Origin of the sequence: Pseudomonas sp. RA_35y_Pfl2_P32 (genome assembly GCF_963970735.1) — a bacterium.
GTDB lineage: Bacteria > Pseudomonadota > Gammaproteobacteria > Pseudomonadales > Pseudomonadaceae > Aquipseudomonas.
In genome coordinates, this window is the sequence record NZ_CAXAQF010000016.1 from 1 (window position 1) to 56,070 (window position 56,070).

Consider the following 56,070-nt stretch of genomic DNA (forward strand, 5'->3'; position numbering starts at 1 on the left):
GATGAACTGAAGCAACCTGCTGCCGAAAACTGCTTAACTCATTGTTTTCCAAGGAGTTTTCCGTTTCGACTGCGCCGGAAGTGGGGCGAATTATAGACATTCAGAATCTGCCGTCAACTGCTAATTTCATAATTCTGTCACAACGCTCAAAAAGTCCCGAAAACGCGAAAGCCGCCCCTTTGGGGCGGCCTTCGCGCGTTACCTGGCAGGTTACAAGCTAGGGAAAGCGAACTGCGAAGCTTCATGGCTTGCGCGCTGTGGCCAGCGCTGGGTGATCGCTTTGCGGCGCGTGTAGAAACGCACACCGTCCGGGCCATAGGCATGCAGGTCACCGAACAGCGAACGTTTCCAGCCACCAAAGCTGTGATACGCCACTGGCACCGGCAGTGGCACGTTAACGCCGACCATACCCACTTCGATCTCGTCACAGAACAGACGGGCCGCTTCACCATCACGGGTGAAGATGCAGGTGCCGTTACCGTATTCGTGGTCGTTGATCAGTTGCATCGCCTCTTCCAGGCTGTTAACCCGGACCACGCACAACACCGGGCCGAAGATCTCTTCTTTATAGATGCGCATTTGCGGCGTGACATTATCGAACAGGCAACCACCCAGGAAGAAACCTTCCTCATGCCCCGCCACGCTCAGGCCACGACCATCGACCACCAGCTTGGCGCCGGCCGCTACGCCGTCATCGACATAGCCGCTGACCTTGTCCCGCGCCTGACCAGTCACCAGTGGCCCCATGTCCAGGCCACAAGAAGTGCCCGCACCGATTTTCAGTGCCTTGATCTGTGGAACCAGTTTGGCCACCAGAGCATCCGCCACCTGATCGCCCACGCACACAGCCACCGAGATCGCCATGCAACGCTCGCCGCACGAACCGTAAGCCGCCCCCATCAGGGCGCTCACCGCATTATCCAGGTCCGCATCCGGCATCAGTACCGCATGGTTCTTCGCCCCGCCCAGCGCTTGCACACGTTTGCCGCGCTTGGTGCCCTCGGCATAGATGTACTCGGCAATCGGCGTCGAGCCGACGAAGCTCAGGGCTTTGACTTCCGGCGCTTCGATCAACGCATCCACCGCCGACTTGTCGCCGTGCACCACGCTCATCACACCCTTGGGCAAACCAGCTTCTAGCAGCAGTTGGGCAATCAGCAGGGTGGAACTCGGGTCACGTTCAGATGGTTTGAGGATGAAGCAGTTACCGCAGACGATCGCCAGCGGGTACATCCACAGTGGCACCATGGCCGGGAAGTTGAACGGCGTGATGCCGGCCACCACGCCCAGGGGCTGGAAGTCCGACCAGGCATCGATGTTCGGGCCGACGTTACGGCTGTATTCACCCTTGAGGATTTCCGGCGCCGCGCACGCGAACTCGACGTTCTCGATCCCGCGCTTCAGTTCACCAGCGGCATCTTCCAGAGTCTTGCCGTGCTCTTCGCTGATCAGTTGCGAGATGCGTGCTTCGTTCTGCTCCAGCAATTGCTTGAAGCGGAACATCACCTGGGCGCGCTTGGCTGCAGGTGTGTTGCGCCAGGCCGGGAACGCGGCCTTGGCAGCGTCGATAGCCTGCTGGATGGTTTCGCGGCTGGCCAACGGCACTTTGTGGATCGCTTGACCGGTGGATGGGTTGAACACGTCGGCGGTGCGACCGTTGTCGGTCACCCGTTCACCATTGATCAAATGCGGGATGAGGCTCATGCAGGGCTCCTGAATTCTGTTTGCAGGCGTCCGCCGAGGGACGCCTTCTATATATAGACAGCGTGACTAGTAGCCGAGTGGCGACGGCGCCTATCAATCCGCCATCGCGAGCAAGCTCGGCGCCTACCGTTTCGGGGACATCAGTCGATCTTGTTCAGCACTTCGCCGACCGCATCGAACAGGCGATCCAGGTCTTGCGGCTGGCTGTTGAAGGTTGGGCCGAACTGCAGGGTGTCGCCGCCGAAGCGCACGTAGAACCCGGCTTTCCACAGGGCCATACCCGCTTCGAACGGACGCACGATGGCGTCACCATCGCGCGGGGCAATCTGGATTGCGCCGGCCAGGCCGTAGTTACGGATATCGATGATGTTCTTCGAACCCTTGAGGCCGTGCAGCGCATTCTCGAAATGTGGCGCGACTTCAGCCACGCGCTGTACCAGGTTTTCCTTCTGCAACAGGTCAAGTGCCGCCAGGCCTGCGGCGCACGCCACCGGGTGGGCCGAGTAGGTATAGCCGTGGGGAAACTCCACCGCGTATTCCGGAGTCGCCTGGTTCATGAAGGTCTGGTAGATCTCGGAGCTGGCGATCACCGCCCCCATGGGAATCGCACCGTTGGTGACCTGCTTGGCGATACACATCAGGTCCGGGGTCACGCCAAAGCTGTCGGCACCGAACATCGAACCGGTACGGCCAAAGCCGGTAATCACTTCGTCGAACACCAGCAGGATATTGTGCTGGTCGCAGATTTCCCGCAGGCGCTTGAGGTAACCCTCTGGCGGCACCAGTACCCCGGCGGAACCGGCCATTGGCTCGACGAACACCGCCGCGATGTTCGAAGCGTCATGCAGCTCGATCAACTTGAGCAGTTCATCGGCCAGGGCAATGCCGCCCTCTTTAGGCATGCCACGGGAATAAGCATTGCTGGCCAGCAAGGTGTGCGGCAGGTGATCGACGTCCATCATCGCCTGGCCAAACAGCTTACGGTTACCGTTGACGCCGCCCAGGCTGGTGCCGGCGATGTTCACCCCGTGGTAGCCACGGGCACGGCCGATCATTTTGGTCTTGGTCGCCTGGCCTTTCAGGCGCCAGTAGGCACGCACCATTTTCACCGCGGTGTCGGCACACTCGGAACCCGAGTCGGTGAAGAACACGTGGTTCAGGTTGCCCGGGGTCAGGTCGGTAATTTTTTCGGCCAGTTGGAAGGACAGCGGGTGCCCGTACTGGAAGCCCGGCGAGTAATCGAGGGTGCCCAGTTGCTTGGCCACCGCGTCCTGGATTTCCTTGCGAGTGTGCCCGGCGCCACAAGTCCACAGGCCCGACAGCGAGTCGTAGACCTTGCGGCCCTTGTCGTCGATCAGCCAACTGCCTTGTGCCCCGACAATCAGGCGCGGGTCGCGCTGGAAATTGCGGTTGGCGGTGTAAGGCATCCAGTGGGCATCGAGCTTGAGCTGGCTGGCCAGGGATGTCGGGGCGTTTTCAGGCAGGTTCATCGGCAAAACCTCGCAAGGCAATAAGCGGCGTAGGGATAAAAAGCGTTGTTGCAGCTAAGTTGCCACGGCGATAAAGTCGGTGAAATGCAACTTTTCTAACCTTCAGTCAGGCCGTTACTAAACTATGAGCAGCCGTCGCCCCGATCCGCTGGCACAAGTCAGCGACTTTGATATCCGCCTGTTGCGGATCTTTCGCAGTGTGGTCGAGTGCGGCGGCTTCTCGGCCGCGGAAAGCGTGCTGGGAATCGGCCGCTCGGCCATCAGCCAGCAAATGAGTGATCTCGAACAACGCCTCGGCCTGCGCCTGTGCCAGCGCGGCCGGGCCGGGTTCTCCCTGACGGAAGAAGGCCGCGAGGTCTACCACTCGGCCTTGCAACTATTAAGTGCCCTGGAAAGCTTTCGCACCGAGGTCAATGGCCTGCACCAACACCTGCGCGGCGAATTGACCATCGGCCTGACCGACAACCTGGTCACCCTGCCCCACATGCGCATCACCCACGCCCTGGCGCAGTTGAAGGAGCGCGGGCCGGATGTGCAGATCCAGATCCGCATGATCGCGCCCAACGAAGTCGAACAAGGTGTGCTCGACGGCCGCCTGCACGTCGGCGTGGTGCCCCAGGCCAGCGCCTTGTCGGGCCTGGAGTACCAGCCGCTGTACAGCGAACGCTCGTTGCTCTACTGCGCGGTCGGCCACCCGCTGTTCTACGTCGACGATAAACAACTGGACGATGCGCGCCTCAACAGCCAGGACGCGATTGCCCCGACCTTCCGCTTGCCCGCCGAGATCCAGGCCCACTACCAGGCGCTCAATTGCACCGCCAGCGCCTCGGATCGCGAAGGCATGGCGTTCCTGATCCTGACCGGGCGCTACATCGGCTACCTGCCCGATCACTACGCCAGCCTGTGGGTCCAGCAAGGTCGCCTGCGGGCACTCAAGTCGGACACCCGCTTTTACGACCTGAGCCTGGCATCGGTCACACGCAAGGGCCGGCGCCCGCATTTGGTGCTGGAAAGCTTTCTCGAAAGCCTGGCGGCGACGCGTTGACCCCCTGCCAACCAGGCTTTTCCCTCACCAAGGCTTGTCGCAAGCCCGTGGGTGCGTTATCAACGCACTGGCGCCCCCATTGACCTGCCCGGAAACGTCCATGACCTTTGAAGTCCCAGCCCACAGCGGTAAACCTGCCAGCCGTATTCGTCAGAAAAACGAGGAGACCATCCTCAAGGCCGCCGAAGTGGAGTTCGCCCGGCACGGCTTCAAAGGCACCAGCATGAACACCATTGCGCAGAATGCCGGCCTGCCCAAGGCCAACCTGCACTACTACTTCACCAACAAGCTCGGCCTGTACATCGGGGTGCTGAGCAACATCATCGAGTTGTGGGACAGCACCTTCAACACCCTGACCGCCGAGGACGACCCGGCCGAGGCGCTGACCCGCTACATCCGCGCCAAGATGGAGTTCTCCCGTCGCCATCCCCAGGCTTCGCGGGTGTTCGCCATGGAAGTGATCAGCGGCGGCGAATGCCTGAGCGAGTACTTCAACCAGGACTACCGTGCCTGGTTCCAGGGTCGCGCCAGCGTGTTCCAGGCATGGATCGACGCTGGCAAGATGGACCCCGTCGACCCGGTGCACCTGATCTTCCTGCTGTGGGGCAGCACCCAGCACTACGCCGACTTCGCCACCCAGATATGCCGCGTCACCGGCCGCAGCAAGTTGACCCGCCAGGACATGGAAGACGCCGGCAACAATCTGATCCGCATCATCCTCAAGGGCTGCGGCCTCACTCCCGCCACTTAAGACCGTCACCATGCCTTTTACCCTCGCCGGCCTTTGCGACTATCGCGAAGAGATTCGCAAAAGCCGTTTCATCGCCCTTGCGGCGCCGATCACCAGTAGCGCCGAGGCGCAGGCCTTCCTTGAGCAGCACAGCGACCTGAATGCGTCACACAACTGCTGGGCCTGGAAGTTCGCCGACCAATACCGCAGCAGCGACGACGGCGAACCCGGCGGCACTGCGGGTCGGCCGATCCTGGCAGCGATCGAGGCCCAGGACTGCGACCAGGTGGCAGTCCTGGTGATTCGTTGGTACGGCGGCATCCAATTGGGCACAGGCGGCCTGGCCCGCGCCTACGGCGGCAGCGCCAACAAGTGCCTGCAGGGCGCGGCAAAAATCGAACTGATCAGCCGGGTACCATTGGGGTGCGACTGTGCATTCAGTGAGCTGGCACTGGTCAAGTTGCGGGTGGCCGAATCCGGTGGCCTGGTGGTGGATGAACAGTTCACCGCCAATGGCGTGCACTTGCAGTTGGCCGTGGCCGAACCGCAAATCGAGACCTTGCAGGCACAACTGGCGGGCCTGAGCCGTGGGCGGATTTTGCTGCAACGCTGAACACGGGTTGTTTTATGCACAGCCTGGCTGCAATGCTTTGGGGCATCCCCTTCAGGCGGACACTTGCCCACAAGCGCTGTGCACCCGACTGTGGATAACCTGAGCACATAGCGCTGTAACCCTTCTGTCACGTGGCTTTGCGGGCATTGATCAGTTTTTATCCAATTGCCTGTTCTGCACGCCATTTTCACCGCAAAACAATCGCTTAGAGTGGTTTAGCAGCTTTGGAACAAAGGCCCACGGTGCTTATGCCCGGGGCTTTGGCTTGCGCACAAATACTGTGGAGCAACCTGTGGATAACCCGTTCATGACTGGCGCAGTGGCATAGCTGGCCTAGGTCGCAGGACGATGATCATTTTTTAACCACTTATTTCCTGACTGATCCTGCACCATGGCCCCCAGGAGCGCCCCGAAGTGGTGCCTGATCCGCCTGCCGCACCCACCCGATGTTTTCCACAGAGCCCGGCATGCTGTGCCTTTGCGCACTTTCCTGACTCAATGGCCAGGAAATTGCTTTGGCCACAGGCATCTCGTTCAACGACCCGAGCCTGTGATGCCAAACCCCGTCCCGATCCCCGACCCAACGCCGCGCCTGCAACTGCGTGGCATCAGCAAGCGATACCCCGGCTGCCTGGCCAACGATGCTATTGACCTGTGTATTCAACCCGGAGAAATCCACGCCCTGCTCGGTGAAAACGGCGCCGGCAAAAGCACCCTGATGAAGATCATCTACGGGGTGACCCACGCCGACTCGGGGGACATGCACTGGCAAGGTCAGCGCGTCACCCTGCGCAATCCGGCCCAGGCCCGCAGCCTGGGCATCGGCATGGTGTTCCAGCATTTTTCCCTGTTCGAAACCCTGACGGTGGCGCAGAACATCGCCTTGGCCATGGGCGCGTCGGCCGGGGCTCCACAGGCCCTGGCGCGAAAAATTCGCGAGGTGGCGCAGCGCTACGGCCTGGCGTTGGAGCCGCAACGTCTGGTCCACAGCCTGTCGATCGGCGAGCGCCAGCGGGTCGAGATCGTACGCTGCCTGATGCAGGACATTCGCCTGTTGATCCTCGACGAGCCCACCTCGGTGCTGACCCCACAGGAGGCCGATGAACTGTTCGTCACCCTGCGCCGCCTGGCCAGCGAAGGCTGCAGCATTCTGTTCATCAGCCACAAACTCGCCGAAGTGCGCGCCCTGTGCCACAGCGCCACCGTCCTGCGCGGCGGCCGCGTGGCCGGGCATTGCCGGCCCGCGGAATGTTCGGATCAGCAACTGGCACGGCTGATGGTCGGCGAGGCCGCCGAGTGGCTCGCCAACTACCCCAAGGCCAGTGGTGGCGCGACGTTCCTCACGGTCAGCGGCCTATCGTGGGCCAACCCGGACCCGTTCGGCTGCTCGCTGCACGACATCGATCTGCAGGTCCGCAGCGGTGAGGTGGTCGGCATTGCCGGAGTGGCGGGCAATGGCCAGGACGAGTTGCTGGCCCTGCTCAGTGGCGAACAGCGTCTGCCACGCCCGGACGCCTCGCGCATCGCCTTCGCCGGCCAAGCAGTGGCCGACTTGCCGCCGGATGCGCGGCGGCGGCTGGGCCTGGCCTTTGTCCCGGCTGAACGCCTCGGGCATGCGGCAGTGCCGGAGTTGAGCCTGGCCGACAACGCCCTGCTCACGTCCTTCCAACAGGGCCTGATGAGCCATGGACTGATCCAGCGCGCCAAGGTCGTGGCGCTGGCCGAGACCATCATCCAGCGCTTCGCGGTCAAGGCCGCGGGTGCCCAAGCCCCCGCCCGCAGCCTGTCCGGGGGCAACCTGCAAAAATTCATCCTCGGTCGCGAGATCCTCCAGCAGCCCCGCCTGCTGGTCGCTGCCCACCCGACCTGGGGCGTAGATGTCGGCGCAGCGGCAACCATTCACCGCGCGCTGATTGCCCTGCGCGATGCTGGGGCGGCGATCCTGGTGATTTCCGAAGACCTCGACGAACTGCTGCAAATCAGCGACCGCCTCGCCGCCCTGTGTGGCGGGCGCTTGTCGGCGCAACAACCGACGGCGGGCACCACCCTGAGCGAAGTCGGTGCCTGGATGGCCGGCCAGTTCGACAGCCCTCACTCACCCGCACCTGCACTGGCTTGACGGAGTTTCCCATGCTGCTTTCCCTAGAACCCCGTGGCCAGCATTCGCGCCTGATGCTCTGGTGTTCGCCTTTGCTGGCCGCCGCCCTGACCCTGGGTTGCGGTTCGCTGCTGTTCATCGCCCTGGGTCATGACCCGCTGCTGACCCTGCACACCCTGTTGATCGCGCCGATCAGCGACGGCTATGGCATCAGCGAACTGCTGGTCAAGGCCTTGCCCATCCTGCTCTGCGCGCTGGGCCTGGCGGTGGCCTATCAAGCGCGTATCTGGAACATCGGGGCCGAAGGCCAACTGCTGCTCGGCGCCCTGGCGGGCAGTGCCGTGGCGGTGAACCTCATTGGCCTGCAAAGCCGCTGGGCGCTGGTCCTGGTCCTGGGCGCCGGCACCTTCGCTGGGGCGCTATGGGCCGGGCTCACCGCCTGGCTGCGTACGCGGTTCAACGCCAACGAAATCCTCACCAGCATCATGCTCAACTACATTGCGCTGAACCTGTTGCTGTTCTGTGTGCACGGGCCCTTGAAGGACCCGGCGGGTTTCAACTTTCCCGAATCGGCGATGTTCGGCGAGGCCAGTCGCTTGCCCCTGCTCACCGAAGAGGGCCGGGTGCACGCCGGGGTGTATTTCGCCCTGTTGGCACTGGTGGCGGTGTGGGTGCTGTTGCAGAAGAGTTTTATCGGCTTTCAGATCAAGGTGCTCGGCCTCGACAAGCGCGCGGCGGCCTTCGTCGGCTTTCGCCACAAGCGCCTGGTCTGGCTGGCGCTGCTGATCAGCGGAGGGCTGGCCGGATTGGCCGGGGTCTGCGAAGTCAGCGGCCCCATCGGCCAACTGGTGCCGCAAGTGTCACCGGGTTATGGCTATGCCGCGATCACGGTGGCCTTCCTCGGCCGGCTCAACCCCATCGGCATCCTGTTTGCCAGCCTGCTGATGGCGTTGCTGTACATCGGCGGCGAGAGCGCGCAGATGAGCATGAACCTGCCGCCGGCCATCACCCAGCTGTTCCAGGGGATGATGCTGTTCTTCCTCTTGGCCTGTGATGTGCTGATCCTCTACCGACCCCGGCTGAACCTGCGCTGGACGCGGCGTGCCGCAGTGACCCACGTGCACGCAGGAGCCCTGTGATGGATATCGATCTGCTGAGCAATATTTTCTACGCCATGGTCCGCTGCGGCACACCGCTGTTGCTGGTGGCGCTGGGTGAACTGATCTGTGAAAAAACCGGAGTTCTCAATCTGGGCCAGGAAGGCATGATGCTGTTTGGTGCCGTGATCGGCTTCATCGTCGCCCTGAACAGCGGCCAGCTGTGGCTCGGCGTGCTGCTGGCGATGGTCGCCGGCATACTGCTGTCGGCGCTGTTTGCCCTGGTGGCACTGGTGTTCAATGCCAACCAGGTGGCGACGGGGTTGGCCCTGACGATCTTTGGCGTGGGCCTGTCGACGTTCGTCGGCGCGGCGTGGGTCGGTAAACCCCTGGCCGGGTTCGAGCCGGTGGCCATTGCTTGGCTCAGCGAGATCCCGCTGATCGGGCGCATGCTGTTTGCTCAGGACCTGCTGGTGTACCTGTCGTTTGTCCTGTTTGCCGGGGTGGCCTGGGTGCTGCTCAAAAGCCGGGTCGGCTTGATCATCCAGGCCGTCGGCGAGAACCCCGACGCCGCCAGCGCCATGGGTATCCCGGTGCTGCGGGTACGAACCCTGGCGGTGTTGTTTGGCGGCGCCATGGCCGGGTTGGCTGGGGCTTATCTGTCGCTGGCCTACACGCCGATGTGGGCGGAAAACATGAGCGCCGGACGCGGCTGGATTGCCCTGGCACTGGTGGTGTTTGCCAGTTGGCGCGTCTGGCGCCTGTTGCTGGGGGCCTACCTGTTCGGGCTGGCGAGCATTGTCCATCTGGTCGCCCAGGGACTGGGGCTGGCCATCCCCTCCAGCTTGCTGGCGATGCTGCCCTATATAGCGACCATCCTGGTGCTGGTGCTGCTGTCACGCGACGCCGTGCGCACACGCCTGTATGCGCCGATGTCGCTGGGGCAGCCGTGGCAGGCCGGGCACTAGTGCTCAGCCCACGGCGGCCGGCGTCAGCGGACCGGCTGGCGATGGCTGCCTGACGGGCAACACCTGGGCAATCCCCCACGCCAGTTCAAACACCAGGAACAGCGCCAGCAACCCAGTCGCCCCCTGCCACAAGGCATAGGCCTGCCAAGTGGCGAACAGAAACCGCCCGGCCGCGTCATAGCGGCCGTACACCGCCTGCGGATCGCGGATCCGCAGCACCGACCAAACGCAGACAATCGACCCCAGCAGATTGGCCATCAGCATGTGTACCGGCGCAAAGGCCGGTAACTCGCCGGGCACGTCAAGCACCTGGCTCACGCCCGAGAGCAGGCCGTGCAACGCGGTAAAACTCCAGGGGGTGACAAACGCCGCCATCACGATCAGGTCATACCAGGCACTGCTGCGCACCAGTCGGCGATACTGTTCCGGTGTCCACATGTCGACTACTCCGTTTATTCAGGGAGCACCCAGGCTAAACCCTGGAGTATGCTCAAGGGTCAAGCCCCCCCAGACAACGCTCTCGGACAACACTGTCCACTGAACCCATGACCCTCTTTTCCAAGGAAGCCACTCATGTCTACGGCCAAAACCGCGCTGATCATCGGCGCCTCCCGGGGCTTGGGCCTCGGCCTGGTGAAAACCCTGCTGGCCGACGGCTGGCAGGTCACCGCCACCGTACGTAATCCACAGAATGCCCAGGCGCTGCAGGCCCTGGGCAAGGTGCAGATCGAGCCCCTGGACATGGACGACCAGCCCGCCGTGCTCGCCCTCAGCCAGCAGCTCCAGGGCCAGGTGTTCGACCTGCTGTTCGTCAACGCCGGGATCAAGGGCCCGGACGTACAGACACCCGGCGGCGCGACCCTGGCCGAGGTTGGCCAGTTGTTCTTCACCAATGCCGTGGCACCGATCAACCTGGCCCAGCGTTTTGTCGGGCAGTTGCGTCCAGGCACCGGTGTGCTGGCGTTCATGAGCTCGGTACTCGGCAGCGTGACCATGCCGGACGCACCGGAGCTGGCCCTGTACAAGGCCAGCAAGGCCGCGCTGAACTCCATGACCAATAGCTTCGTCAGCCAGTTGGGCGAACAGCGTCCCACCGTGCTGTCCCTGCACCCCGGCTGGGTGAAAACCGACATGGGCGGCGAAGGCGCCGACCTGGATGTCGAGACCAGCACCCGTGGCCTGGTGGATCAGGTCAATACCTATGCCGGCCGAGGTGGACATCACTTCATCAACTACAAGGGCGAAACCATTCCCTGGTAAGGCCCACGGAGCTGCCGCAGGCTGCGATCCTTTGCAACTGCGGCACACTTTGCTACTGCAGCACAACCTGAGTAAACTCGGCACCTCGTCCCCGCGACGAACCTGGATCAGCAGACAGGGCAACACTGAGCTGGCGAACCTGAACCCAACTTTCAGAGGAGCCGGCAAATGCCTGCGACCCGTACCTGGTTAAAAAACCCTCTCGCCATCTTCACGGCCAACGAGCTCGACGCCCGTGGCGGCCTGGTGCTGCAAGACGGTGTGATCGTCGAAGTGCTCAAGCAAGGGCAGCAACCGGCGACACCCTGTGCACAGGTATTCGACGCCCGCGAGCATGTGATCCTGCCGGGGCTGATCAACACCCACCATCACTTCTATCAGACCCTGACCCGCGCCTGGGCCCCGGTGGTCAACCAGCCGTTGTTCCCGTGGCTGAAAACCCTGTACCCGGTCTGGGCCCGCCTGACCCCGGAAAAACTCGCCCTGGCCTCCAAGGTCGCCCTGGCTGAACTGCTGCTGTCGGGTTGCACCACGGCCGCCGACCACCACTACCTGTTCCCCGACGGCCTGGAAAACGCCATTGACGTGCAGGTCGAGAGTGTCCGTGAACTGGGCATGCGCGCCATGCTCACCCGGGGTTCGATGAGCCTTGGCGAAAAAGACGGTGGCCTGCCGCCGCAGCAGACCGTGCAGGAAGGCGAAGTGATCCTCGCCGACAGCCAGCGGCTGATCGCCGAATACCACGAGCGCGGCGCCGGCGCGCAGATCCAGATTGCCCTGGCGCCTTGCTCGCCATTCTCGGTCACCCCCGAGATCATGTCCGCCAGCGCCGCCCTGGCCAACCAACTGGACGTGCGCCTGCACACCCACCTGGCCGAAACCCTCGACGAAGAAGACTTCTGCCTGCAGCGCTTCGGCCTGCGCACCGTGGACTACCTGGACAGCGTCGGCTGGCTCGGCCCACGCACCTGGCTGGCCCACGGCATTCACTTCAACCCCGATGAAATCGCCCGCCTCGGCGCGGCCGGTACCGGCATCTGTCATTGCCCAAGCTCGAACATGCGCCTGGCCTCGGGCATCTGCCCGACCCTGGACCTGATCGCCGCCGGCGCACCGGTGGGCCTGGGGGTCGACGGTTCGGCGTCCAACGATGCCTCCAACATGATCCTGGAAACCCGTCAGGCGCTGTACATCCAGCGCCTGCGCTACGGCGCCGAGAAGATCACCCCGGAAGGCGTTCTGGGCTGGGCCACCCAGGGCTCGGCAAAACTGTTGGGACGCAGCGACATTGGCGAGCTGGCCGTGGGCAAACAGGCCGACCTGGCCTTGTTCAAACTCGATGAACTGCGCTTCTCCGGCAGCCATGACCCGATCTCGGCGTTGCTGCTGTGCGGTGCCGATCGGGCGGACCGGGTGATGGTCGGTGGCAAGTGGCGGGTGATCGACGGCCAGGTCGAGGGACTGGACCTCAAGGGCTTGATCGCCGACCACAGCCAGGCGGCTCGGCAGTTGATCAGCGGGGTCTGATCCGAGCGCGTCGCTGGCTCGCCAGCGACGCCGCTACAGCCCCAGGAACGACAACATAATGAACGTCGCAAACAGCACAAAGTGAGTCATCCCTTCGATGGCGTTGGTTTCGCCATCGTTGAGGTTGATCGCACTGACGATCAAGGTGATGAACACCATCACGGTCTGCACCGGCGTCATGGCCATCTGAAACGGTTGGCCGGTGTACAGCGCCATGGCTTCCATCACCGGTACCGTCAGAATCACCGTCGACAACGAGGCCCCCAACGCGATGTTGAGCACCGACTGCATCCGGTTGGCCAAGGCCGCGCGCAAGGCCGTGAGAATCTCCGGGGCAGCGGAAATCGCCGCCACTATGATCGCCGTCAACACCGGCGGTGCGCCCGTCCCTTCCAGGCCCAGGTCGAGGGCCTTGGACATGACCTCGGCCAAGGCGCCGATCACCACCACGCCAAACACCAGGGTGCCAATGGACAGCCCGAGACGGATCGGCGGCGCCTCCTGCTCGAGTTCCTTGCTGCGGCGTTTTTGCGGGTAGCTGTAGCTGAAAAAGTAACTGTGGGGACCGACCTGCATGCGCAGGAACAGGGTGTAGAGCACCACCATCGCACCGATGGTGAAGGCCGAGTAAATCTTCCAGTGCGCCTTGGGAATGAACTCCGGCACCACCATGGAAACCCCCATGGCCGTGAGGATCATCACGCTGTAGGTGCGCGCAGAGTCATCGTTGTAGGACTGCTCGCCATGCTTGATCCCGCCCATCAACGCGGCCAGGCCGAGGATGCCGTTGATGTCGAGCATCACCGCCGAGTAGATGGTATCGCGCACCAGGGTCGGCGAGGCCTCGTTGCTCATCATGATCGCCAGGATCACCACCTCCACCAGCACCGCCGCCAGGGTCAGGATCATGGTGCCGTAGGGGTCACCGACCTTTTCCGCCAGCCGCTCGGCATGGTGGGCGACACGCATCGAGGCCACCACGATAAAGACGATCAGCGCCATGCCGCCGGCCAGCGCGATCATCTGCCCGCTGTGCAGCAACCCGTGCTCCAGGGGATAGGCGGCCAATGCTGCCAGCAGCGCCAGCAGGAGCAGCTTTTCTTGCTTGAGGAAGGTGAGCATAACGGTCCCTTGTATCGAAGCCAGCGAAGGCTTGGCGATGAGTGACTGACTGCGACGTCACGCCCATGTTCCGTTGAACCTTAGCGCACCGTTGGATGGCAGTGGGTTCGCGCGCTGCACTTTATTGGTCTTCCCGGCGTCTTCGCGGGCAGGCCTTGCACCAACAGGACGATGACGGACCTGCAGGAGCAAGGCTGCCCACGATGGGTTGGGCAGGATTCAACGGTTTTTGTTGTCCTGTTGGTCAGCAATTTGCATTGACCTGGTCAACCCCAAAACACCCTGGAGCTCCATTCATGCATAAACGTCCGTTGCACACGCTGCTTTGCGCCGTCGTCACCGCCCTTGGCCTCGGCGCCAGCCTGACCGCCAGCGCGGCCGATCCGCTGAAAGTCGGCTTCGTCTACATCGGCCCGATCGGCGACCACGGCTGGACCTATCAGCATGAGCAAGGGCGCAAGGCGCTGGCGGAGCAATTCAGCGAGCAGATCACCACCCACTACGTGGAGAACGTCGCCGAGGGGGCGGACGCCGAGCGAGTGATCCGCAACATGGCCAAGGAGCAGTACGACCTGATCTTCACCACCTCCTTCGGCTACATGAACCCGACCCTGAAAGTCGCCCGGCAATTTCCCAAGGTGACCTTCGAACACGCCACCGGCTACAAGCAGGACAAGAACCTCGGCACCTACCTGGCCCGTACCTATGAGGGTCGCTACGTCGGCGGTTTTCTCGCGGCGAAGATGACCAAGAGCAAAAAGATCGGCTACGTCGCCTCGTTCCCGATTCCCGAAGTGATCCGCGACATCAACGCCATCCAGTTGGCCCTGAACAAGTACAACCCCGGCACCGAGATCAAAGTGGTGTGGGTCAATTCCTGGTTCGATCCGGGCAAGGAAGCCGACGCCGCCAACGCACTGATCGACCAGGGCGTCGACGTGGTGTTCCAGCACACCGACAGTCCGGCGCCGATCCAGGCCGCCGAACGACGTGGGGTCTATGCCGTGGGCTACGCCTCGGACATGGCCCACTTCGGCCCCAAAGCGGTGCTGACCTCGATCGTCAACGACTGGGGCCCGCACTACATCCAGGCCACGCAAAGCGTCATCGATCACAGCTGGAAATCCCAGGATTACTGGGGTGGCCTGAAAGAGGGCACGGTTGAACTGCCGATCAGCGACCTGGTGCCGGCGGCGGTGAAAAGCGAAGCCGAGCAGATCATCGCCGAGATCAAGAGCGGCGCGTTCCATCCGTTCACCGGCCCGATCAAGGACCAGGCCGGCCGCGAAAAAATCCCGGCGGGCTCAAGCGCGAGCAATGCCGAACTGGCGTCGATGAACTACTACGTCGAGGGCATGCAGGCCGAGATGCCGAAATAACCTGCGCCTCACCCTGTGGGGGCAGGCCTGCTCCCACAGGCTGGCAGGCTGAACCGCTTGGTCAGGTTTTACTCAATGTTTGCACGGGCATCTGTAGAATGCCCGCCATAAGCACCTGATGAGAACCGCACATGTACGATTGGCTGAACGCCCTGCCCAAGGCTGAACTGCACCTGCACCTGGAGGGCTCGCTGGAGCCCGAGCTGCTGTTCGCCCTGGCCGAACGCAACAAGATCGCCCTGCCCTGGAGCGACGTCGAGACCCTGCGCAAGGCCTATGCCTTCAACAACCTGCAAGAGTTCCTCGACCTGTATTACCAGGGCGCCGATGTGCTGCGCACCTCCCAGGACTTCTACGACCTGACCTGGGCCTACCTGTTGCGCTGCAAGGCGCAGAACGTGATTCACACCGAACCCTTCTTCGACCCGCAGACCCACACCGACCGGGGCGTACCCTTCGAAGTGGTGCTGAACGGGATCGCCAGCGCGCTCAAGGACGGCGAGCAGCAACTGGGCATCACCAGCGGCCTGATCCTCAGCTTCCTGCGCCATCTGAGCGAAGAAGAAGCCGAAAAAACCCTGACCCAGGCGCTGCCGTTCCGGGACGCTTTTATCGCCGTCGGCCTCGACAGTTCAGAGATGGGTCACCCACCGAGCAAGTTTCAGCGCGTGTTCGACCGTGCCCGCCACGAAGGTTTCCTGACCGTCGCCCACGCCGGTGAGGAAGGCCCACCGGAGTACATCTGGGAAGCCATCGACCTGCTGAAGATCCAGCGCATCGACCATGGCGTGCGCGCCATCGAAGACGAGCGCCTGATGCAGCGGATCATCGACGAGCAGATCCCGCTGACCGTCTGCCCCCTGTCCAACACCAAGCTGTGCGTGTTCGACCACATGTCCCAGCACACCATCCTCGACATGCTCGAGCGTGGGGTGAAGGTCACGGTGAACTCCGATGACCCGGCGTACTTTGGCGGTTATGTGACCGAGAACTTCCACGCGCTGTACACCGACCTGGGCATGACCCAGGACCAGGCCAAACGCCTGGCGCAGAACAGCCTGGATGCACGCCTGGTCAAACCCTGAACGCAAAAGATCGCAGCCTGGCGCGGCTGCGATCTTTTCAGACCGCTTCGGTCAACTCCTCCAGCGTCTTGCCCCGCGTCTCCATGCCAAACAGCCAGACCACCACCGCGGCAATCGCGAAGCACATCGCACCCAACGCAAAGACCCCACCCTGCCCGGTGATCGGGAACACCAGCCCGGTCACCAACGGCCCCAGCAACGAACCCACGCGACCAATCGCCGAGGCAAACCCGGACCCCGTGGCCCGCGCTGAAGTCGGGTACAGCTCAGGGGTATAGGTGTACAGCACCGCCCACATGCCGAACAGGAAGAACTGCATCAACAGTCCCGAGCCGATCAACAGGCTGACGTTGCCGCCGAATACCGCGCTTTGCCCATACAAAAACGCCATCACCCCACCACCCAGCAACGTGATGACGCACACCGGTTTACGCCCCCAGCGCTCCACCAGCCAGGCGGCCATGAGGAACCCGGGTATCCCGCCAAGGGAAATCAGCACGGTGTAATACACCGACTGGGTCACGGCAAAACCGGACTGTTGCAACAGCGCGCTGAGCCAGGACGTCAGGCCGTAAAAACCGAGCAGGGCAAAAAACCAGACACTCCAGATCATCAGGGTGCGTTGGCGATACAGCGGCGACCAGATTTGCCGCAAGGCGGAGAAGAAGTGACCGGGGCGGTGCTCGGCCCTGGGCAGGCGAATCGGCGTTGGCAGGTCGGCACGCCCCAGGGAAGCCCGAACCTTGCCCTCGATCCGCAACAGGACCTGGTCGGCGGCATCATGGTGCCCCGCCTGCTCCAGCCAGCGCGGTGATTCGGGAATGAAAAAGCGGATCGCCAGCACGAACACCGCCGGTACCGCCAGCACCAGGAAGATGTCGCGCCAGCCAATCACGGGCAACAGGAAATACGACAACACCCCCGCGGCGACAAACCCCAGCGGCCAGAAGCCATCCATCAAGGCGATATAACGCCCACGACGCTTGGCCGGAATCAGCTCGGACAGCATCGACTGGGCAATCGGAAACTCCATGCCCATGCCAATTCCCAGCAGAATACGAAACAAGGTCAGGGTCTCCACCGTTTGCGCCGTGGAACACAGGTAGCTGGCGATCCCCCACAACACGATGCTCCACTGGAACACCGGCTTGCGCCCGAAACGGTCGGCCAGCATGCCGGACAACGATGCCCCCAGGACCATGCCGAAGAAGCTCGAACTGGCCAGCAACCCGGCCTGTGCCGTGCTCAAGCCAAACTCGGCTTTGATCGAACCCAGGAGGAAGGTCATCATGGCCAGGTCCATGGAGTCGAAGAAAAACGCCAGGGCAATGATGATAAAGATGACGCGGTGATACCCGCTGATGGGTAACCGCTCCAGCCGTTCTGCCGCACTGTAGCCTTGTGTTTCCATGCCCTATCCCCCGATCCAGTAATCCGCGGATCGAGTGTGCGCGAACGCCGGGGTGGAGGATTGCTGGATACGACCTGGCGCCAGCCCTGAGCGACGTCTGAACCGACGGCTACAGACGTCTCTCTCAAGGGCGCTTAAAGGGCCATTTGCAGTTCACGCTCTTTGCCAAACAGCTCCAGCTCCCGCACACCGGTCGGCGTGACCTGCAAGGACCGCGAATCACCGGAGACACTCAGCCAGCCCGACTGGATGAACAACTGCAACAACGCGGCCCCCAACGTCCCGCCCAGGTGTGGGCGACGCTCGCTCCAGTCAGGGCAGGCGCAGGCTACTTGCGAGTTGCTATGGGCCAATGCCTGAACGAAAACCCCATGGCTGGCCAGTTGAGTGGCGCCCTTGTGGGTCACCAGGATGCGTTTGTCCAACTGTTCGATCCAGCCGGCATCCAGCAGGCGCTGAAACAGGTCCGCCGCCAGGGTTCCGCCAAAATGCTCCTCACAGAGGCGCGCCCGCAGCAACGACGACGGTGCTGTATGGACCTTGGCCAGCGGGTTGGCGCGCTTGAATACCTGGGCGATATTGCCCGGCGAACTGACCAGGGAGGCACTGGCCAATGCCTCGACCGCCGCCCCGACTTCGGGTGCCGCCAGGCGGTAGAACCGCTTGCGTCCACGCTCCTCGACCTTCAACAGTCCACCGCTGAACAAACGCCCAAGATGGGCGTTGGCCGAGGACGGCGACAAACCGGCCAGCAACGCCAGCTCCTCCGACTGCCGGGCAGTGCCATCCATCAAGGCCCACATCATCGCGCTACGCTTCGGGTCAGCCAGTAATGTGGCGATCTGACTGATGCAAGGTGCATGTTCCATGTATTCACTCCCTGTTGAATCATTTGTCTACTGCTCGGGGGACATCTTGACCAGTAATGTGATGCCGGCCAAGGCGAGATAACCGCCAAAAACCGGGCTAAAAAACCAATTAATGCGACAAACTTCTTCGAAACCCTCAAGCCAGACCAGTGGTTTTCCGCGGCTTGAACCGGAGGATCGAGCAAGGCCGCCCGGGTTCGCGGACCCTGTTGCGAACTCAGGCGGACGCTAGTATAAGCGTGATGAACGACGGTTCCTGCCCCGGGGAAACCGCCAATGCCGATAGCTGCTGCGTGAAACTTCGCTTTATGAGTGCGATTAGTGGCCCACGAAAAATCTTGTCGAAAATTGACCACTCAGATGTCCACACTGACGCTTGAGCATTTCTCGTAACAGGTTCACCGGCTTACTCAATTGGGCGCGATGAGCGCACAACACATTCAGCGGTGCACGCTCGCCCTGCAACTCCGGCAGCAGCACCTTCAAGCGCCCGGCCACCACATCGGCGGCCACGTCCAGCCAGGACTTGTAGGCTATTCCGGCCCCCGCCACCGCCCACAGGCGCACCACATCGGCGTCATCACTGAAACGATCACCGCTGACCGTCAGGCTCACGTCCCGCTTGCCATCGTGAAAGCGCCAATGGTCGTGAACCCGGCTGCCCAGCATGTATAAGAGGCAATTGTGCTGGGCCAGTTGCTCCAGTTGGCGCGGCACACCGCAGCGGGCCAGGTACTGCGGGGCCGCACAGAGCACCCGGCGATTGTCCGGGGCAATGGGCAGCGCCACCAGGCTGGAGTCTTCCGGCTCGCCATAACGCAGGGCGATGTCCACCGGCTGGCGGAACAGGTCGGCGATCCGGTCGCCTAGCAACAGGCGCACCGTAAGCAGGGGATGCTCACGCTGAAACTCGTCCAGCCAGGGCAGCAGCAGATTGCGCCCGAAGTCCGAGGGAGCCGACAGTTGCAGGACCCCGCTGACTTGATCCTGCCCGCGCGCCAGCCAACGCCGGCCTTCATCCAGTTGCCCCAATGCCGCGCGGGCATACACCAGAAACCCCTCACCTTCTGCGGTCAGGCGCAGGCTGCGGGTAGAGCGCGCCAACAGACGCGCACCCAATTGCTGCTCGATCCGCTTCAATGCTGCGCTGGCCACCGCCGCCGACATGTCCATGCCGCGCGCCGCCGCCGACAGGCTGCCCAGGTCAGCCGCCCGCACAAACAACAACAAATCATCGAAACGCAGCATCGGCGCCCCCGCATTATCAATAAATGATTGAAAGAGACTGTGCTTTTAGCGGGTTTTATCTCGCAGATAAATAGCCAATCATCTGCCCCATCCCAAGACACTCGAGGCCAACCGCCCATGAAAGCCATTGCCTATTACCACAGCCTGCCCATCAGCGACCCGAACGCCCTGCAGGACATCGAACTGCCAGCCCCCGTCGCCGGCCCTCGTGACGTGCTGGTGGAAGTCAAAGCCATCTCCGTCAATCCGGTGGACACCAAAGTCCGCCAGAACGTCGCCCCCGAAGGTGGCGCCGCCAAAGTCCTGGGCTGGGATGTGGCCGGTGTGGTCAAGGCAGTCGGCACCGACGTGAGCCTGTTCAAGCCCGGTGACAAGGTCTACTACGCCGGCTCCATTGCCCGCGCCGGGGGCAACAGCGAATTGCACGTGGTCGACGAACGGATTGTCGGTCACATGCCCAAGTCCCTGGGCTTTGCCGAGGCAGCAGCGCTGCCGCTGACGGCGATCACCGCCTGGGAACTGCTGTTCGAACGCCTGCAGGTGCGCGAGGGCAACACCGCCGAAGGGCAAAGCCTGCTGATCGTCGGGGCTGCCGGTGGCGTCGGCTCAATCCTCACCCAACTGGCCAGCCGGCTCACGGCCCTGAAGGTGATTGGCACCGCTTCGCGCCCACAAACCCGCACCTGGGTAGAAAACCTGGGTGCCGACCTGGTCATCGATCACCGCCTGCCGTTGAGCGAGGAGCTCAAGCGCGTCGGTCAGCCCCAGGTCACTCATGTGGCGAGCCTGACCCAGACCGATCAACACTTCGCCCAACTGGTGGAAGCCCTGGCGCCCCAAGGCAAGCTCGCGCTGATCGACGACCCCAAGGCGCTGGATATCACCCAACTCAAGCGCAAGAGCCTGTCGCTGCATTGGGAGTTCATGTACACCCGCTCGTTGTTCGAGACCGCCGACATGCTGGAGCAGCACAAGCTGCTCAACCGGGTCGCCGGGTTGATCGACAACGGCACCTTGCAGACCACCGTCGGCGAGCACTTCGGCACCATCAATGCGGCCAACCTGCGACGGGCCCATGAGCTGCTGGAGAGCGGCACGGCCAAGGGCAAGATTGTTCTCGAAGGCTTCTGAACGTGAAAGACCGGGCCCTGCGTGCAAAGATGTTTCGCGCGGGGCGCCGTCAGTCAGAGAGTTGATCCGTGTCACAATTTTGCGTGGGTTCGAGACTACAATCGACAGTTCACGCAATGCTCTCTTTTACGCCCGGAGGTCAGCAATGAAGATCCTGATAAATGAACTGGCAAAATCCCGGTGGCAAGTGCGCCTGGACAATCAGACCGTGAACTTCCGCTCTGAAGCCGAAGCCCGGGCTTTTACCTCGACCCTCGAGGCCCGCTTGCACGCTCCCCACTACCTACCTGAACGCCAGCAACGCGCAGCCGGCTGACTCACGCCACCGCTTGCGCGGCACGGGCAACTTGCAGGCGACGGGTGAGCATCGCGACGCTCACCACCAATAGCCCACACAGGCTGATGACCATCGCCATCGGCATGGCCGAGCCGTCGTGCAGCACCCCCACCAACGCTGCCGCCCCGGCGGCGACACTGAACTGCAGGCAGCCGAGCATGGCCGAGGCGCTGCCGGCGCGCGCGCCCTGCCCGTTCATGGCACAGGCCGCAGCGTTGGGGATGATGCAACCCAGGCTGGCAATGCAGATGAACAGCGGAATCAGCAAGGGCCAAAGCTGCTCGGTGTGCAGCGCGCTGACCGCCAGCAGGGTCAGGCCCGCCGCCAGGTAGACCCACACCGCGCGCGCCAGCAGGAACGCCGGACCGCGCGTGGACAGCAGACGTGCATTGAGTTGTGCCACCAGAATGAAACCCGCGGCGTTGATGCCGAACAGCCAGCCGAAATGCTCCGGCGGCACGCCATACAGCTTGATGAACACGAAGGGTGAACCGGCGATGTAGGCAAACATCCCGGCGATCGCAATGCCCCCGGTCAGGGCGTGCCCGAGGAAGATCTTGTCCGCGAGCAACCGACCGTATTGGCGCAGCGCGCCGGACAAGGGCTGGCGTGGCTGGTTGGCCGGCAAACTTTCCGGCAGGCCCAGGGCAACCGCCAGGGCTGACAGGGCACTGAACGCGGTCAGGGCAATGAAGATCGACTGCCAGCCGTGCAGGTTGACCAGCAACCCGCCGAGCATCGGCGCGAGGATCGGCGCCAGGCCCATCACCAGCATCAATTGCGAAAAGACTTTGGCCGAGCCCACCGCATCACACTTGTCGCTGACCACCGCACGGGAAATCACCATCCCGGCGCAACCGCCGAGGGCCTGCACAAAACGCGCAACGATCAACCCATCCAGGCTCGGCGCGAAGGCACACGCCAGCGAAGCCAGGGTGAACAGCGTCACGCCCACCAGCAGCGGAATGCGCCGACCAAAACGATCGGCCACCGGCCCATAGGCCAGCTGACCCAGCGACAAACCGAGGAAGTACGAGGCCAGGGTCATCTGCACATGTTTTTCGTCGGTGCCGAATGCCGCGGCCATGGCCGGAAACGCAGGCAGGTAAAAATCGATGGCCAGCGGTCCAAAAGCGCTCAAAGCGCCAAGAATCAGAATGGTGCGAAAATTCATCAGGCGTCCAGCTCACGTCAGTCGGCAGCCCGACAGTCTAGCCGCGCTTGGACGCCTTGAACATTCCGAGAGGTCGCTAACTAATAATTTTCATCCTGCCAGCTTGACCGCGTACCCCTCCGCGCTGATCGCACTGATCACCTGTTCGGCCGACAAGCCGCTTTCCACACCCACTTCCTTCGCCGTCAGGTCGACCCGCACACTGGCCGCCGGATCCTTGGCCTGCACGGCCTGGGTAATGGTCCGGACACAGTGACCGCACGACATACCTTGTACGTTGAATACTTGCATGGGGCATCTCCTTTGATGAGGTTAGGGCCAGTCTTGAGCTTGCCACCATGGCAAGGTCAAGTTCGGCGATGAACGGCCGGGCTGGCATTGCACCGCTTGCTCGGTCAAGCTTGACCATCCATGACATACAAGCAGGAGACTCAGCCATGCGCTGGCACGCTTTCAGCCTACTGGGCATGCTCAGTCTTTTCGCCGCCGCACCGCCGGCCAGTGCGCAAGACTACGGGGTGCTGATCATTTCGCGTGAGCGCCTGGAAGTCGCGACCCCGTGCGAGATCGGTGTGTACATCCAGGACCAACTGTCCGCGCGACTGTTCCAGGAACAGAGCACCTCGTTCAACCTACCGCCCGGCACCTTCTCCCTGCGCCTGAAACTGCTGCCAGGCCAGGCACCCGGCTGTAACCCAGGGATGCTCGCGCCCGGTTCGCAGAACATCACCCTGCGTGCCGGGGATATCAACAAATACCGCATCGCCATGAACGCCCAGGGCATGTACCTGAAGCCGGCGGCATTGGGTTACTGAGCCCCGCTACCGGCCTCTCCTTGGAGGCGGGAGCCAACATCGAGGGTGCCTGACACACCGTCGTCGCAAGCCAGCCCACAAGGGGGTGTGGCGTTTTGCACATGGCGCTTGACCTTGCCAGCATGGCAAGGTTGACCCTGTAGGTCATTTCTACAGGGAGTAAGACCGATGTCCGATTCCACCACCTTCGATCTGCCGATTGCCGGCATGACCTGCGCCAGTTGCGCCGGGCGTGTCGAGCGGGCGCTGAGTAAAGTCGTGGGCGCCACCTCTGTCAGCGTCAACCTGGCGACCGAACAGGCGCGCGTCCAGGCCCCGCCCGACAGCTTGCCGGCACTGATGCAAGCCGTGCAGCAAGCCGGCTACAGCGTCCCCGCCCAGCGCCTGGAACTGAGCATCGGTGGCATGACCTGCGCCTCGTGCGCCGGCCGCGTCGAGCGCGCGTTGAACAAGGTGGCCGGGGTCAAAAGCGTCAGCGTCAACCTGGCCAGCGAACGGGCGCACCTGGAACTGCTCGGCCAGATCGACCCGCAGGTGCTGATCAATGCGGTGACCAAGGCCGGTTACAACGCCAGTGTCTGGCAAACCGAGCAACGCTCCAATGACAACCAGCAACAGCGCCTGCAGCGTGAGCGCTGGAGCGTCCTGCTGGCCGTGCTCCTGGCGTTGCCACTCGTGCTGCCGATGCTGGTGCAACCTTTCGGCCTGCACTGGATGCTCCCGGCCTGGGTGCAGTTCATCCTGGCCACTCCGGTGCAGTTCATCTTCGGTGCGCGTTTTTACATCGCCGCCTGGAAAGCCGTACGCGCCGGTGCCGGCAACATGGACTTGCTGGTCGCCCTGGGCACCAGCGCCGGCTATGGCTTGAGCATTTACCTATGGGTAACCGCCAGCGCGGGCACCGAACCCCACCTGTACTTCGAAGCCTCGGCCGTGGTGATCGCCCTGGTCTTGCTCGGCAAGTACCTGGAAAGCCGCGCCAAACGCCAGACCGCCAGCGCCATTCGGGCCCTTGAAGCCTTGCGTCCGGAGCGGGCGATCCAGGTGATCGACGGCCGCGAACAGGACGTTGCCATCAGCGCCTTGCGCCTCGGCGACCTGGTGCTGGTCAAGCCCGGCGAACGATTCCCGGTGGACGGTGAGGTGGTCGAGGGCCAGAGCCACGCCGACGAAGCCCTGATCAGTGGTGAAAGCCTGCCGGTGCCCAAGCAGCCCGGCGACAGCGTCACCGGCGGTGCCATCAATGGCGAAGGCCGCCTGCTGGTACGCACCCAGGCCCTCGGGGCGGAAACCGTGCTGGCGCGGATCATCCGCCTGGTGGAGGACGCCCAGGCCGGCAAGGCGCCGATTCAAAAGCTGGTGGATAAGGTCAGCCAGGTGTTCGTGCCGGTGGTGCTGCTGCTGGCCCTGGCCACCCTGATCGGCTGGTGGCTGTATGGCGCCCCCCTGGAAACCGCCGTCATCAACGCGGTGGCCGTGCTGGTGATCGCCTGCCCTTGTGCACTGGGCCTGGCCACGCCCACTGCGATCATGGCCGGCACCGGCGTCGCCGCCCGTCACGGCATTCTGATCAAGGACGCCGAAGCCCTGGAGCGCGCCCACGAAGTCAGTGTGGTGGTGTTCGACAAGACCGGTACGCTAACCTCCGGCACCCCGCGCATCGCCCACTTCAGCGCCGTCGACGGCAACGAAGCGACGCTGTTGCAACAGGCCGGCGCCCTGCAGCGCGGTAGCGAACACCCGCTGGCCAAGGCCGTGCTGGACGCCTGCGCCGAACGGGACCTGGCCGTGGCCGACGTCACTGCCAGCCAGTCCCTGACCGGTCGTGGCATTGCCGGCACCCTCGACGGCCGGCAACTGGCCCTGGGCAATCGCCGCATGCTGGAAGAAAGCGGCTTGAGCGCCGGGTCCCTGGCAGCCTCGGCCACGGCCTGGGAAGCAGAAGGCCGGACCCTGTCCTGGCTGATCGAGCAAAAACCCGAGTTGCGGGTACTGGGCCTGTTCGCCTTTGGCGACACCCTCAAGCCCGGCGCTCTGCAAGCCATCGAGGCACTGAACCGCCAGCACATCGGCAGCCACCTGCTGACGGGCGACAACCGGGGCAGCGCCAAGGTGGTCGCCCAAGCCCTGGGCATCAGCAACGTGCACGCCGAAGTGCTGCCCGCGGAAAAAGCCTCGACCGTCACCGAGCTGAAGAAAACCGGGGTGGTGGCAATGGTCGGCGACGGTATCAACGACGCTCCGGCGCTGGCGGCGGCGGACATCGGCATCGCCATGGGCGGCGGCACCGACGTGGCCATGCACGCGGCCGGCATCACCCTGATGCGCGGCGACCCTCGGCTGGTGCCGGCAGCGCTGGAGATCAGCCGCAAGACCTATGCGAAGATCCGTCAGAACCTGTTCTGGGCCTTCGTCTATAACCTGATCGGAATTCCGCTGGCCGCATTCGGCTTGCTCAACCCGGTCATGGCCGGTGCGGCGATGGCCCTGTCCAGCGTCAGCGTGGTCAGCAACGCCCTGCTGCTCAAGACCTGGAAGCCGAAAAAACTGGAGGAGCTGGAATGAACATTGGCCAAGCCGCCCGGCAAAGTGGCCTGAGCGCCAAGATGATTCGTTACTACGAGTCGATCGGCCTGCTCAAGCCGGCGCACCGCACCGACAGTGGCTACCGCCTGTATGGCGAGCAGGACCTGCACAGCCTGGCCTTCATCAAGCGCTCCCGTGATCTGGGCTTCTCGCTGGAGGAAGTCGGCAAGCTGCTGGCCCTGTGGCAGGATCGCCAACGGGCCAGCGCCGACGTCAAGGCCCTGGCCCGCCAGCACATCGACGAGCTGAACCAGAAAATCCTTGAGCTGGGGCAGTTGCGCGACACCCTGCAGGACCTGGTGGAGCACTGCCAGGGCGACCATCGCCCGGACTGCCCGATCCTCAAGGAACTGGCCTCGGGTTGCTGCGCCAAACCCGCTCGGGGCTGACCCTGCTGGCAGCTCACAAAAAACCCGGCCGAGGCCGGGTTTTTGCTGCAACCGGTTACTGCATCCAGGGCGGAGGCGGCTCTTCGGCTTTGCTCGGTGGCGCGTCGTCTGCGGCGCGGATTGCCTGGCGGCGCTCCTCGTCCAGACGGGCAGCTTCGATCTCGCGCATGATGCCGCCAACGTCCGCCAGCTCTTCCGGCTCGTCGAACTCGCCGGTCAGGATACTGGCCGGGTGCAAGGTCCCGGCTTCATACAGGGCCCACATTTCCTTGGCGTAGCGCGTGCGCTTGAGTTCCGGGGCAAAGCGCCCGAAGTACGAGGCCATGTTGCCCACATCCCGCTCCAGCATGCTGAAGGCGTGGTTGTTGCCCGCCGCATCCACCGCTTGCGGCAGGTCGATGATCACCGGACCGTCCGGTGTCAGCAGCACGTTGAACTCCGACAGGTCACCGTGCACCAGACCGGTACACAGCATCAGTACGATCTGGGAAATCAGGAAGGCGTGATATTCACGGGCCTGATCGGCGTCCAGCACCACGTCGTTCAGGCGCGGAGCGGCATCGCCGAACTCGTCGGCCACCAGCTCCATCAGCAGCACGCCTTCCAGGAAGTCGAACGGCTTGGGCACCCGCACCCCGGCACCGGCCAGGCGGAACAACGCCGCCACTTCGGCATTCTGCCAGGCATCCTCGGTTTCTTTTTTACCGAACTTGGAGCCCTTGGCCATGGCCCGGGCCTGTCGGCTGTTGCGCACCTTGCGGCCTTCCTGGTACTCGGCGGCCTGGCGGAAACTGCGTTTATTCGCCTCCTTGTAAACCTTGGCGCAACGTAACTCGTTGCCGCAGCGCACCACATAAACAGCTGCTTCTTTACCACTCATGAGTGGGCGCAGCACCTCGTCGACCAGACCGTCCTCGATCAGGGGTTCAATGCGTTTTGGAGTCTTCATCAGCTTTTATTGTGGGTCCTTTATTACCAAACACGCGAAAGTCATTCGTTATACGGCAATCCACTCACGGCGGGGAGGGGTTGCCGACCTATGAACCCTGTGGACGCACTCAATGTGCCAGATTTATCCACTCGACCCTGAGGACCGAGGCAGATCATAGCCCAGACTCTGACCCAGGTTAGCAGTCGGATTAGCAGGCATTTGCGACAGAGTGCGCAATCCAAGAGCCAGCACCATGTAGGTTTTTTTCCAATAAAACCTCAATTTCCCCCTCCAGCGGCCGAAGTCATCCATGACAAAGGGATTTGTCCGACAATCGGCCAACAAGAAAAATTCTGGAGCGCGGATGAACATCAAACAAAAACTGACCTGGGCATTTGCAATCATCGCCTGCTTGCCCGTGGTCCTGGTTGCCACCCTGGTGGTGATGAACCTGCGCAGTGATGCCAAGGACAGCTTTGTCGACAGCAGCGGTCGCGAGATCCGCCAGGTCAGCAACGCCATGCAAATGTTTTTCGACGGCATCAGCCAGAACGTCGACTACCTGGCCTCGCTGCCGCTGATCAAGAGCACCGACGCCAGCCTCAAGACCTACATGGCCGCCAACGCGGCGGACATCCCGCAAGGCGAGATGGACAAGCAAGTGTTCGCCCTCCTGCAGAACCTGGGCAACAGTCACCCGGCCTACGCCTATGCCATTGTCGGCACCAGCGCCGGCGGCTACGTGTCCTGGCCCGATGACGCCAAACTGTCCAACTACGACCCGCGCCAGCGTCCCTGGTACAAGGCTGCCCAGGCCAACCCAGGCAAACCGCTGCGTACCGCGGCCTATTATTGGACCGATAACAACACCACCTACGTCAGCACCGTGCGCACCCTCGATAACCAGTTGGGGACCAAGGGTGGCGTGGTCAGTATCGACGTGACGCTGACCCAGCTCACCGAACTGGTCAAACAGATCAAGCTCGGCGAAACCGGCTACCTGATGCTGATGGAAAACAACGGCACCGTGCTGGTCGACCCACAGCGGCCCGAGCACAACTTCAAGCCGTTGAACTCCCTGGGCGAGGGGTACGCGCAACTGGCCAAGGCCGGCAAGGGTCTGGTGGAAGTCGAACTGAACGGCGAGCGCTACATGGCCAATGTCTGGCCGTCGGAGCAACTGGGCTGGACGTTCATCGGCCTGATCAAGCAAGCCGATGTGATGAGCGAAGCGACCCAGCTGACCTGGCTGATCGCAATCATCGCCGCGGTCCTGGCGGCGATCTTCGCCGTGGTCGGGGCCAGTTTCGCCAGCCTGATCGTACGGCCGATCCGCAGTGTCGCCAGTGGCCTGGAAGGCATCGCACAAGGCGAAGGCGACCTGACCCAGAACCTGCAGATCCGTGGCAATGACGAAACCGCGCAACTGGCCAGTTGGTTCAACCAGTTCCTGGCGGCGATTCGCAGCCTGATCCAACACATCGGCGGCGCCGCAACCAAGATCCTCGCCAACTCCCACAACGCCACCCAGGTGTCCGGTGAGATGGCCGAGGCCGCCGGGCGCCAGCGCGAAGCGGTGGACATGGTGTCCACGGCGTTCCATGAAATGGTCGCCACCGCCAACGAGGTCGCCCGCTCGTGCAGCCAGGCCGCCGACTCGGCCGACAACGGCCAGCGCCAGGCCCGCGAAGGTCAGCAGCAGATCGACGCCGCGGTGAGCAGCGTCGACCGCTTGAGCCAGGAGATCGAGCAGTCGGCGCTATCGATGCAACAGCTGGAACGCGACAGCAATGACATTCAGTCGATCCTCGGCACCATTCGTTCCATCGCCGAACAGACCAACCTGCTGGCCCTGAACGCGGCCATCGAAGCGGCACGGGCCGGTGAACAGGGCCGCGGCTTTGCCGTGGTCGCCGATGAAGTGCGCGCCCTGGCCAAACGCACCGCCGACTCCACGGCGGAAATCGACGGCCTGCTGGGCAACCTGGCCAAACGCACCAGCCAGGTGACCCAGCAAATGCACGCCAGCCTGCAGGTTTCGCAGCAGTCGGTGAGCCGCATTGGCGAAGCGCGCAACAGCTTCGGGCAGATCCGCGAGTCGGTGGACGTGATCCGCGACATGAACACCCAGATCGCCACCGCTGCCGAAGAGCAGCACCAGGTTGCCGAAGACATCAACCGGCACATCAGTCAGATCCATGGCGATGCGCAGTTGGTGGCGGAACTGGCGAACTCGGCACGCCTGGATTCCCAGAGCCTGGCCGGGTTGTCCAACGAACTGGATGGATTGGTGCGACGGTTCCGCACCTGATCGAAGGCAAGGCGGGGGCCTAACGCTCGATAATCGCCGTCACCCCCTGCCCCCCGGCGGCGCAGATCGAGATCAGGCCTCGACCCTGCCCCGCCACCTCCAGCAGCTTGGCCAGGTTGGCGACGATGCGCCCGCCGGTGGCGGCAAACGGGTGGCCGGCGGCCAGTGAACTGCCCTTGACGTTGAGTCGGCTGCGGTCGATCGAGCCCAATGCCCCGTCGAGCCCCAGGCGGCGCTTGCAATAGTCCTCGTCTTCCCAGGCCTTCAAGGTGCACAGCACTTGCGCGGCAAAGGCTTCGTGGATTTCGTAGTAGTCGAAGTCCTGCAAGGTCAGGCCGTTGCGCGCCAGCAAACGCGGTACGGCATACACCGGCGCCATCAACAGCCCCTCTGCCCCGTTGACGAAGTCCACCGCCGCCGCTTCGCCATCGCGCAAATACGCCAGGATCGGCAGGCCACGCGCTTGCGCCCAGGCCTCACTGCCCAGCAGCACCAGGGAGGCGCCATCGGTCAGTGGCGTCGAGTTGCCTGCGGTGAGTGTGCCTTGGCCACTCTTCTCGAAAGCCGGCTTGAGCGCCGCGAGCTTTTCCAGGGTCAGGTCCGCACGCAGGTTGTTGTCGCGGGTCAGGCCGAGGAACGGTGTCATCAGGTCGTTGTGCCAGCCTTCGGCGTAGGCGGCGGCCATTTTCTGATGGCTCTCCAGTGCCAGTTGATCCTGTTCGGCCCGGGGAATGTTCCAGGCCTGCGCCATCAACTCGCAGTGCTGGCCCATGGACAAACCGGTGCGCGGTTCACCGTTGCGCGGCAACTCGGGGAGCAAATGCCGGGGGCGCAATTGCAGGAAGGTCTTGAGTTTATCGGCGGTGGTCTTGGCGCGATTGGCTTGCAGCAGAATCTTGCGCAAGCCTTCGTTGACCCCGATTGGCGCATCCGAGGTGGTGTCGACGCCACCGGCAATGGCGCAGTCGATCTGCCCCAGGGCAATCTTGTTTGCCACCAGCAACGCCGCTTCCAACCCAGTGCCGCAGGCCTGCTGAATATCGTAGGCCGGGGTGGTCGGCGACAACCGTGAGCCGAGCACGCACTCACGGGTCAGGTTGAAGTCCCGGGAGTGCTTGAGCACCGCCCCCGCCGCCACTTCGCCCAGGCGCAAGCCGTGCAGGTTGTAGCGCTCGATCAGGCCTTCGAGCGCGGCCGTCAGCATCGCCTGGTTGCTGGCGGTGGCGTAGGGGCCATTGGAGCGGGCGAAGGGAATGCGGTTTCCACCAATGATCGCGACGCGGCGCAACTGAGTCATGAAAAGCTCCTATTCTGTGAAAGCCATGACCCACAAGCGTAGGCCTTATCTCGCGAATCGAACGACTGATGACGATTCGTGGTCCACACTTTGAACCCCAACCGCTGGAGCGCGTTCCATGTCAGACCGCTATATCGACTTCGCCAACTCGTCCCTCGGCCACCGTGTGGTCGGTGCCCTTGGCCTGCCGTCGCCGGTCCACCTGGAACGCTGGGAAGCCGGTCGGCTGCGGCCGGTGGACGGCGCGCTGCTGATTGGCGGCGGCCCGCTGGCCCGCAAGGTCCACGACTTCGCCCCCAAACTGACCGAGCAGATCTACAGCTACGGCGCCGAGCCACTGGTGGCCCAGGCGTGGATTCCCGGGCATGGGCCCAAGCTCAAGGCCGTGCTGTTCGATGCCAGCGACCTGCTGCAAACCGGCCAGCTCAAGCAACTGCGCGAGTTCTTCCAGCCATTGCTGAAAAACCTCGACCACAGCGCCCACGTGGTGATCCTGGGGCGGGCACCGGAAAGCCTCAGCGACCCCTTCGCCGCCAGCGCACAACGGGCCCTGGAAGGTTTCAGCCGCTCACTGGCCAAGGAGCTGCGCAGCGGCGGCACCTTGCAGCTGCTGTATGTCGGCACCGGTGCCGAAGAACAACTCGAAGGCGCGCTGCGGTTTTTCCTTTCGCCCAAAAGTGCCTATGTCAGCGGCCAGGTGGTGCGGCTCAACGCCTGCGCCAGCCAAGTCCAGGACTGGACCCGGCCACTGGCGGGACGCCGGGCCCTGGTCACCGGCGCCGCACGCGGCATCGGCGCTTCGATTGCCGAAACCCTGGCCCGCGATGGCGCCGAGGTGGTGCTGCTGGACGTGCCCCCGGCCAAGAGCGATCTCGAAGCCCTCGCCGCCCGCCTGGGTGGCAACTGCATCACCCTGGATATCTGTGCCGAAGATGCCGCGGCACGCCTGATCGAACAGTTGCCCCAGGGCATCGACATCGTGGTGCATAACGCGGGCATCACCCGCGACAAGACCCTGGCCAACATGACCCCGGAATTCTGGGACGCGGTGCTGGCCGTCAACCTCAATGCCCCCCAAGTGCTGACCCAGGCCCTGCTCGACAGCGGCACCCTGCAGGACAACGGCCGAGTGATCCTGCTGGCCTCGATCAGTGGCATCGCCGGTAACCGTGGCCAGACCAACTACGCCGCCAGCAAGGCCGGCCTGATCGGCCTGGCCCAGGCCTGGGCACCGCTGCTCGGGGAACGCGGGATCAGCATCAATGCCGTGGCCCCGGGGTTCATCGAAACCCAGATGACCGCGCACATCCCCTTCGCCTTGCGCGAAGCCGGGCGGCGCATGAGCTCCCTGGGCCAGGGCGGCCTGCCCCAGGACGTCGCCGAAGCCGTGGCCTGGCTGGCCCAGCCCGGCAGTGGTGCAGTCAGCGGGCAAGCGCTGCGGGTCTGCGGCCAAAGTGTCCTGGGAGCCTGAGCATGACGACGAATTGGCAGGTTGTAGCGGGCGCACCGAAGCTGCCCGAGCTGTATTGGCGGGCCGCGACGCGCCGCAAGATCACCGGCAGCGTCCTGCCCGAAGACGGCCTGCGCGCCTGGCTCAACGTCGATGCCCAGTCAGTGGCGGCCTATCGCAAGGTCTGTGGGTTTACCGAGAACGGCTTGCTACCGCCGACCTACCCCCATGTCCTGGCGTTCGGTCTGCAATTGCAGCTGCTCACCGCCCAGGCTTTCCCCTTCCCCCTGTTGGGGCTGGTGCACCTGGCCAACCGCATCCGCCTGCTGCGACCGCTGGGAGGACTCAGTCGAGTCCAGGTCAGCGTCCATGTGCAGAACCTGCAACCCCACGCCAAGGGCGCGACGTTCGACCTGGTCACTCGCCTGGACGATGCCCTGGGGCCGCTGTGGGAAGCTGAAAGCCGGATGCTGTGCAAAGGCGTGAAGCTGGCGGGCGAGGCACCCGAACCCGTGGCGCAGGATCCACAAGACATCGACGAAGTCAGCCGCTGGTGGGCGCCGGCCGAGATTGGCCGGCAGTACGCCAAGGTCTCGGGAGACTACAACCCGATTCACCTGAGCGCACTGAGTGCCCGGCTCTTCGGCTTTCCCCAGGCGATCGCCCACGGGCTGTGGATCAAGGCACGCACCCTGGCGGCACTCAGCGGGCACCTGCCCAGCTCGAACCTGGAGATCGCGGTGCAGTTCAACAAACCGGTGCGCCTGCCCAACGAGGTCATCCTGCTGGCCAGCGCGGCGGGCTCAAGGGGGGACTTGCAATTGATCGGCCACGGCGCGCTGCAGCATATGCACGGCCATTGGCAGCCGCTGGCCTGAGCGCTCAACCGCGCCGAATCAGGAACACTCCCGCCAGAATCAATACCAGCCCGGCAATCTTGCCGGCGCTGATGGGCGCTTCGCGAAACCCCGCCCAGCCAAAATGATCCAGCGCCAGCGCCATCCCCAATTGCCCGGCCAGGACCAGCGCCATGAACAGCATCGCGCCGATCCGCGGCCCGGCAAACGCAGCAGTGGTGATAAAGAACGCACCCAGCAAGCCCCCGCTCCAGTGCCACCAAGTCAGGCTCTTGAGCGCTGCCAGGGTCGGGGTTTCACGTTGGATCAGCACCAGCATCAGCAGCGCCATGGTGCCGACAAAAAACGAAATCAACGCGGCAGACAGCACACTGGAAACCTGCTTGGCCAACTGGCCGTTGATCCCGGCTTGCAACGGCAGGAAGGCGCCTGCCACCAGCGGCAGACAAAGTAACCACCAGACGGGGGCCGGCATGTTGTTCTCCAAGGACTCGAAAGGGTGCGCAGTATAGCGCCCGAAACAGCGGGCCTGAGTGTGCCTGGCACTTAAGTGTCGAACGTGCGTAAAAACGCAGCTCGCTGATTTAGCAAGCGTTTGTGCACGGGACGCGGCTTGGTATCGAAGGGGGGCGCACGAGGGCAGCGGCTTCAGCGCACGGGCACTGCGCTGGCAGGAGCCGCTTGTGGGAACAAATTGTCCAGGGTATCCAGCAGGCGCTGGTGATAGATGGGTTTGCGGAACAGATCCAGCACTTGCAGGCGCAACAGGTCGCTGACATCGGCCATGTCGGCATGCCCCGAAATGACAATCACCGGCAGGTGCTGACGGGCCGTGTGTTCACGCAGGCGGCGAATCAGCGACAGGCCGCTTTCATCGGGCATGCGCAAGTCGGTGATGACCAGCGCGATATCGGGGTGTCGAGTGAGCTGCTGCAAGGCCAGTTTGACCGTGGTTGCGGTGAAACAACAAAAACCCTCGAGCTCCAGCAGTTCGGCAAGCTCCAGGAGCGCGTCTTGTTCATCGTCCACCAGAAGCAACTGTTGGCGCAGGGAAGAAGACGCACTCATAGGTGATTCCTGTGACAGTGTTAATGACTGAAAAACACACTGCAATTGAGCGGCTCAATCGGCTGACTAAGGAGTTGTCGGAGCTGCCGGAGCTGCCGGAAGCTTATCGGCGAGCCCCTCCGCCACCTTAGTAAAAGTACCAGTAATCGGCCCGCTGATTTGCGGTACAAACGCAACCACCACCAACGCCACCATCGCCACAATCAGCGCGTACTCAATCGCTGAAGCTCCCTCGGTTCTACGAAAAAAACGACGCGTTTTAACGATTAGTTTCTGGAGGAACATAAGACTTCTCCTTGGCGCCCGAGGCGCTGATGTAGCACGGCTGCAACATGATTGCTCTCTGCCAGCAGAGCATTGTCAACAAGCCCCGTCCCAGCAAGTGTAAGAAGCAACTAATCAGAAAGTATTAACACTATGTTGATTTGAAAAAAAAGGCCGTATTTACAGGCACTTCCTCATTTTATGGGCTATTTAGTTATCCGTAATGGCATTTTGGATTAGCTGCGCTACCTTCCAATAGCCAAATCGTTGAATGTTCATAGCTGCCTGAGTGCGAAGTGATCTCGTTAACCTGGACGAGCCGGTGTTGCAGCAGGAAAGGGAGAGCCGTCATGAACAGTCGTATCACTATGGGCCTGGCTGGGCTTCTATTAGTCGCCGCCATCATTGTCGGATATTGGGGGCTGGTCTTGAGCCGCCAATCTGTCCCCGCGGCACCTGTGCCCCCCCCTTCCATTGCACCTGCCACACCCAGCATGGTGGAAAAATCCGTCGCCCAGGCCGAAGAACAGACTCGCCAAGCCGTGGTGGTGCTGGTGCGTGATGTACCACCGTTCACCCCGCTGACAGCCGCCGACGTGGCACTGGAGCAACTGCGCAGCGCCCCCGCTGGTAGCTTGAGCAGCCTCGACCAGGCCATTGGTCGAACCCCATGGCGCCCCTTGAGCGCGGGCACCTGGTTGAACCAGGAAAGCTTCGAGGCCGGCGGTCCGCTGGCGCGCATGATCCACTCCGATGAGCGTGCGCTGGCTGTCGCCGTGGACGAAGTGGTCGGCGCTGCCGGGCAACTGCTGCCGGGGGACTATGTCGACGTCCTGCTGTACCTGCGCCAGGACCAGAGCAACGCCCAACAATCAGCACAAATCGTGATACCGGCAATGCGCGTGCTGGGGGTCGGCGAACAGTTCGGCCTGACCAATGACGGCAAGCCTGCCACCCCCGCCGCCAGCCCCGAGGAAAAGCTCAAGCAAGATCAGCGTCGGCTTGCCGCGCGCACAGTAGTGCTGGCGGTTCCGGAACAACTGCTCAGCCGCCTGATGCTGGCGACACAATCCGGCACCCTGCGCCTGGCCGTACGCAGCAGCGAAGAACAGCGCCTGGCCAAATACTGGGCCGGCGAACCCGACTCGGCGGCCAACCTGGAAACCAGCAACCGTCAGCTGTTCCAGTTCAACCAGCTGGCGCTGGGGCAAGCCCCTGAAAACCGCCCCGCCGGCATTAACCAAGCTGCGACGCCTCGGCGCGCGATCGAGGTCATCCGTGGTAACCAGGTGACCCAACAAACCCCCTGATCGAGCAAGGATGCATATCTATGCATAGTCGTTCCATGCTGCTCTACCACCGCATGATCTGTGCCCTTCTCCTGGTAGGCATGCCCGTCGATGTCGCCCTGGCGGCGTCGGGCAATTGCAGCGTGCTGGACCCATTACCCGCTGTGCTGGAAGTCGGGGAAGGATTGCAACAGGTCCTGCAGTCGCCCGTGGCGATTACCCGCCTGGCCATCGGGGATCCGAAAATCGCCGATGTTCACCCCAGTGGCAGCAATGCCTTCCTGCTCACCGGAATGGCCCCTGGCGCCACCAGCCTGATGGTCTGGACCGCCTGTTCGACTGCGCCGCGACAAAGCATGGTGTTCGTCCAGGGCAAGGCCACGGCCGCCATGACCCGGGCCGCCGAGCTGCCCTCCGAAGAGACACTGCTGCCCAGCCAGGTACAGACCGACATTCGTTTTGTGGAAGTCAGCCGCACCAAACTCAAGGAAGCTTCGGCCTCGATTTTTGGCACCCGTGGCAACTTCCTGTTCGGCTCCCCCAGAACGCTTCCGACCATCGACGGCGTGGTCCAGGGTCGGCTGCCGGTGAACAACGATCAGTTCAACTTCTCCTGGATCGGCGGCAAGACCATGGTGATGATCAATGCCCTGGAAGGCAGCGGCTTTGCCTACACCCTGGCCCGCCCCAGCCTGGTGGCGCTCAGTGGCCAGAGCGCGAGTTTCCTGGCCGGCGGCGAAGTTCCGATCCCGGTTCCCAGTTCCGGCAGCGACAACGTGTCCATCGAGTACAAGGAGTTCGGCATTCGCCTGACCCTGACCCCGACCATCGTCGGGCGCAACCGGATTTCCCTGAAAGTGGCGCCGGAAGTCAGCGAGCTGGACTTCAACAATGCGGTGAACATCGCCGGCACCCTGGTTCCAGCGCTGACCATCCGGCGTACCGACACCAGTATCTCCCTGGCCGACGGTGAAAGCTTCGTCATCAGCGGCCTGATCAGCACCCGCAACAGTTCCCAGGTCAACAAGTTTCCAGGGCTGGGGGACATCCCGATCCTGGGCGCGTTCTTTCGCGAGACGAACATCAACCGCGAGGAGCGCGAGTTGTTGATGATCGTCACCCCGCACCTGGTTCAACCGCTGGCCGCCGATGCCCAGTTACCATCCTTGCCGGGTGAAAAGCTGCGCAACTACGACCCGAATTTCTACCGCATGTTCTTCCTGGAAAACGGCAACTTCGACAAGCGCAGTGGGTTATCGCAATGAGCCAGAGCCAGAGCCAGAGCCAGAGCTTGAGCCAGACCTTTGTCGCCATCACGCGCAACAGCACTGACCTTGAGTGGCTGCAAGGCGCCCTGGCGCCCCTGGGCCAGGTGGTCAGCGCGGGCGTTGGCAACCTTGACGAGTTGCTGGCACTGGTCGACGTGACCTTCGCCAGCCTGGTGTTTGTCGGCCTGGACCGCGAACACGTGGTGGCCCAGAGCGCGCTGATCGAAGGCGCCCTGGAAGCCAAGCCGATGCTGGCGATCGTCGCCCTGGGTGACGGCATGGACAATCAACTGGTGCTCAACGCGATGCGCGCCGGCGCCCGGGATTTTGTCGCCTACGGCTCGCGCTCCAGTGAAGTGGCCGGGCTGGTTCGGCGCTTGAGCAAACGTCTGCCGCCGGTGGTACCGAACACCCAGCTTGGGGGGCTGAGCGTGTTGTTCGGCACCCAAAGCGACGCCGACGGTGCACTGCTGTCCAGCCACCTGGCACTGGTCGTGCAAAAGAGCGGCCAGCAGACCCTGCTGCTGGACCTGGGGTTACCCCACGGCGACAGCCTGGCCCTGCTCGGGCTGGAAAGCTCATTCCACTTCGGTGACGCCCTGCGCCATCTGCGGCGCATCGATGCAACCTTGATCGACAGCGCCTTTACCGCCACCCCCGGCGGTTTGCGCATCCTCGCCTACGCCAGCAACGACGAACCCCTGGAGCACACCAGTGCCGCCGAGCTGTTCATGCTGCTCAGCGCCTTGCGCCAACACTTCCAGCACATCGTCGTGAACCTCACCGGCCAGCCCGACTGCGAAGCGGTGCGCACCTTCGTCAGCCACTGCGACAAGTTGCTGTGGTACACCGACCAAAGCGTGCTCGACTGCCGACGCAACCTGGCCGTGCTCAACCTGTGGCGTGAAAAAGGCATGAAGCTGGAACATGCCCAACTGCTGGTGGATCGCTACCTGCGCAACGTCGCCCCCGACGCCGACGCCCTGGGCAAAAGCTTCGGCCTGGAGGTCATGGCCACGCTGGCCTACAGCCCGGAGGTGCGCCTCAACGCAAAAAACCAGGGGATCACCCTGTTCGAACTGGCCCCCCGCGAAGGCCTCACCCAAGCCCTGCGCAGCCTGGGAGAACGCCTGGCCCGGCGCTCCGAACACCCGGACAAACCCAAGACCAGCTGGCTGAACCGTCTGCGAGGCAGCAAATGAGCGGCGAAAAACTGTTTGGCGCCAACGTCCGGCCAACGACCGGCAACAGCGACCACGAAGGCCTGAAACTGGTCCTGCACCGCTACATCATCGACGCCATCGAGGAGTCCGGGAAAAACCTGCTGGAAGGCTCCCGCCAACTGCTGACACAGTTTGTCACCGACAAGGTGGCCGACTACATCGCCCGCCTGCACCTGGCCATTTCCCGCTATGAAATGGAGCGCCTGTCGGAGGAAATCGTCGATGAGTTGACCGGCTTCGGGCCCCTGGAAGTGCTGCTGCGCGACCCCGCCGTGACCGAGATCCTGGTCAACGGTCCACACCGGGTGTTCGTCGAGCGCGACGGTGTGTTGCATCAGAGTGACCTGCGCTTCATCGACGCGCACCACGTCGAACGGGTCATGCAACGCATCCTCGCGCCCCTGGGCCGGCGCCTGGACGAGTCCTCGCCGATGGTCGATGCGCGCATGCCCGACGGCAGCCGGGTCAACGCGATCATCCCGCCGATTGCCCTGGACGGCCCCTGCCTGTCGATTCGCAAATTCCGCAAGGACATGCTCCGAAGCACCGACCTGATGGCCATGCAGACCATCGACCAGGCGATTTTCGAGTTCCTCCAGGAAGCCGTCGGCCGCCGCTGCAACATCCTCATCAGCGGCGGTACCGGCACCGGCAAGACCACATTGCTGAACATCCTCAGCCAGTTGATCAACCCCCACGAACGCCTGGTCACCATCGAAGACATCGCCGAACTGCAACTGGGCCACCCCCACGTGGTGCGCCTGGAAACCCGCCCGCCGAATGCCGAGGGCCATGGCGAGGTCAAGGCCAGCGACCTGATCCGCAATGCCCTGCGGATGCGCCCGGACCGCATCATCCTCGGGGAAATCCGCGGCGTCGAAGTGCTCGACGTGCTGACCGCGATGAACACCGGTCACGACGGCTCGATGAGCACCGTGCACGCCAACAACGCCCAGGACGCGTTGTTGCGCCTGGAGACCCTGGTGGGCCTGACCGGCCGCCAGATCGCCGAGCGCACGCTGCGCCAGATGATCTGCGCCGCGCTCGATGTGGTGATCCAGTTGACGCGCATGCCCGACGGTCGACGCTGCGTCAGCGAGGTGGTGGAAGTGGTGGGCATCCGCGACGACATCTACGTCACCAACACCCTGTTTCGCCTCGACCGCCGCACGGGTTTCGGCTTCCTGCGCGAGGCGGTCAATCCCGCGGGCGACAAGCTGCGCCGGGAATCGGGCCTGACACTCAACTGACCTGGCGAGGCCACCACCATGCTTGCACCGCTATTGCTGAGCCTGATTTGCCTGGTGTTACTCGGGTTATCGATCCACCTGTTCTTTCATGGTATGCGCCAAACCGGCATTGAGCGTGTGATGGACCGCCTGGCCCAAGGGCAACCGCAGCTTGAGTTGCAAAAAACCCGCTGGAGTGGCCTGGAGCGCTCGTTCCTGCGGGCAGGCCTGGGGCGCCCGACCGAGCGCCTGGGCCTGTGGTTGCTGCTCTGGAGCCTATCGATGCTGATCGGTTTTGCCGTGGCGGGCTGGTCGGGCCTGCTGGCCTTGTTGCTGCTACCGCCGCTGGGGCTACGACTGTACATCGCCTGGCGCTATCAACGCCGTTTGCGGCGGATGATCGAGCAACTGCCGCAACTGCTCGACCACACCGTGCGCAGCCTCAAGTCCGGGAGAACCCTGGCGGACGCGGTAATGGGCAGTATCGAAGCCAGCGCCGACCCACTGAAAAACGCCTTGGGTCGCGTACAACGCAACGTGCAACTGGGGGTCAATCTGCCTGATGCCGTCCACGACTTTGCCGAACTCTACGACCAGGATGTACTGCGCATGTTTGCCCTGGGGTTGAAGGTCAACCATCGTTATGGTGGCAATGCCAGCGAACTGTTGGAGAACCTGATCAAGCTGATTCGCGAACGCGAACAGGGGGCACGGCAACTGCGCGCCATGACGGGCGAAACTCGCTTGACCGCCTGGGTACTGGGACTGCTGCCGATTTGCATGGCATGCTATTTCCTGATGACCAACCCCAACTACATGCTCGGTATGTGGCGCGACCCCAGCGGCCAGCACATGCTGATCAGCGCGGTACTGCTACAGATTTTCGGCTCACTGGCGCTGTGGCGCATGTTGCGGAGTATTTGAGATGGCGATCCTGGCCAGTGCCCTTTTGTTATTCGCTGCCGCGGTCCTGGCCCTGGGCAGCGTGCTGCAGCAAAAACGGCGCGAGCGTCAGGTAGCGCAGCGCCTGCAGGGCCACATGGTGCGCGACAGCCGTCTGAGCAGTTACCTGCGGGTACTGGGCGACAACAGGCTCAGCCAGCGCTCGGTAAGCACCGACAACGAGACCCTGGCCTTGCTCGCCCGCCTGGGTTGGCGTCGAGCCAGTGACCGCTCGTTGTTTGCCGCCATCCAGGTCGGCACTCCCTTGCTGGTGCTGGGGCTGGCGGTATTTTTCCGCGAGGTTTTTTTCCCCGCCGCCAGTCATCCATGGTTAGTGCCGCTGCTGCTGATGGGGGTTGGTTACCTGCTGCCAAAACGGGTATTGGCCTACGCGGCCAAACGCCGGCAACAAATCATTGCCAGAGAAATCTCGACCTTCATCCCCTTGCTGCGCATCCTCTTCGAATCAGGCATGGCCGTGGAACAGGCACTTCGGGTGTTGAGTACGCAAGCACAAAAACTGCTGCCGGAACTGACCAGCGAACTGCGCCTGGTTCTGGCCCGGGTCGACTCGGGCCTGGAGTTGGGCCAGGAGCTGAACCAGAGTGCAGCCCTGTTGGCGGTGGATGAGTTCAACGACACCTGCGTGATCCTCCAGCAACTGATTCAGCAAGGCGGCGGGGCAATGAAATCGCTGCTGGCACTCAAGCAACTGCTCGACGATCGACGCCTGACACACCAGCAGGAATACATCTCGAAGATGTCCGCGAAAATGTCGGTGGTGATGATGCTGTTTCTGTTCCCCGCTTTGCTGATCGTTCTGGGTGGCCCAGGCTTCACCGCCATTGCCCGCGCGTTCGGCTCTTAGAGAGACGCTGATGAGAATATTGATGCTTGCAGCAAGTCTGTTGATGCTCAGCGGTTGCGCCACGGGGGGACCAAGCCCCTGGTCGGCGTTGACTTCATCGGGCAGTTGCGCCCGGCTCAATTCCGAGCAGGAACTGGCGGTGAACCTGGCCGACGACATGGCCAGCGACGGTAAGCTGCACGCCAGCCTGGCCAACCTGGAAAAGCTCCCCGACAACCTCAATGAAGTGCGCTTGCGCAAGGCCCGGGCCTATCGCCTGCTGGGCCGTAGCGAAGCTGAGCCGCTGTATCGCAGCCTGGTGGGTACCTGTTTGTCGGCTGAAGCTGAACATGGTCTGGGCCAGTTGTATGCGGCTCGCGGGGATAACGACCAGGCCCAGGCGCATCTGCAACGGGCTGCGCGCCTGGCACCCACCAACGAAAAAATCCGCAATGACTTGGGTGTGGTCTATCTCAACCAGCTACGCCTGGACGAGGCCCGCTTCGAATTTCTCACTGCCATTGAACTGAAGCAGAGTGACCCCTTGCCGGCGGTCAATCTGGTGACGCTGCTGATCTATCAGGACAACTGGAAGCAAGCCGCCGAAGTGGTCAGCAGTGCCGGGCTGAGTCCGGAACAATTCACCAACGCGCGGGCCCACGCGGAACGACTCAAGGTTCCGCCCACCGTCAGGTCGGCTGCCCGCGACCGGGTGGCTGCAGCCGACACCCCATCGATCAGCCTCAAGTAACCTGCAGGAGAACCGCAGATGAAACTAGCGACTGTTGCCTGCCTGGTCCTGCTGGGCTTGCCCCTGAGCGCCGTAGCGATTGAGTCGGGGCCGGCCTCGGCACAACAACAGGAAACCGAAGGGTGGCTGGTGCTGCAAAGCAGCAACAAGGCTGCCTCCACCACACCACAGACCGCTACCGCCACCGAGCGCGAATTGGCGCTGCAGCGCTGGCTGAAGAAGTTCAGCTATACCATTCCGGATCTCTACGATCAGGACAGTGCCGGCGAGCTGTCGTCCGGCAACTGAACGGCAGATCGCCCTCGACTAATGCGCGGTCACTTGCTGGTGCCTGAGCGAATTGCTCGGCGACAACGCCAACGCCAATTGCGTGCGGTTATGCATGTGGGTCAAGCGCAGGACCTGGGACACATACAGCTTCACCGTGTTCTCGGTGATGCCCAGTGCACAGGCGATCTGATAGTTGGTCTGGCCCTTGCCGACCAGGCGCGCGACGTCCAGCTGACGGGGTGAGAGCTGGTTGAACAGCGCCGGGATCTGGGCCTGCTCCGCACTACTGCCAGCGTCGGCTGCGCCGTTGTGCGAGGCGTCGGTCGACGGTGTCCGGCGGACTTTGTCGATGTCCTGGTAGAGGTCGTTGATGGTTTCGGAAAGGTGCTGCAGCTTCTGGTTCAAGTGCCCCAGCTGCAGGTCCTTCTGCCGTTCCTGCAGGGCAGACTCCTGGCGCTGCAGGCCCTCGAGCAGTTCGTTGAGGTTGATCGGTTTCTGGTAGTAGTCCGCGATCCCGGCCCGCAATGCCTTGATCACATCCTGCTTGTCGGCTCGCCCGGTGAGCATGATCGCTTCGAACGCGCGGTGCTTGCCCGCCACTCGCTGTAGCGCATGCACCAGTTCGATGCCATCAAGGTCCGGCATGTGCAAGTCACACAGGACCAGGCCAATGTCCGCGTCCTGGCTGAAGCACTCGATGGCCTGCTGGCCTAACCCACAGGGAATGCAGGTGTAGCCGCTGTTTTCCAGGAATTCGCAGAGCTCTTCAACAATCAACGGATCATCGTCGACCACTAATACTTTTACTGCCGATGTGGACTCGTTCACTCGCCACTCCATGTTCAGGCCGAGAGCTGATGATTGCTGTAACCACAGCCAAAAACAGTACAACTTGTGATCTGAAAGTAGACGTACTTCCTGACTATGTACATAGCAATATGGCTGCACGGAGCCTATTGAATCCAGGCCATCGTCAGAAACAGGCCGAGGAACACGAAGGGAGCAAAAGGTGGTTTTTTTGACAGTTCAGGCGCAAGAAACACAACACGCCTCCTAAGTCCTTGAGCCATAAGTGGCCAGACCATTGGTGCCAGTAACAGCCACAGGGCACTCAGCACACCGGCACCGATAAAACTGCCCAGCAAATGGACCGGCTCGGTGGCCAGACCGATCGTCGCCATCAGCTTCACGTCGCCGGCGCCCATTCGTCCCAGGGCATACCCCGGCAAGGTGAACGCCAGCGCCAGCAAACAGGCCCAGCCCCCCTGCTCGGCCGGTGCGCCCAGCCAGGTGGAACCGCTCCATAGCAGGTAGGCCAATGCCGCGGCCCCCGCGCCAAGCGTCAGGCGATTGGCAATGTGGCGCTGCTGAACATCCTGGGCCGCGCACAGCGCCAGCCAGATCATGAGGACAAGACTGTGCATCCGGGAAAAATCGTCCATGTTGGCGGAATGATTCTATGCTCAAGGCACGTTGTAGTAGTCAGGGTAGACGCACTCATGAAAACAGACCTGCCGCACAAACAAAAAGGCGCTGTCGCCATTGAGTTCGCCTTGGTGTTCGTGATTTTTTTCGCGGTGTTCTACGCCATCGTCAGCTACAGCGTGCCGTTGTTGCTGATGCAGTCCTTCAATGAGGCCACGGCCGAGGCGGTGCGCCGCAGCGTTGCCCTGGACCCCAACACCGACGACTATCCAACGGCCGTGGTCGACCTGGCCAACGCCGTCCTGCAGCAACAACTGTCCTGGGTGCCCGACGCCTTCAACCTCACCTACGGCACTGGCGGCGATGCCAAGGCGGTCTACAGCGCAGGCCAGTTGACCGCCAGCGTGACCTACCCCACCAGCAAGCTCAACCAGGTGATTCCGTTCCTGGTGTTGCCGGGAGTGGGCACGGTTCCCAGCCTGCCGACCAGCCTGAGTGTGCAGTCGAGCATTCAATTTTGAGGCCCGCTGGCAAGCTGTTCGGGCGATGGCTGCAGCGTTCCCCCGCCGTGCCGCGGCCCTCCCTTGAGCGCCCGGTCGTACCCAGCGTGGGGCTGCACCTGCAACTGGATGCGCAAGGTCGGGTGGTACAGATCAGCGGCCCCGTGCGCCATTTGCTCGCCCACCCACTATCAGCCAGCACTGCCCTGCACCTGGGCGACTACCTCCTGCCCGGCAGCCGGATGGCGGTCGACGGCCCACCCAGCGAATGGCACGGGCACAGCCTGGACTTGGACTTTATCGGCAGGGGGGCAGCCACCCTGCACCTGCGCGGCTGGGCACAACCGTCTGAGGAAGGCTGGCTCCTGCAACTGCTGGATATCGGTGACTTGCTGCAAGAGCGTCAACAGGCCCAACATCGGGATACCTGCCAGGCCCTCGCCGCGCGTTGCAGTGAGCAACTGCGCCTGTGCAGCCTGACGCGCCTGCCCGAGGTTGTGCGCGAACAACTGCAGGACCTGGCCCAGCAGTGGCGGATCCCCTGCGTGGCCATTGCCCTGCTCGATGACACCCATCAGGACTGGCGGATTCACAGCCAGTACCACGCCCACGATGCTCCCCGGCTCTGGCACACCGGCCAGTCACTGGGCACTGGCCTGGACAGCCTGGACGGCAGTCACCCGCACGCCCTGCACGGCGTTCAGGGCTTGAGCCTTGCTCCGCGCCTGCGGGACATCTTTGCCGATGCCGAAGGCTTGCTGGTGCCGTATCGCGACGCCCACGGAATTGGCGCCTGGCTGCTCTGTGGCTTTTATCCAGCGATGCAGTCTGCGCCGGTCCTCGGCGAGCGTGATTGGTTGCTGCTGCTCGCCGCCCTGGCCGGGCCACTACTGGGGCGCCTGCGCGAGCAGCAGCAACAGCAGCAACTGCAACGACTCGACGCCCTGCAAGGTCTGCTCGGCAGCGGCTGGTGGGAGCTGCACGATGAGATGCAACTGGCCCCGCAACTGGCCCTCAACCTGCACCTGGAACACGCGCAACTGCCCCTCAGCGAGTGGCTGGCGGTGTTCCATCCGGTCGACCGCGCCGAACTGCAGAGCCGCCTGCAGGATCTGCTCCAGTGCGACCGCCCCCTGCTGCTCAGCGTACGCCTGCAAGATCGCGATGAGTGCCACGCCCCCATCTGGTATCGCCTACAAGGTCAGGTGTTGCAGTTGGGCGAGCAGCGCCGGCGAGTGGGGTTCATGCTTGATATCAGCGACATCAAGAATCAACAGCAACAAGCCGCCGCCGCCCATGCCCGGCTGGACAATCTGATCGCCAGTTCGCCCGCGGTGATCTACGTGCAACGGTATGAGGAAGGTGCACTGCAGCCCTGTTTTTTCAGCGACAGCCTACTGCCGCTGCTCGGTTGGCAACTGAGCGAACTGACCGAAACCAGCCTGATCGAACGCATCCACCCCGACGACCGCGACCTGTATTTCGCCCGCACCCGCCAGTTGCTACGCGAAGGCAGCGTTCGCGCGCGCTACCGCATGCGCGACCGGGCCGGCGCCTACCACTGGTTGCTGGACGAGGCGCGCCTGCTGCGCAATGACCTTGGCGTACCGGTTGAGGCCGTCGGCCTGTGGCTGGACGACACCGAGGCCACGCTGGCCACCGAGCAGGTTCGCCAGAGCGAGGAGCGCTACCGGATCCTGGTGGAGGATTCGCCGGCGATGATCTGCCGTTATCGTCCCGACCTGACGCTGACCTTCGCCAACCGGCCACTGGCCAAGTATTTGGAGTGCCCGCCGGAGCAATTGCCAGGGGTCGACCTGGGCAGTTGGTTGTCAGCCGAACAGCGCGAAGCGTTCCTGTTGCGCATCCAGCAACTGACGCCGGAGTTTCCGGTCAGCACCGCAGAAATCAGCCTGCAACTGCCCGGTCGCGAACACGCCTGGTGGGTGTGGTCGGACCGCGGGGTGTTCGATGAACAGGGGCACCTGCTGGAAGTCCAGGCGGTGGGCCGCGACAACACTGAAGTGCGGCGCTCCCAACAACAGCTGACGCAAAGCGCCAAGATGGCCACCCTCGGGGAAATGGCCACGGGCCTGGCCCATGAAATCAACCAGCCGCTGAACGTCATGCGCATGGCCGTCGCCAATGTGCTCAAACGCTTGAGCAACGGCGATGTACCGGCCGACTACCTGCAAGACAAGCTCAGCCGTATCGACACCCAGGTCCAGCGCGCGGCGCGGGTGGTCGATCACATGCGGGTGTTTGGCCGGCGTTCGGAAATCGAGCAGCAGCCGTTCAATCCGGCGCAGGCGGTGGAAGGCACCCTGGCCCTGCTGGCCGAAGGCATGCGCGGCAAGGGCGTGGAGTTGCGCATCCAGCACCTCGACATCGAGGTGCTGGTCCGCGGCCATGTCGATCAACTGGAGCAAGTGTTGATCAACCTGCTGGTCAACGCCCGCGATGCCCTGTTGAGCAAGCGTGAAGTGCAGCGCGAATTTGAACCCTGGATCACCCTGCGCGCCGAGGCCGATGCGCGCACGGTGCGCCTGTGGGTCGAAGACAACGGCGGCGGCATCGACCCGCGCCTGCTGGAGCGCATCTTCGAACCGTTCTTCACCACCAAGCCGGTGGGTGTCGGCACCGGCCTGGGGTTATCGGTGAGCTATGGCATCGTGCAGAACATGGGCGGGCAGTTGAGCGTGCGCAACGCCGAGCAAGGTGCTTGCTTCTGCATTGAGTTGCCGGTTGCCGAGTCGCGCTAGAGAGCCAACTGCGCTCTACCGCCGGCATGACAGCTGAGGTTGGCACCAATCTCCGCGTTCCCCAGACTGATCCCCAGGGCCTTGAGCAAGGTGTTGACGAGCGGATCCAGCAACGGCCCGATGAATCCCTGCACGGCATTGACCAGGATCGTGCTGACCTGATTCAACAACCCCGCCACCTGCGCCAGTGCATTGCCGGTGATGTTCCCGCTGGGCGGAACATAGGAGGTCACCTGCAGACCGCTCAAGGTATTGCCCAGACCTGTAAGGATGTTGATCGAGTCTATCGCTTGATACTGCGCAGGCTCACCGATATTAGGGGGCAACGGATAGACCAGGCTTTGCGAACGCTCGCCGATACTGGTTTGCGCTTTGAGCCCCAGTCCTCCACCCTTACCTAACGTAACGGGACCACAGCCCAGAATACCCGCGCAGGTTCTAACGCCGATATCTATCAACCGTACAGGCTCTACGGTAATGGCCGCAGCCGAGGAAAAAGCCTGGACCGGATCAATCTTGCCGATGCCCAGATTCGCGACGGAAGTGGTTGCCTGGACCGTCACGCTCTTGGTGGCCTCGCTGGCGCAGTTGTAGTCGGAAAGGTAGCTTTTGGCACTGGCGGCTTCCAGGCTGATATCCAGCCTGGAAGCAATCGACAGGACGGTGTTTTCGCAAGGCGCGATGACCAGGCATAAAAGCGAATTCACCACGCCCACCAGATTAAGGTGCAACAGGTTGTTCACTACCCCCGAAACCGGCGTCAACAAGTCGGGAAGCGCCGATACCAACTGGGAAATGGTCTTGAGTATCGGCAGCTCGACGGAGACCAGGGCCCTGACCTGGGCCGTACGGACAAAAATCTGATCCTTGCCGGTGGCCAGGCCAGCCTTGGCCAGCGCCGGATTGCCGATCGTCGATAACTGGGGCGGCTCGATCACCTTGAGCGTAATGCCCACCGTGCCAATCAGCGGTATGTTCACCTCGGTCGACACCGCAGCGGCACTTTTACTGTTGGCGAGTTGGGCAACCGCCTGGACCAACTGGAAAACCTGCACAGTGGAATCCAGGCCCGCCGTGGATGCCCCTGTCTGCACGTTCAACACATCCCCCAGCTTTAGTGTCTGCGCCGCACTGGAAATGTTGCTGATGGACTGCAGCGCCTGCACGGCGACCTCGGCCGTTGCACCGCCTTTGCTCAGGACCTTGATCGCCGCGTCGATCAACTGAGTGGGCGACACCGCCGTACTGAGCAGCGTTTCGTAGTCGCCGGCGTTAAGAGCCAAATCCACCGCCAACTGATCCAGATAGCTCAGAAGCTTGATGTTGGTATTGACCAACCCTTCCCAACCGCCGGCAGCCAGCTTCAAATTACCACCCAGCATGCCGCCGATCAGCGCATCGAGCAGGCCCGACTTGGTGCTGTCGATGACACCCAGGGTGGTGCGGATAGTCAGCATCGCCAGCGGAGAGGGCGATGCAGCAACGGCGGTGGCGGTCAGCCCGGTGCGCAATGGCAGCGGCCCGCTGGAGAACAGCGCCGCCACACCGGAAGCAATGCTGCGAGGCACGGAATTATGGGCAACGACCCGAATGGCTTCAGACTTGCTGGCATCAGCGCTGAACTGCCGCAGGTTATCGTTACCGGTGGTGAGGGTGCCGCATTCAATCGCGAGGGTTTGCTCTGCGTTGGTACTGAACCCGTTGCGCGCTGCACTTTGCGTCGCGTAGGTCATTGCCGTATTGGCTGCCTGACAATGCCCACCGCGAGTCACCGCTTCCAGCGCTGCGGTGTCGACCACCCGCTGCAACTTGCGCTGTTCCAGATACAGTCGACCGCTGTCAACCACCAGCAGCGCAAACAACAGCGCCAGGCCAAGGGTCATTGCCGCGACCAGGCCAATGGCCCCACGCTGGCGACCTCGACCGCGAAAGCATGAACGAGGAGACATCGAGCACTCCTTGCTACCTCCAGTAGTGTTCGCAGTGTAGTCAACGCGCGCGGGCGGCGCTGGCAAGTTGCCAGTGCCGCCGCCAGATGGTCGCTCGGGCGGGCTTATCTTGGTGGGTAGTTACTCAGGATCCGCGTCACCGTCTCGCGAATCGCGTTGCTGCGATCGCTGGGATTGGGTGAGCGGCTGAGCATCTGTTCGTCACTGCCGCGCCACACCAGCTTGCCGTCCTTGCCGTCCAGCAGGTCGATCTGGATGGTGGCGACTTTGTAGCTGACATTGCGGGTTTCGTTGTACATCGGCGCGCCCCAGTATCCGTTCCACGGGTTGCCCCAGGCACCGCCGTAGTTGGTGGTGACCTGTTGCTGGCGCTCTTCGATGATCAGGTAGGTCTGTACATTGAGATCACCCTTGCTGCTGCCTGCTGCCGGGCGCAGGCCACGCTGGTCGAGTTGATCGGCCACCGACTGGCGAATGCGCTGCTCGGTGAGGTCGCTCTGGATCCGCGGATCGTCCGGGCGGTATTGCAGGGCGGGCTCCTTCCAGGTCCAGCTGTGGTAGGCGGCGAAGTCGCGGCTGGCGTCAAAGTCGTGATTGACCTGGTTGGACTGGCAAGCACTGAGCAACACAGCGCAGGCCACGAATGCGAGACGGCGGAACATGGTTTTTCTCCGGTTCAGGCCCGCACACGAATGCGAGTCATTAAGAAGGAGGATACGCCGCTACGGCCTTTTGAACAGCTTCTCTTAATGCATCCCCGCGCTTGCGTTCATTTCCCTCGACGCTGGTTTCGGCGCTGGCGCTCCACACCGGTTGGCCGGTGCCCGCGTCGTACAGATCGACCCGCACCACCAGCACCTGGATCTGGTAGGTGCGCACAATCGGCACCGTGTTGTACATGCCGACGCCACTGCCATAGCCGTTGCCATAACGGCTGTAACCGCCGTAGGCGCCATAACCGTAATCGTCCTGCACCTGCTGCAGGCGGGTTTCCTGGTGCAGGTCGGCGCTGACCAGCAGGTCTGCCGTGTGCGGGTCATGCAAGGGGCGCAGGCCTCGCTGGTCGAGGGCGTTGCTCACGGTTTCGGCGATCTGCGCCGAGTCCGCCCAGGCCGAGCCATTGGGCAGTTGGCCGTCGAGCCAGGCCCAACTGCGGTAACGACTGAAGTCTCGCGGGGCCGCCGGGTAGGCGCTGCGGTCGAACGTCTGGGCCGCTTGCGGCGGCGCCGGTGGCAGGGGCCTGGAACTGGCGACGTAGGGGTTGCTGCCCTGGCAGGCGCCAAGCCCCAGGCACAAGGCGATCAATCCAAGACGGCGTTTCATGATGCCCTCCACAGGTATCGGGGTCAGACCGGGCGACAGATCCAGTGCAGGTAACGCCCCAGCCCGGCGAATGTCGGGTGACGACGGTGCGCCAACTCCATCTCCAGCAAGTCGAGCAGTTCGGCACGGGCCTGGAACTCCACGGGCATGTAGTCATGGAAAACCCGCACCCCACTCTGGGTTTCGACCGTCCACAGGCCTTGCAGTTGCGTCGCCAGTTCGCGTGGATCCAGGGGCATTTGTGGGGTCAGGCTCTGCTTCTCGCCCGCCATGTCGTTCTTGCGCATCTTGCGGAAGTGCCCCTTGAGCAAATTGCGGTAAATCAGCGCATCGCGGTTGTAGAACGCCAGCGACAACCAACCGCCCTGCGCGGTCAGTTGATGCAGCACCGGCAGAATCGCGTGGGGTTCGGCCAGCCACTCCAGCACCGCATGACACAACACCAGGTCATAGGGCTCGGTGAGCTGCCCGAGCAGTTCCTGCCAGGGCGCCTGGATGAAGGTCGCGGTTTGTCCGGCCTCGGCGAAACGCTGGCGGGCACCTTCGAGCATCGGTTCGGCCGGCTCGGCCAGGGTCACCTGATGCCCGCGCTCGGCCAGCCACAGCGACATATGGCCCAGCCCGGCGCCGATGTCCAGTACCCGCAGCGGGCGGTCCGGCAAGGTTTGCGCCAGGTCCGCCTGCAACACCGCGAGACGGATCGCGCCCTTGGCACCGCCGTAGATTTTTTCCGCGAAGCGGGTCGCCAACTGATCGAAATGACGGTCGCTCATCAGCTGAACCGCCGTTCGCTGTCGGCCAGCTTGCTGCGCACCACCTGTTCCATGTCCAACCCCAGCTCGCTGCACAGCAGCAGGAGATAGAGCACGATGTCCCCCACTTCCTGGCCGGCGTGGGCCAGGGTGTCGGGCGGCAACTGGCGCGACTGGTCTTCGCTCAACCACTGGAAGATTTCCACCAGCTCGGCCATTTCCACACTGGCGGCCATGGCGAGGTTTTTCGGGCTATGAAATTGCCGCCAGTCATTGCGGTCGCGGATGCTGTGCAGGCGTTCGGTCAGTTCAACAAGGTTCATCGGGCTCTCCTGAAGGCGTATAGCTTCGGGCGGATGACCGCAGGAAGCAAGCTGTCGCTACGCGACAGATCGCGAACAGACGGCGCGCCGTCTGCTCGCGATGGCGGACTAATCGACGACGTTGAACTCGACCCGTGCCGTCTGCCCGCCTTCGTCGAGGACGCTCAGCTCAACACGTCCAAGCTGCTCGAAGGTCGCGTTGATGTTCTCCTGATTGGCGCTGTCACCCAGCGGTGCGCCGTTGACGAACCACCAGCGCCGGCCGCTGCCCCCCAGGGCCGACAACTTCAGGCGCAGCAGCTCCTGGCTGGCGGCCGGACGCCGGAGCTGATCACCCTCACGGACGCCGACGATCGACAACGGTGAGGATGCCGCCAGCAGCGGACCCGGGCAATCAGGGTCGTTGGCCGGCAAGCGTGCTTCGCGCCGTTCGAGCCGCGGCAACCACGGCTCCAGCGGTGCCGGCCACAACGCGATATCCCGGGCCACCGCCCCCGGACACTTGGCGTCGACCCGCAACCCACGCTCGTTCACCCAGATCTTTTCCACCAGGCCCACACCCAGGGGCTGGTCCATGGCTTGCAGGGTCGGCGGCGTGGTGCCGTCCAGGGTCCAGGCGAAGCGCTGGCGGCGGCAGTTGGGGTCGGTGCGGCTCATGGGCTGTCCCAGGGGCCAGCAGATCGCGGCCACGCCGACGTTCAAGGGCACCGGCTGCACCGGGGCGCTGATGCCACGCTGGCTGTCACGGTTGATCAGCACATCATGGACCTGCAGCATCAGCGGTGCCGTCGAGGCCAGGCCAAACTGGCCGGGCACCGGGGTGCCGTCCGGGCGGCCGATCCAGATACCGATCAGGTAACGCGGGCCGACACCTATCGCCCAGGCATCGCGAAAGCCGTAGCTGGTGCCGGTTTTCCAGGCCAGCACCGGACGCTGCACCAACTCGGCTCGCGGGTCGCGGTCGGGGCGCGCCTGTCCGCTGAGAATGCGCCGCACGATCCACGCCGAGCCCGGCGACAGCAGCGGCCGCTCGCGCAGTTGATCGTCGGGCTGCAAGCGAATGTTGGCGCTCTTGCCGCCACGGGCAAAGGCGCTGTAGCCGCTGACCAAGTCCTCCAGCCGGCTCCCGGCACCGCCGAGGATCAGCGACAGGTTGGGCTCGGCCAGGGGCGGCAAGGCCAATGGCATGCCGCCGATGCGCATTTCGGCGGCGAACCGTTTCGGGCCGTAGGCTTCGAGCAACTGCACCGCCGGCAGGTTCAGTGAGGTCGACAGCGCACTGCTGGCCGGTACCGGGCCACTGAAACCCATGGAAAAGTTACCCGGGCGGTAATCGCCATAACGCCGGGGCACGTCTTGCAGCAACGACTCGGAATGGATTAGCCCGGCGTCCATGGCCATGCCATAGAGGAACGGCTTGAGCGTCGAACCCGGCGAGCGCAGGGCGCTGATCATGTCGACATGACCGAAGCGCCGGGTGTCGTTGATGTCCACCGAGCCCAGGTAGGCACGCACCGCCATGCTTTGGGCCTCGACCACCAGAATCGCCGCCGAGGTGTGCTCCGGCAACCGCGCGCGCCAGCCCAGCAACAGGTCCTCCAGACGCCGTTGCAGATTGGCATCGAGGGTGGTGCGAATCAGCGGCGGGCTGTGCGGGCGGTTCAAGCGTCGCGCCAACAACGGTGCCAGGCTGGGCTCCAGGCGGGGCGCCAGCAGCAAGGGTTCCTCCAGGGCTTCGTCGACCGCCGACTGCGGCCACACGGCAAATTCGCCCAGCCGGCGCAGCACCTTGTCCCGTGCCACCTGCGCGCGGGCCGGATGACGGTCGGGGCGCAAACGACTGGGCGCTTGCGGCAACACCGCGAGCAACGCCGCTTCGGCGTGGCTCAGGTGCTGCGGTGACTTGCCCAGGTAAGCCCAACTGGCCGCGGCCACCCCTTGCAAGGTGCCGCCGAACGGCGCGCGATTGAGGTACAGGTTGAGAATCTGCTCCTTGGACAAATGCCATTCCAGCTGGGCCGTGCGCCACAGTTGCCGCAACTTGCCCGACAGCGTCCGCGGATGGGGATCGAGCAGCCGCGCCACCTGCATCGACAGCGTGCTGCCGCCAGACAGCACCCGCCCGCCGCTCAGGTTCTGCCACGCCGCCCGGCCCAGCGCCAGCGGGTTGACCCCGGGATGCTGGTAGAACCAGCGGTCTTCGTAGGTCAGCAGTGCCTCGAGGTAATAGGGCGAGACTTCGCTCGTCTGCACCGGGTAGCGCCACACGCCGTTGGCATCGGCGAAGCGCCACAGCGGCGTGCCGTCTTCGGCCAGCACCACCCGCGCCAGATCGTCCTGGGGCAGGGGCAACGGCCAGAGCCGGTCGGCCAGCCACACCAGGGCCACCAGCAGCACCACGCTGCCCAGCAGCCAACGCCACGCCCGCTTGCCCCACGAACCCAGGCGCCGCGTTAGTATTGGAAAAATCAAACCCGCAAACCTCTATGCTTCAAGGGAACTCACCCACCGCTTCAACAGCCAAAGCCTCAACTCTGGCACCCACGCCCACTCTTTCATCAGGATGCACACATGCAGGTAGAAAGCTTTTTCGAATGGCTCGGCCAGGCGCTGGGGTCGGTCATCCGCTTCATCGTCGACATACTCAGCGGGTTGTTCAACACCTTGAGCCACGCTGGCGGCAACTTTGTCGAAGGGCTGTCACAGGCGCTGGGCATGGACACGTCGATCGTCAGCATCCTTGCGCTGGTGGTCGGCCTGTTGCTGCTGTATTCGGCCATCCGCGCCTTCATGCGCGCCTCGATCATCGGCGGGATCATCTGGCTGGTCTTGGGGTTGTGGGTGTTGAGTTGGGTGATTCACTGAACCACCCAACTCCTCGTAGATAACACCGGGGCATTCAACGCCCCTTGATCACCATCTCCGGCACCGTCTCACCCACCGCCTGCCAATTCGGCCGGTACATCGACTCCACCTGCGGGGGCGGTACACGATAGGTGCCGGGCGTGACCGCCCGCGCCAGATACAGCAGGTGCGTGGTGCCATAGCCGTCGAGGTTCAACGCTGCGACGTAACGATCGTCACGGAACTCCTGGTGCTTGAGGCTGGCGTTCTGCATCGATTCACGCCACTCCTTGACCTTGCTGCTGGCGTTTTCCAGGCTCGCAGCGCTTTGGGCCAGGTTCTGGTTTTCCAGCTCCAGGCCGGCCGGCAACAGGTCCACAACCAGGGCGTCCGGTACGCGCTGCTTGGCGCTGACGGCGATATGCACCAGCACCAGGTCGCCGCTGGCCAACGCCTTGAGGTCCAGCGGCTGGCCGTTCATGCCCAAGTATTCACGACGGATGCTCAGGTTCTCGCCACCCGGCGCCGGCGCCTGCTGTGGATAACCCGAGATTGTCAGTTGCTGATAGACCGGCTCGCTGCCGGCATTGCTCAGCGTCAGCGGCGAGGCCAGCAACGGCCCTTGCAGCTTGAGCCCGGGCTGGGCGTTGTTCAGCTCACGGGTTTGGGTGCCACTGCTCAACTGCGCAGTCCAGTTGGCTTCAGGCTTGCCCAGCAAACTACGGCCGGCGAGGAACAGCGCGTTGCGCTCCTGGGTCGACAGGTACGGGCTGGCAGCCAACTGGTCGGACAGTTCGAACAAGCGCTCTTCACGCTTGCCCTTGTCCAGGTCGTATTCCTGCAGCAGCGCCAGAGTCAGCGCCTGGTCACGCAGCGGGCTGCCGTAGTCGGCCAGCCAGTCGTTGGCCTTGCGTGTCGCCGCAAGCCCCGCGACCAGCGCCTGGGCGGCGCGAGGTTGATCGCCCATTAACTGCAGGGCCACCGACAACTGCACCAGTGGCAACCCGGAACGGGCATCGCTGCGCCGCTCGAACAGACTGCGCAGCGCGCCCAAAGGTGCCTGTTGGCTGCGGGCCAATACCAGGCCGGCATAGGCTTGCACGGCAAAGCGCGTGTGTTCGGCGTTTTCGCTGTAGTCGACTTCGATCAGGTTGCGCTCCTGCAGATAACGCAGCAGGCGCTCGTTGGCTTTTTTCAGGGCCTCGGCCGGCACGCCGAAACCCTGGTCGCGGGCGCGCAGCAGGAAGTCGGTGACGTAGGCTGTCAGCCAGTACTCCTCTTCCCCGTCGGCGCCCCACAGGCCGAAGCTGCCGTTGTAGCGCTGCATGCCCAGCAAACGCTCGATGCCCAGTTCGATCTTGCGCTTGCGCTCGGCCTCTGGCTCGCCTTCCAGGCCCAGGCGTTTCAGGCTCGCCGCGTCGGCATACAGCGACGGGTACAGGCCGCTGGTGGTTTGTTCCGAACAACCGTAGGGGTAAGCCTTGAGTGCACGGATCTGCTCGCCCAGGTTCAGCGGTGGCCGGCTCGACAAGCTGAGCAAGGCTTCGCGCCCGGCCGGCTCGAACAGTGCCAGTTCGCTGTCAGGCAAGCTCCAGGGTTGCTCCTTGAGTACCGCGCGATAGTGCTTGAGCAGCGCCGGATAGGCCGGTCGCACACCCAGGGTCCATTCCCGGGTGAAGGGCGGCAGGTTCTCGCCCGGCAAGTCGAGGCCGTTGACCAGCACCTTGACCTTGCCCTGACCAAAACCACCGAGGGCACGCAGGGGAATTCGCAGGGTAGTGCGCTGGCCCGGGGTCAACGCCACGCTGTGGGCGGCCGTGTCCACCAGGGCCAATTGCCCCTCGGTGCTCATCTGCACCTGCAGCGTTTGCGCCTTGCCCGAGAGGTTCGACAGGTCCAGCGCCAGGCTGGTCTGGTCGCCCCCGGCGAGGAACCGTGGCGCCGAGAGTTCGGCGATCAACGGCGCGGCAATCACCGTCTTGGCTTCGGCCATGCCATAACGATCATCGGTCCAGGCCTGGGCCATCAAGCGCAGTTCGCCATTGAAGTCCGGGATATCGACACTGACCTGGCCTTCGCCCTGCTCGTTCAGAGTGACCGGCGCGCTTTGCAGGGCG

Annotated in this window: 51 protein-coding genes and 2 pseudogenes (1 of these 53 only partly in view); 30 read left to right on the forward strand and 23 right to left on the reverse strand. The window is 63.2% G+C overall.

Features of this window, described 5'->3' with window-relative positions:
• Window positions 1-210: 210 nt before the first annotated feature.
• Both AACY45_RS16995 and AACY45_RS17000 read right to left on the reverse strand, forming a co-directional pair.
• The gene (locus AACY45_RS16995) at window positions 211-1,704 is read right to left on the reverse strand and encodes a CoA-acylating methylmalonate-semialdehyde dehydrogenase (protein ID WP_339546527.1); all 1,494 of its coding nucleotides are present in this window, start codon (window positions 1,702-1,704) and stop codon (window positions 211-213) included.
• Between the two features lie 140 nt (window positions 1,705-1,844).
• Entirely contained in the window at window positions 1,845-3,194 is a 1,350-nt protein-coding gene (locus AACY45_RS17000) for an aspartate aminotransferase family protein (RefSeq protein WP_339546528.1), read from the reverse strand.
• 124 nt (window positions 3,195-3,318) lie between these two features.
• Between AACY45_RS17000 and AACY45_RS17005 the strand changes: the two genes are divergently transcribed.
• The 6 genes from AACY45_RS17005 to AACY45_RS17030 all read left to right on the forward strand — a co-directional run bounded on the left by AACY45_RS17005 (window position 3,319) and on the right by AACY45_RS17030 (window position 9,745).
• Entirely contained in the window at window positions 3,319-4,239 is a 921-nt protein-coding gene (locus tag AACY45_RS17005) for a LysR family transcriptional regulator (RefSeq protein WP_339546529.1), read from the forward strand.
• A 100-nt stretch (window positions 4,240-4,339) separates the two neighbouring features.
• A complete protein-coding gene (locus AACY45_RS17010; protein WP_339546530.1) occupies window positions 4,340-4,990 on the forward strand; it encodes a TetR/AcrR family transcriptional regulator in 651 nt (216 codons plus the stop codon).
• 10 nt (window positions 4,991-5,000) lie between these two features.
• Window positions 5,001-5,582 (forward strand): IMPACT family protein, encoded by a 582-nt coding sequence (locus AACY45_RS17015; protein ID WP_339546531.1) that lies wholly within the window; start codon window positions 5,001-5,003, stop codon window positions 5,580-5,582.
• 553 nt (window positions 5,583-6,135) lie between these two features.
• Entirely contained in the window at window positions 6,136-7,701 is a 1,566-nt protein-coding gene (locus tag AACY45_RS17020; protein ID WP_339546533.1) for an ABC transporter ATP-binding protein, read from the forward strand.
• Between the two features lie 11 nt (window positions 7,702-7,712).
• Window positions 7,713-8,819, forward strand: coding sequence for an ABC transporter permease (locus tag AACY45_RS17025; RefSeq protein ID WP_339546534.1), 1,107 nt, complete (start codon window positions 7,713-7,715; stop codon window positions 8,817-8,819).
• Entirely contained in the window at window positions 8,819-9,745 is a 927-nt protein-coding gene (locus tag AACY45_RS17030; RefSeq protein ID WP_339546535.1) for an ABC transporter permease, read from the forward strand. Before AACY45_RS17025 ends, AACY45_RS17030 begins: the two co-directional genes overlap by 1 nt.
• Window positions 9,746-9,748: 3 nt before the next feature.
• Here AACY45_RS17030 and AACY45_RS17035 read toward each other — a convergent pair whose 3' ends face one another.
• Window positions 9,749-10,183, reverse strand: coding sequence for a hypothetical protein (locus AACY45_RS17035; protein ID WP_339546536.1), 435 nt, complete (start codon window positions 10,181-10,183; stop codon window positions 9,749-9,751).
• A gap of 135 nt (window positions 10,184-10,318) precedes the next feature.
• Between AACY45_RS17035 and AACY45_RS17040 the strand changes: the two genes are divergently transcribed.
• Entirely contained in the window at window positions 10,319-11,005 is a 687-nt protein-coding gene (locus AACY45_RS17040) for an SDR family oxidoreductase (protein ID WP_339546537.1), read from the forward strand.
• Between the two features lie 168 nt (window positions 11,006-11,173).
• Window positions 11,174-12,532 carry an 8-oxoguanine deaminase gene (locus AACY45_RS17045; RefSeq protein ID WP_339546538.1) on the forward strand — a complete coding sequence of 453 codons (1,359 nt, stop codon included), beginning with the start codon at window positions 11,174-11,176 and terminating at the stop codon, window positions 12,530-12,532.
• A gap of 33 nt (window positions 12,533-12,565) precedes the next feature.
• Here the strand turns inward: AACY45_RS17045 and AACY45_RS17050 are convergent, their stop codons facing one another.
• The gene (locus tag AACY45_RS17050) at window positions 12,566-13,654 is read right to left on the reverse strand and encodes a calcium:proton antiporter (RefSeq protein WP_339546539.1); all 1,089 of its coding nucleotides are present in this window, start codon (window positions 13,652-13,654) and stop codon (window positions 12,566-12,568) included.
• A gap of 296 nt (window positions 13,655-13,950) precedes the next feature.
• Here AACY45_RS17050 and AACY45_RS17055 point away from each other — a divergent pair, with 296 nt between their 5' ends.
• Window positions 13,951-15,033 (forward strand): BMP family ABC transporter substrate-binding protein, encoded by a 1,083-nt coding sequence (locus tag AACY45_RS17055; protein ID WP_339546540.1) that lies wholly within the window; start codon window positions 13,951-13,953, stop codon window positions 15,031-15,033.
• A 131-nt stretch (window positions 15,034-15,164) separates the two neighbouring features.
• Entirely contained in the window at window positions 15,165-16,118 is a 954-nt protein-coding gene (locus AACY45_RS17060; RefSeq protein ID WP_339546541.1) for an adenosine deaminase, read from the forward strand.
• A 37-nt stretch (window positions 16,119-16,155) separates the two neighbouring features.
• On the opposite strand, the gene AACY45_RS17065 is transcribed toward AACY45_RS17060, so the two are convergent.
• The 3 genes from AACY45_RS17065 to AACY45_RS17075 all read right to left on the reverse strand — a co-directional run bounded on the left by AACY45_RS17065 (window position 16,156) and on the right by AACY45_RS17075 (window position 19,646).
• Window positions 16,156-17,529 (reverse strand): MFS transporter, encoded by a 1,374-nt coding sequence (locus AACY45_RS17065; protein ID WP_339546542.1) that lies wholly within the window; start codon window positions 17,527-17,529, stop codon window positions 16,156-16,158.
• Between the two features lie 134 nt (window positions 17,530-17,663).
• Window positions 17,664-18,398, reverse strand: a complete 735-nt coding sequence (locus AACY45_RS17070; protein ID WP_339546543.1) for an ArsR/SmtB family transcription factor — start codon at window positions 18,396-18,398, stop codon at window positions 17,664-17,666.
• Between the two features lie 318 nt (window positions 18,399-18,716).
• The gene (locus tag AACY45_RS17075; RefSeq protein WP_339546544.1) at window positions 18,717-19,646 is read right to left on the reverse strand and encodes a LysR family transcriptional regulator; all 930 of its coding nucleotides are present in this window, start codon (window positions 19,644-19,646) and stop codon (window positions 18,717-18,719) included.
• 117 nt (window positions 19,647-19,763) lie between these two features.
• Here AACY45_RS17075 and AACY45_RS17080 point away from each other — a divergent pair, with 117 nt between their 5' ends.
• Window positions 19,764-20,777: a zinc-binding alcohol dehydrogenase family protein gene (locus tag AACY45_RS17080; RefSeq protein WP_339546545.1), complete on the forward strand. Its 1,014-nt coding sequence runs from the start codon at window positions 19,764-19,766 to the stop codon at window positions 20,775-20,777.
• Window positions 20,778-20,922: 145 nt separating this feature from the next.
• The gene (locus AACY45_RS17085; protein WP_339546546.1) at window positions 20,923-21,093 is read left to right on the forward strand and encodes a hypothetical protein; all 171 of its coding nucleotides are present in this window, start codon (window positions 20,923-20,925) and stop codon (window positions 21,091-21,093) included.
• A gap of 1 nt (window position 21,094) precedes the next feature.
• Here the strand turns inward: AACY45_RS17085 and AACY45_RS17090 are convergent, their stop codons facing one another.
• Window positions 21,095-22,288 (reverse strand): multidrug effflux MFS transporter, encoded by a 1,194-nt coding sequence (locus AACY45_RS17090; protein WP_339546547.1) that lies wholly within the window; start codon window positions 22,286-22,288, stop codon window positions 21,095-21,097.
• 90 nt (window positions 22,289-22,378) lie between these two features.
• Window positions 22,379-22,579 carry a heavy-metal-associated domain-containing protein gene (locus AACY45_RS17095; protein WP_339546548.1) on the reverse strand — a complete coding sequence of 67 codons (201 nt, stop codon included), beginning with the start codon at window positions 22,577-22,579 and terminating at the stop codon, window positions 22,379-22,381.
• Between the two features lie 146 nt (window positions 22,580-22,725).
• Between AACY45_RS17095 and AACY45_RS17100 the strand changes: the two genes are divergently transcribed.
• The 3 genes from AACY45_RS17100 (at window position 22,726) to cueR (ending at window position 26,078) form a co-directional block, all read left to right on the forward strand.
• The gene (locus AACY45_RS17100) at window positions 22,726-23,103 is read left to right on the forward strand and encodes a hypothetical protein (RefSeq protein ID WP_339546549.1); all 378 of its coding nucleotides are present in this window, start codon (window positions 22,726-22,728) and stop codon (window positions 23,101-23,103) included.
• Window positions 23,104-23,271: 168 nt separating this feature from the next.
• Window positions 23,272-25,668, forward strand: a complete 2,397-nt coding sequence (locus AACY45_RS17105) for a heavy metal translocating P-type ATPase (RefSeq protein ID WP_339546550.1) — start codon at window positions 23,272-23,274, stop codon at window positions 25,666-25,668.
• Window positions 25,665-26,078: a Cu(I)-responsive transcriptional regulator gene (cueR, locus tag AACY45_RS17110; protein WP_339546551.1), complete on the forward strand. Its 414-nt coding sequence runs from the start codon at window positions 25,665-25,667 to the stop codon at window positions 26,076-26,078. The genes AACY45_RS17105 and cueR overlap by 4 nt, the downstream gene beginning before the upstream one ends.
• A gap of 55 nt (window positions 26,079-26,133) precedes the next feature.
• Here cueR and AACY45_RS17115 read toward each other — a convergent pair whose 3' ends face one another.
• Complete coding sequence (locus AACY45_RS17115; protein ID WP_095170209.1) at window positions 26,134-27,027, reverse strand: PA4780 family RIO1-like protein kinase; 894 nt, start codon at window positions 27,025-27,027, stop codon at window positions 26,134-26,136.
• Window positions 27,028-27,535: 508 nt separating this feature from the next.
• On the opposite strand from AACY45_RS17115, the pseudogene AACY45_RS29290 reads away from it, so the two are divergent.
• Window positions 27,536-28,462: pseudogene (locus AACY45_RS29290) on the forward strand (HAMP domain-containing protein); the annotation flags it as partial.
• A gap of 258 nt (window positions 28,463-28,720) precedes the next feature.
• Window positions 28,721-29,320: pseudogene (locus AACY45_RS29295) on the forward strand (methyl-accepting chemotaxis protein); the annotation flags it as partial.
• Window positions 29,321-29,339: 19 nt separating this feature from the next.
• On the opposite strand, the gene AACY45_RS17125 reads toward AACY45_RS29295, so the two are convergent.
• Window positions 29,340-30,617, reverse strand: a complete 1,278-nt coding sequence (locus AACY45_RS17125; protein WP_339546553.1) for an acetyl-CoA C-acetyltransferase — start codon at window positions 30,615-30,617, stop codon at window positions 29,340-29,342.
• Window positions 30,618-30,735: 118 nt separating this feature from the next.
• Between AACY45_RS17125 and AACY45_RS17130 the strand changes: the two genes are divergently transcribed.
• Window positions 30,736-32,088 (forward strand): 3-oxoacyl-ACP reductase, encoded by a 1,353-nt coding sequence (locus AACY45_RS17130; RefSeq protein ID WP_339546554.1) that lies wholly within the window; start codon window positions 30,736-30,738, stop codon window positions 32,086-32,088.
• A gap of 2 nt (window positions 32,089-32,090) precedes the next feature.
• On the forward strand, window positions 32,091-32,945 hold the full coding sequence (locus AACY45_RS17135; RefSeq protein ID WP_339546555.1) for a MaoC/PaaZ C-terminal domain-containing protein: 855 nt from the start codon (window positions 32,091-32,093) through the stop codon (window positions 32,943-32,945).
• A gap of 4 nt (window positions 32,946-32,949) precedes the next feature.
• On the opposite strand, the gene AACY45_RS17140 is transcribed toward AACY45_RS17135, so the two are convergent.
• The 3 genes from AACY45_RS17140 to AACY45_RS17150 all read right to left on the reverse strand — a co-directional run bounded on the left by AACY45_RS17140 (window position 32,950) and on the right by AACY45_RS17150 (window position 34,277).
• Window positions 32,950-33,399, reverse strand: coding sequence for a DMT family transporter (locus AACY45_RS17140; RefSeq protein ID WP_095170204.1), 450 nt, complete (start codon window positions 33,397-33,399; stop codon window positions 32,950-32,952).
• 173 nt (window positions 33,400-33,572) lie between these two features.
• Window positions 33,573-33,992: a response regulator gene (locus tag AACY45_RS17145; RefSeq protein ID WP_339546556.1), complete on the reverse strand. Its 420-nt coding sequence runs from the start codon at window positions 33,990-33,992 to the stop codon at window positions 33,573-33,575.
• Window positions 33,993-34,058: 66 nt separating this feature from the next.
• Window positions 34,059-34,277 (reverse strand): Flp family type IVb pilin, encoded by a 219-nt coding sequence (locus AACY45_RS17150; protein ID WP_339546557.1) that lies wholly within the window; start codon window positions 34,275-34,277, stop codon window positions 34,059-34,061.
• A gap of 329 nt (window positions 34,278-34,606) precedes the next feature.
• On the opposite strand from AACY45_RS17150, the gene cpaB reads away from it, so the two are divergent.
• Genes cpaB through AACY45_RS17190 form a run of 8 tightly spaced genes read left to right on the forward strand, consistent with a single transcriptional unit; the run spans window position 34,607 to window position 42,093 of the window.
• Window positions 34,607-35,566, forward strand: coding sequence for a Flp pilus assembly protein CpaB (gene cpaB / locus AACY45_RS17155; RefSeq protein WP_339546558.1), 960 nt, complete (start codon window positions 34,607-34,609; stop codon window positions 35,564-35,566).
• A 35-nt stretch (window positions 35,567-35,601) separates the two neighbouring features.
• Window positions 35,602-36,810: a type II and III secretion system protein family protein gene (locus tag AACY45_RS17160; RefSeq protein WP_445261195.1), complete on the forward strand. Its 1,209-nt coding sequence runs from the start codon at window positions 35,602-35,604 to the stop codon at window positions 36,808-36,810.
• Window positions 36,807-38,015 carry an AAA family ATPase gene (locus AACY45_RS17165; RefSeq protein ID WP_339546560.1) on the forward strand — a complete coding sequence of 403 codons (1,209 nt, stop codon included), beginning with the start codon at window positions 36,807-36,809 and terminating at the stop codon, window positions 38,013-38,015. The genes AACY45_RS17160 and AACY45_RS17165 overlap by 4 nt, the downstream gene beginning before the upstream one ends.
• Window positions 38,012-39,286, forward strand: a complete 1,275-nt coding sequence (locus tag AACY45_RS17170) for a CpaF family protein (protein WP_339546561.1) — start codon at window positions 38,012-38,014, stop codon at window positions 39,284-39,286. Before AACY45_RS17165 ends, AACY45_RS17170 begins: the two co-directional genes overlap by 4 nt.
• A gap of 18 nt (window positions 39,287-39,304) precedes the next feature.
• The gene (locus AACY45_RS17175; protein WP_339546562.1) at window positions 39,305-40,189 is read left to right on the forward strand and encodes a type II secretion system F family protein; all 885 of its coding nucleotides are present in this window, start codon (window positions 39,305-39,307) and stop codon (window positions 40,187-40,189) included.
• A 1-nt stretch (window position 40,190) separates the two neighbouring features.
• Window positions 40,191-41,075 carry a type II secretion system F family protein gene (locus tag AACY45_RS17180; protein WP_339546563.1) on the forward strand — a complete coding sequence of 295 codons (885 nt, stop codon included), beginning with the start codon at window positions 40,191-40,193 and terminating at the stop codon, window positions 41,073-41,075.
• A gap of 10 nt (window positions 41,076-41,085) precedes the next feature.
• Window positions 41,086-41,805, forward strand: a complete 720-nt coding sequence (locus AACY45_RS17185; RefSeq protein ID WP_339546564.1) for a tetratricopeptide repeat protein — start codon at window positions 41,086-41,088, stop codon at window positions 41,803-41,805.
• 18 nt (window positions 41,806-41,823) lie between these two features.
• Window positions 41,824-42,093, forward strand: coding sequence for a DUF3613 domain-containing protein (locus tag AACY45_RS17190; RefSeq protein ID WP_339546565.1), 270 nt, complete (start codon window positions 41,824-41,826; stop codon window positions 42,091-42,093).
• Between the two features lie 18 nt (window positions 42,094-42,111).
• Here AACY45_RS17190 and AACY45_RS17195 read toward each other — a convergent pair whose 3' ends face one another.
• Together AACY45_RS17195 and AACY45_RS17200 are read right to left on the reverse strand one after the other, a co-directional pair.
• On the reverse strand, window positions 42,112-42,903 hold the full coding sequence (locus AACY45_RS17195) for a response regulator transcription factor (protein ID WP_339546566.1): 792 nt from the start codon (window positions 42,901-42,903) through the stop codon (window positions 42,112-42,114).
• 125 nt (window positions 42,904-43,028) lie between these two features.
• The gene (locus AACY45_RS17200; RefSeq protein ID WP_339546567.1) at window positions 43,029-43,499 is read right to left on the reverse strand and encodes a prepilin peptidase; all 471 of its coding nucleotides are present in this window, start codon (window positions 43,497-43,499) and stop codon (window positions 43,029-43,031) included.
• 75 nt (window positions 43,500-43,574) lie between these two features.
• Here AACY45_RS17200 and AACY45_RS17205 point away from each other — a divergent pair, with 75 nt between their 5' ends.
• Both AACY45_RS17205 and AACY45_RS17210 read left to right on the forward strand, forming a co-directional pair.
• Entirely contained in the window at window positions 43,575-44,021 is a 447-nt protein-coding gene (locus AACY45_RS17205; RefSeq protein ID WP_339546568.1) for a TadE/TadG family type IV pilus assembly protein, read from the forward strand.
• On the forward strand, window positions 44,018-46,762 hold the full coding sequence (locus AACY45_RS17210; RefSeq protein ID WP_445261194.1) for an ATP-binding protein: 2,745 nt from the start codon (window positions 44,018-44,020) through the stop codon (window positions 46,760-46,762). The genes AACY45_RS17205 and AACY45_RS17210 overlap by 4 nt, the downstream gene beginning before the upstream one ends.
• On the opposite strand, the gene AACY45_RS17215 is transcribed toward AACY45_RS17210, so the two are convergent.
• From AACY45_RS17215 to pbpC, 6 genes are all read right to left on the reverse strand, one after another.
• Window positions 46,759-48,711 carry a pilus assembly protein TadG-related protein gene (locus AACY45_RS17215; RefSeq protein ID WP_339546570.1) on the reverse strand — a complete coding sequence of 651 codons (1,953 nt, stop codon included), beginning with the start codon at window positions 48,709-48,711 and terminating at the stop codon, window positions 46,759-46,761. The genes AACY45_RS17210 and AACY45_RS17215 overlap by 4 nt on opposite strands.
• 104 nt (window positions 48,712-48,815) lie before the next feature.
• The gene (locus tag AACY45_RS17220; protein WP_339546571.1) at window positions 48,816-49,373 is read right to left on the reverse strand and encodes a DUF4136 domain-containing protein; all 558 of its coding nucleotides are present in this window, start codon (window positions 49,371-49,373) and stop codon (window positions 48,816-48,818) included.
• Window positions 49,374-49,413: 40 nt separating this feature from the next.
• Entirely contained in the window at window positions 49,414-50,034 is a 621-nt protein-coding gene (locus AACY45_RS17225; RefSeq protein ID WP_339546573.1) for a DUF4136 domain-containing protein, read from the reverse strand.
• Window positions 50,035-50,057: 23 nt separating this feature from the next.
• On the reverse strand, window positions 50,058-50,807 hold the full coding sequence (locus AACY45_RS17230) for a methyltransferase (RefSeq protein ID WP_339546574.1): 750 nt from the start codon (window positions 50,805-50,807) through the stop codon (window positions 50,058-50,060).
• Window positions 50,807-51,109 carry a MazG-like family protein gene (locus AACY45_RS17235; protein WP_095170187.1) on the reverse strand — a complete coding sequence of 101 codons (303 nt, stop codon included), beginning with the start codon at window positions 51,107-51,109 and terminating at the stop codon, window positions 50,807-50,809. The genes AACY45_RS17230 and AACY45_RS17235 overlap by 1 nt, the downstream gene beginning before the upstream one ends.
• A 108-nt stretch (window positions 51,110-51,217) precedes the next feature.
• Window positions 51,218-53,554 (reverse strand): peptidoglycan glycosyltransferase PbpC, encoded by a 2,337-nt coding sequence (pbpC, locus tag AACY45_RS17240; protein ID WP_445261196.1) that lies wholly within the window; start codon window positions 53,552-53,554, stop codon window positions 51,218-51,220.
• 126 nt (window positions 53,555-53,680) lie between these two features.
• Here pbpC and AACY45_RS17245 point away from each other — a divergent pair, with 126 nt between their 5' ends.
• Complete coding sequence (locus AACY45_RS17245; RefSeq protein WP_095170186.1) at window positions 53,681-53,974, forward strand: hypothetical protein; 294 nt, start codon at window positions 53,681-53,683, stop codon at window positions 53,972-53,974.
• 34 nt (window positions 53,975-54,008) lie between these two features.
• Here AACY45_RS17245 and AACY45_RS17250 read toward each other — a convergent pair whose 3' ends face one another.
• Window positions 54,009-56,070: the final stretch of an alpha-2-macroglobulin family protein gene (locus tag AACY45_RS17250; RefSeq protein ID WP_339546575.1), read on the reverse strand. It continues 2,840 nt past the right edge of the window; 2,062 of the gene's 4,902 nt are visible here — the last part of the coding sequence; the start codon falls outside the window, past its right edge; it ends in the stop codon at window positions 54,009-54,011.

What these genes read in the sequence shown, in the direction of transcription:
- AACY45_RS17085 (WP_339546546.1), top strand. Translation starts at nt 20,923, where the DNA reads ATGAAGATCCTGATAAATGAACTGGCAAAATCCCGGTGGCAAGTGCGC.
- AACY45_RS17055 (WP_339546540.1), top strand. Translation starts at nt 13,951, where the DNA reads ATGCATAAACGTCCGTTGCACACGCTGCTTTGCGCCGTCGTCACCGCC.
- AACY45_RS17245 (WP_095170186.1), top strand. Translation starts at nt 53,681, where the DNA reads ATGCAGGTAGAAAGCTTTTTCGAATGGCTCGGCCAGGCGCTGGGGTCG.
- AACY45_RS17015 (WP_339546531.1), top strand. Translation starts at nt 5,001, where the DNA reads ATGCCTTTTACCCTCGCCGGCCTTTGCGACTATCGCGAAGAGATTCGC.
- AACY45_RS17005 (WP_339546529.1), top strand. Translation starts at nt 3,319, where the DNA reads ATGAGCAGCCGTCGCCCCGATCCGCTGGCACAAGTCAGCGACTTTGAT.
- AACY45_RS17140 (WP_095170204.1), bottom strand. Translation starts at nt 33,399, where the DNA reads ATGCCGGCCCCCGTCTGGTGGTTACTTTGTCTGCCGCTGGTGGCAGGC.
- AACY45_RS16995 (WP_339546527.1), bottom strand. Translation starts at nt 1,704, where the DNA reads ATGAGCCTCATCCCGCATTTGATCAATGGTGAACGGGTGACCGACAAC.
- AACY45_RS17130 (WP_339546554.1), top strand. Translation starts at nt 30,736, where the DNA reads ATGTCAGACCGCTATATCGACTTCGCCAACTCGTCCCTCGGCCACCGT.
- AACY45_RS17205 (WP_339546568.1), top strand. Translation starts at nt 43,575, where the DNA reads ATGAAAACAGACCTGCCGCACAAACAAAAAGGCGCTGTCGCCATTGAG.
- AACY45_RS17165 (WP_339546560.1), top strand. Translation starts at nt 36,807, where the DNA reads ATGAGCCAGAGCCAGAGCCAGAGCCAGAGCTTGAGCCAGACCTTTGTC.
- AACY45_RS17050 (WP_339546539.1), bottom strand. Translation starts at nt 13,654, where the DNA reads ATGCTCACCTTCCTCAAGCAAGAAAAGCTGCTCCTGCTGGCGCTGCTG.
- AACY45_RS17075 (WP_339546544.1), bottom strand. Translation starts at nt 19,646, where the DNA reads ATGCTGCGTTTCGATGATTTGTTGTTGTTTGTGCGGGCGGCTGACCTG.
- AACY45_RS17160 (WP_445261195.1), top strand. Translation starts at nt 35,602, where the DNA reads ATGCTGCTCTACCACCGCATGATCTGTGCCCTTCTCCTGGTAGGCATG.
- AACY45_RS17215 (WP_339546570.1), bottom strand. Translation starts at nt 48,711, where the DNA reads ATGTCTCCTCGTTCATGCTTTCGCGGTCGAGGTCGCCAGCGTGGGGCC.
- AACY45_RS17225 (WP_339546573.1), bottom strand. Translation starts at nt 50,034, where the DNA reads ATGAAACGCCGTCTTGGATTGATCGCCTTGTGCCTGGGGCTTGGCGCC.
- AACY45_RS17220 (WP_339546571.1), bottom strand. Translation starts at nt 49,373, where the DNA reads ATGTTCCGCCGTCTCGCATTCGTGGCCTGCGCTGTGTTGCTCAGTGCT.
- AACY45_RS17025 (WP_339546534.1), top strand. Translation starts at nt 7,713, where the DNA reads ATGCTGCTTTCCCTAGAACCCCGTGGCCAGCATTCGCGCCTGATGCTC.
- AACY45_RS17060 (WP_339546541.1), top strand. Translation starts at nt 15,165, where the DNA reads ATGTACGATTGGCTGAACGCCCTGCCCAAGGCTGAACTGCACCTGCAC.
- AACY45_RS17115 (WP_095170209.1), bottom strand. Translation starts at nt 27,027, where the DNA reads ATGAAGACTCCAAAACGCATTGAACCCCTGATCGAGGACGGTCTGGTC.
- AACY45_RS17040 (WP_339546537.1), top strand. Translation starts at nt 10,319, where the DNA reads ATGTCTACGGCCAAAACCGCGCTGATCATCGGCGCCTCCCGGGGCTTG.
- AACY45_RS17190 (WP_339546565.1), top strand. Translation starts at nt 41,824, where the DNA reads ATGAAACTAGCGACTGTTGCCTGCCTGGTCCTGCTGGGCTTGCCCCTG.
- cueR (WP_339546551.1), top strand. Translation starts at nt 25,665, where the DNA reads ATGAACATTGGCCAAGCCGCCCGGCAAAGTGGCCTGAGCGCCAAGATG.
- AACY45_RS17045 (WP_339546538.1), top strand. Translation starts at nt 11,174, where the DNA reads ATGCCTGCGACCCGTACCTGGTTAAAAAACCCTCTCGCCATCTTCACG.
- AACY45_RS17065 (WP_339546542.1), bottom strand. Translation starts at nt 17,529, where the DNA reads ATGGAAACACAAGGCTACAGTGCGGCAGAACGGCTGGAGCGGTTACCC.
- AACY45_RS17020 (WP_339546533.1), top strand. Translation starts at nt 6,136, where the DNA reads ATGCCAAACCCCGTCCCGATCCCCGACCCAACGCCGCGCCTGCAACTG.
- cpaB (WP_339546558.1), top strand. Translation starts at nt 34,607, where the DNA reads ATGAACAGTCGTATCACTATGGGCCTGGCTGGGCTTCTATTAGTCGCC.
- AACY45_RS17180 (WP_339546563.1), top strand. Translation starts at nt 40,191, where the DNA reads ATGGCGATCCTGGCCAGTGCCCTTTTGTTATTCGCTGCCGCGGTCCTG.
- AACY45_RS17135 (WP_339546555.1), top strand. Translation starts at nt 32,091, where the DNA reads ATGACGACGAATTGGCAGGTTGTAGCGGGCGCACCGAAGCTGCCCGAG.
- AACY45_RS17125 (WP_339546553.1), bottom strand. Translation starts at nt 30,617, where the DNA reads ATGACTCAGTTGCGCCGCGTCGCGATCATTGGTGGAAACCGCATTCCC.
- AACY45_RS17235 (WP_095170187.1), bottom strand. Translation starts at nt 51,109, where the DNA reads ATGAACCTTGTTGAACTGACCGAACGCCTGCACAGCATCCGCGACCGC.
- AACY45_RS17105 (WP_339546550.1), top strand. Translation starts at nt 23,272, where the DNA reads ATGTCCGATTCCACCACCTTCGATCTGCCGATTGCCGGCATGACCTGC.
- AACY45_RS17000 (WP_339546528.1), bottom strand. Translation starts at nt 3,194, where the DNA reads ATGAACCTGCCTGAAAACGCCCCGACATCCCTGGCCAGCCAGCTCAAG.
- AACY45_RS17170 (WP_339546561.1), top strand. Translation starts at nt 38,012, where the DNA reads ATGAGCGGCGAAAAACTGTTTGGCGCCAACGTCCGGCCAACGACCGGC.
- AACY45_RS17010 (WP_339546530.1), top strand. Translation starts at nt 4,340, where the DNA reads ATGACCTTTGAAGTCCCAGCCCACAGCGGTAAACCTGCCAGCCGTATT.
- AACY45_RS17185 (WP_339546564.1), top strand. Translation starts at nt 41,086, where the DNA reads ATGAGAATATTGATGCTTGCAGCAAGTCTGTTGATGCTCAGCGGTTGC.
- AACY45_RS17095 (WP_339546548.1), bottom strand. Translation starts at nt 22,579, where the DNA reads ATGCAAGTATTCAACGTACAAGGTATGTCGTGCGGTCACTGTGTCCGG.
- AACY45_RS17150 (WP_339546557.1), bottom strand. Translation starts at nt 34,277, where the DNA reads ATGTTCCTCCAGAAACTAATCGTTAAAACGCGTCGTTTTTTTCGTAGA.
- AACY45_RS17035 (WP_339546536.1), bottom strand. Translation starts at nt 10,183, where the DNA reads ATGTGGACACCGGAACAGTATCGCCGACTGGTGCGCAGCAGTGCCTGG.
- AACY45_RS17100 (WP_339546549.1), top strand. Translation starts at nt 22,726, where the DNA reads ATGCGCTGGCACGCTTTCAGCCTACTGGGCATGCTCAGTCTTTTCGCC.
- AACY45_RS17200 (WP_339546567.1), bottom strand. Translation starts at nt 43,499, where the DNA reads ATGCACAGTCTTGTCCTCATGATCTGGCTGGCGCTGTGCGCGGCCCAG.
- AACY45_RS17070 (WP_339546543.1), bottom strand. Translation starts at nt 18,398, where the DNA reads ATGGAACATGCACCTTGCATCAGTCAGATCGCCACATTACTGGCTGAC.
- AACY45_RS17175 (WP_339546562.1), top strand. Translation starts at nt 39,305, where the DNA reads ATGCTTGCACCGCTATTGCTGAGCCTGATTTGCCTGGTGTTACTCGGG.
- AACY45_RS17145 (WP_339546556.1), bottom strand. Translation starts at nt 33,992, where the DNA reads ATGAGTGCGTCTTCTTCCCTGCGCCAACAGTTGCTTCTGGTGGACGAT.
- AACY45_RS17080 (WP_339546545.1), top strand. Translation starts at nt 19,764, where the DNA reads ATGAAAGCCATTGCCTATTACCACAGCCTGCCCATCAGCGACCCGAAC.
- AACY45_RS17230 (WP_339546574.1), bottom strand. Translation starts at nt 50,807, where the DNA reads ATGAGCGACCGTCATTTCGATCAGTTGGCGACCCGCTTCGCGGAAAAA.
- AACY45_RS17030 (WP_339546535.1), top strand. Translation starts at nt 8,819, where the DNA reads ATGGATATCGATCTGCTGAGCAATATTTTCTACGCCATGGTCCGCTGC.
- AACY45_RS17090 (WP_339546547.1), bottom strand. Translation starts at nt 22,288, where the DNA reads ATGAATTTTCGCACCATTCTGATTCTTGGCGCTTTGAGCGCTTTTGGA.